49 protein-coding genes and 9 pseudogenes are annotated in these 45,973 nt (G+C 62.7%); 21 read left to right on the forward strand and 37 right to left on the reverse strand.

The genetic code is table 11. The features are described from left to right. Window positions 1–49: 49 nt before the first annotated feature. A complete protein-coding gene (locus ACSFA8_RS20165; RefSeq protein WP_435481248.1) occupies window positions 50–391 on the reverse strand; it encodes a hypothetical protein in 342 nt (113 codons plus the stop codon). Between the two features lie 484 nt (window positions 392–875). Between ACSFA8_RS20165 and ACSFA8_RS20170 the strand changes: the two genes are divergently transcribed. The 3 genes from ACSFA8_RS20170 to ACSFA8_RS20180 are packed head-to-tail and all read left to right on the forward strand — an operon-like array spanning window position 876 to window position 2,979. After that, on the forward strand, window positions 876–1,208 hold the full coding sequence (locus ACSFA8_RS20170) for a helix-turn-helix domain-containing protein (RefSeq protein WP_435481249.1): 333 nt from the start codon (window positions 876–878) through the stop codon (window positions 1,206–1,208). Beyond that, a complete protein-coding gene (locus tag ACSFA8_RS20175; RefSeq protein ID WP_435481250.1) occupies window positions 1,198–2,460 on the forward strand; it encodes a type II toxin-antitoxin system HipA family toxin in 1,263 nt (420 codons plus the stop codon). The genes ACSFA8_RS20170 and ACSFA8_RS20175 overlap by 11 nt, the downstream gene beginning before the upstream one ends. A 6-nt stretch (window positions 2,461–2,466) precedes the next feature. Then, window positions 2,467–2,979 carry a hypothetical protein gene (locus ACSFA8_RS20180; RefSeq protein WP_435481251.1) on the forward strand — a complete coding sequence of 171 codons (513 nt, stop codon included), beginning with the start codon at window positions 2,467–2,469 and terminating at the stop codon, window positions 2,977–2,979. On the opposite strand, the gene ACSFA8_RS20185 is transcribed toward ACSFA8_RS20180, so the two are convergent. From ACSFA8_RS20185 to ACSFA8_RS20215, 7 genes and pseudogenes are all read right to left on the reverse strand, one after another. Further along, complete coding sequence (locus ACSFA8_RS20185) at window positions 2,976–3,869, reverse strand: methyltransferase, TIGR04325 family (RefSeq protein WP_435481252.1); 894 nt, start codon at window positions 3,867–3,869, stop codon at window positions 2,976–2,978. The two genes, ACSFA8_RS20180 and ACSFA8_RS20185, sit on opposite strands and share 4 nt — an antisense overlap. 88 nt (window positions 3,870–3,957) lie before the next feature. Next, complete coding sequence (locus ACSFA8_RS20190; protein WP_435481253.1) at window positions 3,958–4,455, reverse strand: AcrVA2 family anti-CRISPR protein; 498 nt, start codon at window positions 4,453–4,455, stop codon at window positions 3,958–3,960. Beyond that, window positions 4,433–4,732 (reverse strand): four-helix bundle copper-binding protein, encoded by a 300-nt coding sequence (locus tag ACSFA8_RS20195; protein ID WP_435481254.1) that lies wholly within the window; start codon window positions 4,730–4,732, stop codon window positions 4,433–4,435. Before ACSFA8_RS20195 ends, ACSFA8_RS20190 begins: the two co-directional genes overlap by 23 nt. 43 nt (window positions 4,733–4,775) lie before the next feature. Next, on the reverse strand, window positions 4,776–5,126 hold the full coding sequence (locus ACSFA8_RS20200; RefSeq protein ID WP_435481255.1) for a copper-binding protein: 351 nt from the start codon (window positions 5,124–5,126) through the stop codon (window positions 4,776–4,778). 98 nt (window positions 5,127–5,224) lie between these two features. After that, window positions 5,225–5,344 (reverse strand): annotated as a pseudogene (locus ACSFA8_RS20205) (plastocyanin/azurin family copper-binding protein); the annotation flags it as partial. A 327-nt stretch (window positions 5,345–5,671) separates the two neighbouring features. Next, window positions 5,672–6,094 carry a type II toxin-antitoxin system VapC family toxin gene (locus ACSFA8_RS20210; protein ID WP_435481256.1) on the reverse strand — a complete coding sequence of 141 codons (423 nt, stop codon included), beginning with the start codon at window positions 6,092–6,094 and terminating at the stop codon, window positions 5,672–5,674. Further along, entirely contained in the window at window positions 6,094–6,354 is a 261-nt protein-coding gene (locus ACSFA8_RS20215) for a type II toxin-antitoxin system Phd/YefM family antitoxin (protein WP_435481257.1), read from the reverse strand. The genes ACSFA8_RS20210 and ACSFA8_RS20215 overlap by 1 nt, the downstream gene beginning before the upstream one ends. Before the next feature lie 355 nt (window positions 6,355–6,709). Between ACSFA8_RS20215 and ACSFA8_RS20220 the strand changes: the two genes are divergently transcribed. Then, entirely contained in the window at window positions 6,710–6,988 is a 279-nt protein-coding gene (locus ACSFA8_RS20220; RefSeq protein ID WP_435481258.1) for a glycoside hydrolase family 3 protein, read from the forward strand. Window positions 6,989–7,129: 141 nt separating this feature from the next. Here ACSFA8_RS20220 and ACSFA8_RS20225 read toward each other — a convergent pair. The 4 genes and pseudogenes from ACSFA8_RS20225 to ACSFA8_RS20240 form a co-directional block, all read right to left on the reverse strand. Continuing rightward, window positions 7,130–7,812 (reverse strand): annotated as a pseudogene (locus tag ACSFA8_RS20225) (IS6 family transposase); the annotation flags it as partial. Window positions 7,813–7,927: 115 nt separating this feature from the next. Continuing rightward, complete coding sequence (locus ACSFA8_RS20230) at window positions 7,928–8,194, reverse strand: BrnA antitoxin family protein (protein WP_435481259.1); 267 nt, start codon at window positions 8,192–8,194, stop codon at window positions 7,928–7,930. After that, window positions 8,178–8,477, reverse strand: coding sequence for a BrnT family toxin (locus tag ACSFA8_RS20235; protein WP_435481260.1), 300 nt, complete (start codon window positions 8,475–8,477; stop codon window positions 8,178–8,180). The genes ACSFA8_RS20230 and ACSFA8_RS20235 overlap by 17 nt, the downstream gene beginning before the upstream one ends. A 96-nt stretch (window positions 8,478–8,573) precedes the next feature. Then, window positions 8,574–9,303 (reverse strand): annotated as a pseudogene (locus ACSFA8_RS20240) (tyrosine-type recombinase/integrase); the annotation flags it as partial. A gap of 170 nt (window positions 9,304–9,473) precedes the next feature. Between ACSFA8_RS20240 and ACSFA8_RS20245 the strand changes: the two are divergent. Next, window positions 9,474–9,758: a CopG family ribbon-helix-helix protein gene (locus ACSFA8_RS20245; protein ID WP_435481261.1), complete on the forward strand. Its 285-nt coding sequence runs from the start codon at window positions 9,474–9,476 to the stop codon at window positions 9,756–9,758. 9 nt (window positions 9,759–9,767) lie between these two features. Then, window positions 9,768–10,067, forward strand: coding sequence for a type II toxin-antitoxin system RelE/ParE family toxin (locus tag ACSFA8_RS20250; RefSeq protein ID WP_435481262.1), 300 nt, complete (start codon window positions 9,768–9,770; stop codon window positions 10,065–10,067). Window positions 10,068–10,507: 440 nt separating this feature from the next. On the opposite strand, the gene ACSFA8_RS20255 is transcribed toward ACSFA8_RS20250, so the two are convergent. From ACSFA8_RS20255 to ACSFA8_RS20280, 6 genes are all read right to left on the reverse strand, one after another. Further along, window positions 10,508–11,467: a Bug family tripartite tricarboxylate transporter substrate binding protein gene (locus tag ACSFA8_RS20255; RefSeq protein WP_435481263.1), complete on the reverse strand. Its 960-nt coding sequence runs from the start codon at window positions 11,465–11,467 to the stop codon at window positions 10,508–10,510. 81 nt (window positions 11,468–11,548) lie between these two features. After that, entirely contained in the window at window positions 11,549–12,721 is a 1,173-nt protein-coding gene (locus ACSFA8_RS20260; protein WP_435481264.1) for an acyl-CoA dehydrogenase family protein, read from the reverse strand. 36 nt (window positions 12,722–12,757) lie between these two features. After that, window positions 12,758–13,528 (reverse strand): enoyl-CoA hydratase/isomerase family protein, encoded by a 771-nt coding sequence (locus ACSFA8_RS20265; RefSeq protein WP_435481265.1) that lies wholly within the window; start codon window positions 13,526–13,528, stop codon window positions 12,758–12,760. Further along, on the reverse strand, window positions 13,522–14,793 hold the full coding sequence (locus ACSFA8_RS20270) for an acetyl-CoA hydrolase/transferase family protein (RefSeq protein ID WP_435481266.1): 1,272 nt from the start codon (window positions 14,791–14,793) through the stop codon (window positions 13,522–13,524). Before ACSFA8_RS20270 ends, ACSFA8_RS20265 begins: the two co-directional genes overlap by 7 nt. A 1-nt stretch (window position 14,794) precedes the next feature. Then, complete coding sequence (locus ACSFA8_RS20275; protein ID WP_435481267.1) at window positions 14,795–15,655, reverse strand: HpcH/HpaI aldolase/citrate lyase family protein; 861 nt, start codon at window positions 15,653–15,655, stop codon at window positions 14,795–14,797. 47 nt (window positions 15,656–15,702) lie between these two features. Further along, the gene (locus tag ACSFA8_RS20280) at window positions 15,703–16,920 is read right to left on the reverse strand and encodes a CaiB/BaiF CoA transferase family protein (RefSeq protein WP_435481268.1); all 1,218 of its coding nucleotides are present in this window, start codon (window positions 16,918–16,920) and stop codon (window positions 15,703–15,705) included. Window positions 16,921–17,099: 179 nt separating this feature from the next. Here ACSFA8_RS20280 and ACSFA8_RS20285 point away from each other — a divergent pair, with 179 nt between their 5' ends. Beyond that, entirely contained in the window at window positions 17,100–17,831 is a 732-nt protein-coding gene (locus ACSFA8_RS20285) for an IclR family transcriptional regulator (protein ID WP_435481269.1), read from the forward strand. 49 nt (window positions 17,832–17,880) lie between these two features. On the opposite strand, the gene ACSFA8_RS20290 is transcribed toward ACSFA8_RS20285, so the two are convergent. Continuing rightward, window positions 17,881–18,255, reverse strand: a complete 375-nt coding sequence (locus ACSFA8_RS20290) for a DUF2145 domain-containing protein (protein ID WP_435481270.1) — start codon at window positions 18,253–18,255, stop codon at window positions 17,881–17,883. A 320-nt stretch (window positions 18,256–18,575) separates the two neighbouring features. Continuing rightward, a pseudogene (locus ACSFA8_RS20295) lies at window positions 18,576–18,770 on the reverse strand (DUF1801 domain-containing protein); the annotation flags it as partial. An 81-nt stretch (window positions 18,771–18,851) separates the two neighbouring features. Here ACSFA8_RS20295 and ACSFA8_RS20300 point away from each other — a divergent pair. Continuing rightward, entirely contained in the window at window positions 18,852–20,714 is a 1,863-nt protein-coding gene (locus ACSFA8_RS20300; RefSeq protein ID WP_435481271.1) for an AI-2E family transporter, read from the forward strand. A gap of 169 nt (window positions 20,715–20,883) precedes the next feature. On the opposite strand, the pseudogene ACSFA8_RS20305 reads toward ACSFA8_RS20300, so the two are convergent. From ACSFA8_RS20305 to ACSFA8_RS20365, 13 genes and pseudogenes are all read right to left on the reverse strand, one after another. Next, a pseudogene (locus tag ACSFA8_RS20305) lies at window positions 20,884–21,096 on the reverse strand (hypothetical protein); the annotation flags it as partial. Between the two features lie 60 nt (window positions 21,097–21,156). Then, window positions 21,157–21,396, reverse strand: coding sequence for a hypothetical protein (locus ACSFA8_RS20310; protein ID WP_435481272.1), 240 nt, complete (start codon window positions 21,394–21,396; stop codon window positions 21,157–21,159). Between the two features lie 138 nt (window positions 21,397–21,534). Beyond that, complete coding sequence (locus ACSFA8_RS20315; protein WP_435481273.1) at window positions 21,535–22,236, reverse strand: hypothetical protein; 702 nt, start codon at window positions 22,234–22,236, stop codon at window positions 21,535–21,537. Window positions 22,237–22,788: 552 nt separating this feature from the next. Continuing rightward, a complete protein-coding gene (locus ACSFA8_RS20320) occupies window positions 22,789–24,651 on the reverse strand; it encodes a M48 family metallopeptidase (RefSeq protein ID WP_435481274.1) in 1,863 nt (620 codons plus the stop codon). Between the two features lie 457 nt (window positions 24,652–25,108). Then, window positions 25,109–25,357 (reverse strand): hypothetical protein, encoded by a 249-nt coding sequence (locus ACSFA8_RS20325; RefSeq protein ID WP_435481275.1) that lies wholly within the window; start codon window positions 25,355–25,357, stop codon window positions 25,109–25,111. A 59-nt stretch (window positions 25,358–25,416) separates the two neighbouring features. Further along, window positions 25,417–26,337, reverse strand: a complete 921-nt coding sequence (locus tag ACSFA8_RS20330; protein ID WP_435481276.1) for a hydroxymethylglutaryl-CoA lyase — start codon at window positions 26,335–26,337, stop codon at window positions 25,417–25,419. Between the two features lie 43 nt (window positions 26,338–26,380). Next, on the reverse strand, window positions 26,381–28,375 hold the full coding sequence (locus ACSFA8_RS20335) for an acetyl/propionyl/methylcrotonyl-CoA carboxylase subunit alpha (RefSeq protein WP_435481277.1): 1,995 nt from the start codon (window positions 28,373–28,375) through the stop codon (window positions 26,381–26,383). A 27-nt stretch (window positions 28,376–28,402) separates the two neighbouring features. Continuing rightward, the gene (locus ACSFA8_RS20340) at window positions 28,403–29,194 is read right to left on the reverse strand and encodes an enoyl-CoA hydratase/isomerase family protein (protein ID WP_435481278.1); all 792 of its coding nucleotides are present in this window, start codon (window positions 29,192–29,194) and stop codon (window positions 28,403–28,405) included. Between the two features lie 98 nt (window positions 29,195–29,292). Continuing rightward, window positions 29,293–30,912 carry a carboxyl transferase domain-containing protein gene (locus tag ACSFA8_RS20345; protein ID WP_435481279.1) on the reverse strand — a complete coding sequence of 540 codons (1,620 nt, stop codon included), beginning with the start codon at window positions 30,910–30,912 and terminating at the stop codon, window positions 29,293–29,295. A 96-nt stretch (window positions 30,913–31,008) separates the two neighbouring features. Then, window positions 31,009–31,974 carry a Bug family tripartite tricarboxylate transporter substrate binding protein gene (locus ACSFA8_RS20350; protein ID WP_435481280.1) on the reverse strand — a complete coding sequence of 322 codons (966 nt, stop codon included), beginning with the start codon at window positions 31,972–31,974 and terminating at the stop codon, window positions 31,009–31,011. A 29-nt stretch (window positions 31,975–32,003) separates the two neighbouring features. Then, window positions 32,004–33,245, reverse strand: a complete 1,242-nt coding sequence (locus ACSFA8_RS20355; protein ID WP_435481281.1) for a CaiB/BaiF CoA transferase family protein — start codon at window positions 33,243–33,245, stop codon at window positions 32,004–32,006. A gap of 135 nt (window positions 33,246–33,380) precedes the next feature. Continuing rightward, entirely contained in the window at window positions 33,381–34,538 is a 1,158-nt protein-coding gene (locus ACSFA8_RS20360; protein ID WP_435481282.1) for an FAS1-like dehydratase domain-containing protein, read from the reverse strand. Window positions 34,539–34,569: 31 nt separating this feature from the next. Continuing rightward, window positions 34,570–36,126 carry an acetate--CoA ligase gene (locus tag ACSFA8_RS20365; protein WP_435481283.1) on the reverse strand — a complete coding sequence of 519 codons (1,557 nt, stop codon included), beginning with the start codon at window positions 36,124–36,126 and terminating at the stop codon, window positions 34,570–34,572. A gap of 170 nt (window positions 36,127–36,296) precedes the next feature. On the opposite strand from ACSFA8_RS20365, the gene ACSFA8_RS20370 reads away from it, so the two are divergent. From ACSFA8_RS20370 to ACSFA8_RS20400, 7 genes and pseudogenes are all read left to right on the forward strand, one after another. Further along, the gene (locus tag ACSFA8_RS20370; RefSeq protein ID WP_435481284.1) at window positions 36,297–37,094 is read left to right on the forward strand and encodes an IclR family transcriptional regulator; all 798 of its coding nucleotides are present in this window, start codon (window positions 36,297–36,299) and stop codon (window positions 37,092–37,094) included. A 114-nt stretch (window positions 37,095–37,208) separates the two neighbouring features. Further along, window positions 37,209–37,532, forward strand: a complete 324-nt coding sequence (locus ACSFA8_RS20375; RefSeq protein WP_435481307.1) for a PaaI family thioesterase — start codon at window positions 37,209–37,211, stop codon at window positions 37,530–37,532. Window positions 37,533–37,654: 122 nt separating this feature from the next. Next, window positions 37,655–38,029 (forward strand): acyl-CoA thioesterase, encoded by a 375-nt coding sequence (locus ACSFA8_RS20380; protein WP_435481285.1) that lies wholly within the window; start codon window positions 37,655–37,657, stop codon window positions 38,027–38,029. Window positions 38,030–38,326: 297 nt separating this feature from the next. Further along, window positions 38,327–38,602, forward strand: a complete 276-nt coding sequence (locus ACSFA8_RS20385) for a BrnT family toxin (protein ID WP_435481286.1) — start codon at window positions 38,327–38,329, stop codon at window positions 38,600–38,602. Then, window positions 38,559–38,852 carry a BrnA antitoxin family protein gene (locus ACSFA8_RS20390; protein ID WP_435481287.1) on the forward strand — a complete coding sequence of 98 codons (294 nt, stop codon included), beginning with the start codon at window positions 38,559–38,561 and terminating at the stop codon, window positions 38,850–38,852. The genes ACSFA8_RS20385 and ACSFA8_RS20390 overlap by 44 nt, the downstream gene beginning before the upstream one ends. A 498-nt stretch (window positions 38,853–39,350) precedes the next feature. Next, window positions 39,351–39,617, forward strand: a complete 267-nt coding sequence (locus ACSFA8_RS20395; RefSeq protein WP_435481288.1) for a transposase — start codon at window positions 39,351–39,353, stop codon at window positions 39,615–39,617. Between the two features lie 125 nt (window positions 39,618–39,742). Beyond that, window positions 39,743–39,898 (forward strand): annotated as a pseudogene (locus tag ACSFA8_RS20400) (IS3 family transposase); the annotation flags it as partial. A gap of 89 nt (window positions 39,899–39,987) precedes the next feature. On the opposite strand, the pseudogene ACSFA8_RS20405 reads toward ACSFA8_RS20400, so the two are convergent. The 4 genes and pseudogenes from ACSFA8_RS20405 to ACSFA8_RS20420 all read right to left on the reverse strand — a co-directional run. Next, a pseudogene (locus tag ACSFA8_RS20405) lies at window positions 39,988–40,184 on the reverse strand (IS21 family transposase); the annotation flags it as partial. Between the two features lie 84 nt (window positions 40,185–40,268). Continuing rightward, a pseudogene (locus tag ACSFA8_RS20410) lies at window positions 40,269–40,457 on the reverse strand (hypothetical protein); the annotation flags it as partial. Between the two features lie 38 nt (window positions 40,458–40,495). After that, window positions 40,496–40,882 (reverse strand): YkvA family protein, encoded by a 387-nt coding sequence (locus ACSFA8_RS20415; protein ID WP_435481289.1) that lies wholly within the window; start codon window positions 40,880–40,882, stop codon window positions 40,496–40,498. A 13-nt stretch (window positions 40,883–40,895) separates the two neighbouring features. Then, window positions 40,896–41,279, reverse strand: a complete 384-nt coding sequence (locus ACSFA8_RS20420) for a YkvA family protein (RefSeq protein WP_435481290.1) — start codon at window positions 41,277–41,279, stop codon at window positions 40,896–40,898. Window positions 41,280–41,369: 90 nt separating this feature from the next. Here ACSFA8_RS20420 and ACSFA8_RS20425 point away from each other — a divergent pair, with 90 nt between their 5' ends. The 6 genes and pseudogenes from ACSFA8_RS20425 to ACSFA8_RS20450 all read left to right on the forward strand — a co-directional run bounded on the left by ACSFA8_RS20425 (window position 41,370) and on the right by ACSFA8_RS20450 (window position 45,867). Next, window positions 41,370–42,026: a Chromate resistance protein ChrB gene (locus tag ACSFA8_RS20425; RefSeq protein WP_435481291.1), complete on the forward strand. Its 657-nt coding sequence runs from the start codon at window positions 41,370–41,372 to the stop codon at window positions 42,024–42,026. 18 nt (window positions 42,027–42,044) lie between these two features. After that, window positions 42,045–43,307, forward strand: coding sequence for an MFS transporter (locus ACSFA8_RS20430; protein WP_435481292.1), 1,263 nt, complete (start codon window positions 42,045–42,047; stop codon window positions 43,305–43,307). Window positions 43,308–43,418: 111 nt separating this feature from the next. Continuing rightward, window positions 43,419–43,976 (forward strand): hypothetical protein, encoded by a 558-nt coding sequence (locus ACSFA8_RS20435; RefSeq protein ID WP_435481293.1) that lies wholly within the window; start codon window positions 43,419–43,421, stop codon window positions 43,974–43,976. Between the two features lie 3 nt (window positions 43,977–43,979). Next, a pseudogene (locus ACSFA8_RS20440) lies at window positions 43,980–44,132 on the forward strand (nucleotidyl transferase AbiEii/AbiGii toxin family protein); the annotation flags it as partial. A gap of 113 nt (window positions 44,133–44,245) precedes the next feature. Beyond that, window positions 44,246–44,959, forward strand: a complete 714-nt coding sequence (locus ACSFA8_RS20445) for a DUF6088 family protein (protein WP_435481294.1) — start codon at window positions 44,246–44,248, stop codon at window positions 44,957–44,959. Beyond that, a complete protein-coding gene (locus ACSFA8_RS20450; RefSeq protein ID WP_435481295.1) occupies window positions 44,956–45,867 on the forward strand; it encodes a nucleotidyl transferase AbiEii/AbiGii toxin family protein in 912 nt (303 codons plus the stop codon). The genes ACSFA8_RS20445 and ACSFA8_RS20450 overlap by 4 nt, the downstream gene beginning before the upstream one ends. Window positions 45,868–45,973 lie beyond the last annotated feature (106 nt).

Below are 45,973 nucleotides of genomic sequence, written 5' to 3' on the forward strand. Positions count from 1 at the left end.
GCGCTCCATTGCCTTGACCCTGCACGCACCAGGAGGGCCGCCTTGCGCGTCAGGGAAGGAGCGGCGATCCGGGCAGGTACTCGACCGCGCGTTCTTCCAGGCCCACAAGCCAGAAACGCGCATCCGTGGCATCGCCGTGATATGCGGCGGGCAACCAAGCGCCAGACTTGCCGTACACGGCTTGCAGCTCATCAATCGGTGGACAAGACGTCTCACCGGCTCGCTCGTTGAGCGCGTGTGTCAGCACCGATCGCCAGGTGGCTGGCAACTGGATGGTGGGCAAATAGGTCGCCGCCATCCTTGCGGCTGTGCGCGGTAGGCGTTCAGCATCGGCACGAAGCACCCGCAGTACGGCGAACTCGTGCGGGGTTGGAGGTTTGAGCGAACTCATGGCATTGTTTGGCGGGCTTGATATGTTGTCGATGTTAGGCGCGGCCGCGGGGGGATGCGGATTCGCCAGGGCCGGCGCGGCGGCCAGCCGCGGGACGCGATGGGGTCGATCTGGCGTACGACGTTACGACCGGCCGCCCCAGGTCGACACCGCGCCATCGTCGAGAACAAGTGTCTAAGCATTGCCAGGGATGGCGACCCGCATCTGCTGCGCTTGAGCGATGACGACGTTTGGGCGATCCAGGCCTCCACCGGAGATCGAATACCGGTCGCTGAACCGTGGGGGGATTTCTTCAAGTCGGCTGCGCTCGGCACGGTGCGAATGCGCTCGTCGAAAGCGCGCAGATCCGACCATAAATGCCTAAAATACAAGGCATTATCAACTTATTTGCCTAATTTGGCGATTTTCTTCGCCATGTCCGACTTGTGCTGCATGGGGCTATATTCTAATATAGCCGGCGTTGTGATAGAGAATGCCTAATTTAATGAGCAAATTCTTGATGCCCCTGCAAGCCACCGAGCGGATTGCCCAGTTGGGTCAGCGCATTCGCGTGGCGCGGATTCGGCGCCGTTGGTCGGTTGCCGATCTGGCCAGCAAGGCGGGGATCAACCGAAACACCCTCACGGCGCTGGAACTCGGTAAACCAGGTACGGCGGTCGGCGTGTGCTTCACGGTACTGTGGGCGCTCGGCCTGGACAAGTCTCTGGACGCTGTTGCGGATCCCGACAGCGATCTCCACGGGAAGGCGCTCGAAGCCTCTCGCCGCCCCACGCGGGCGGGCAAGGCCCGGAAGGCGACCGACGACTATGACTTCTGAGCGCGAGGCCTATGTCTACATCCAGCTCCCCGGTACCCTGGAGACGGTGCCGGCGGCGTTGCTCAGAGTGCAGACGCTGCCCGACGGCACGCAGATAGGGCGGTTTCGCTACGGCGACCGTTACCTACAGCGCAAAGAGGCGGTTGCACTCGATCCGTTCCAGCTGCCTCTTGCCAAGGAAGTCTTCGAGTTCACCCAGCTCAAGGGGATTCCCGGTGCGGTTCGAGACGCTGGTCCCGACGCATGGGGACGGCGCGTGATCGAGCACAAGCTCGAGCGCAGCGCAGCCGACCTCAAGGAAATCGACTATTTGCTACATGGACCGCAAGACGGGGCAGGGTACTTGAGCTTCGGGCTCAAGGCCGAACCGCCCGCGCCCAAGCGCCAGTACAACCGCACGCACCAGTTGGCCGAGCTGATCGCGACTACGCAGGCGATCGAAGAGGGGCGCCCAGTGGCCGCCCATCTGCTCGAACAGCTCGATCCTGGCACGAGCATGGGTGGTGCGCGGCCGAAGGCCACGATCGAGGACGCGCAAAGTCTCTGGCTCGGCAAGTTTCCCGCCAAAGATGACCGCTTCAATCTGCAGCGGGTCGAATTTGCAACGCTCGACCTGGCTCGGAGATGCGGCCTGAACGTCACACAAGCCCGGCTGGAGGCGGTCGGCGAGAGCGACGTGCTGATGCTGCAGCGGTTCGATCGCGACTACACCGACAAGGGGTACCTGCGTTTCGGTCTCGTCAGTGGCCTGACCGTGCTCGCCTGCGGCGATAGCCACCTGGACCGGGAACGTTGGTCCTACCCGCTGCTGGCCGACAACTTGCGCCGATGGTCTGACAAACCGGAAGCTGACTGTGCCGAACTCTTCAGGCGGATGGTCTTCAATGCCGCCGTGACCAACAACGATGATCATCCGCGCAACCACGCTCTGCTACGCAGGCAGAAGGGATGGCGGCTGTCTCCGGCCTACGACCTCCTGCCCGCACCTTTGATCAGCCTGGAGAGGCGCGACTTGGCCTTGACCGTCGGCGACTACGGTCGCATGGCCAGCATCTACAACCTCCTGTCGCAGGCGGGGCGGTTCGGTTTGTCGGCGGAAGAGGCGCGCGGGCAAATCGATCGACTCGTCGATGTCGTCCGGCATTGGCGCGACGGCTTCTTCGCTTGCGGCGTATCGGCCAAGGACATCGACTACATCGCTCCGGCGATCCTGCCTGACTGTTTCCTTTTGGAAAGGCAACCCGATGCGTAAGTCGTTATGGTGGCGTTCACCTTGGGCAAGCCACGAACAGCTTCTTCGCCGACCGCCCGCCCGCACCAGCTGCCCCAAGGCGTGGTCCCTGTGCCAGTAGCTTTCAACATAGCGTTGCGCAGCGCGTTCCGCGAACATGTGTCCAGACCATCGACGGCGCGAGCGAGACAGAAGGCACTGACAGAAGAGTCCGCGACGGTGGCGGCGCTGCTCGCGCAATTGCCCGCGCCGGCGGTGCTCGAAGTCCGTGCCATGTTCGATGCTTCCGCGTCCAATTCGCTGACTTCGCACCTAAGTCTTGGGTATAACTGCCGCCACTGCAAAAGCAAAAAAGACATGCATCCGCTCGACCTCGTAAGCATCGAGCGTACCTTGCGGGCTATCCGCTATCCCACGCGCGATCCCCTTAAGCGCTCGAAAGACCGCATGGAGGCCGACCTCGTTGAGGAACTGGTGCAGACCCATGATGCGAAATTGATTCGCACTAGCGCGATCTCTGAGCATATTAGCGACAACTAAGAACGCCAACAGCTGCTGCCTCGACCAGCGTCGTCCAGTTCGCCGGCACGCTTGAAGTGACCGGCTGCAGACGGATCCGAGAAGTAGAGCCCGGTGAAGCTGGGAAACGAGCGCTCGGGATGGCCGGGCAAATAGAGCGAGCGCTCGTGGACAGGCCATTCATCTCTGAGGGTGTAGCCCGTCGCTTCAATATCTCGGACGAAACGCCCTCGGTTGTAGACGTGCATCGGCGCAAAGCATCCCGCGCCAATGTTCTGCGTGGTAACGAAACTTTCGCCTTCATAGAGCGGCAGTTTGTTGAGAAGTAGATGCTGCGGTCGAGTCTTGCAGTTCTTGAGAAGGCGTCCCGGCGTCGCATCTTCGATATAGTGGATGGCGCCGGCGGAAATCCAGATGTCAGCAGTTCCCTCGGTCACGGCTCGCTCAAGATCCTCGGTAAAGTCCAATGCGCTCGCGCCCGTATCGACGGCCAGTTTGCGTCCGATCGAATTCATGGTTGGCACTTCGACGATGCGCCACTTCAGCGCGGTGGGCATGTCGAGGTATCGGCGATAGGCGTAGTAGTGAACGCCCACCGAACCGCCAATGTCGAGAATGCTCATGGCACCCGCAAGGAAGGCGCGGTCAAGCCACCACATAATCGGATAGTCATAGGCGAAGATCTTCCTCGTACGGACGTTCACGTACTCCTCAGCCAGCGCGTCGCAATTAAATTCCGGGCTCTTCGGCAGCCATTCGCGCGCGGCGTTGAAACTGTCGAACAAGCCGAAGTAGAAGCCATGCCCTTCACGGGAGAGAAACTGTCGACGCCGCCATAGCAGGAGCGCGGGTCGAGTGAGTGGGCCTTCCAAGAACTCACGTACAACCTGCGAGGCACTTTGGTGAGTCATGGCCGATCTCCTTGCCGGTTCTATTCGATCGACACAGTGTTGTTGACCGGGCGGACCATGGCGATCAGTTCTGCGCCGATGTCGAGGTTCACCACCACCGGTGGCATCCATCGCAGCTCACGTTGGCGAGCTTCGGGGGCAAGTCCTTGCGAGGCCCGCTCAGAATCGTGTGCCGATGGGCTCGGCCAATTTGGGCAACGATCCGACGACCGGTTCCTGGGTCGTGGTCATTACGGTCTCGCGGCTGGGAAGCTCGCAGGGCGGCGCCTAAGCGGTATCCCAGACCCCATATCGTCGGCGCGGGCGGTGGAAAGATGCGAAGGCCCCGTCGGCGGGTATGCACGGGCACCGGCCGCACCGGGTAGGCGTCGGCGCCATTGCAAATGATCTTCGCGTTCTGCGCGCACAGGTACAGCAGGACGGAGATCACGGGAGTTACCGCCGCCTTGAACGATTCCAACTCCGACGCAGCGGTGCAGAAGGTCTGGGCGAGCGCGATCGATTCGCCGCCCAACCTGATGCAGAACGGGTACATGGCGCCATCCTCGAGAGATCGCGCGATGTCACGTTCGGTATCGAACAGCATGCCGAAAAAAGCAGGCCTGTCGGAATGACTCGCGAGCCATCGCAGCCGCCGCGAGCTGGCAGATCGCGGTGCAATCGATGTCCAGCGCGATGCACTTCGCCATCATCTGCACGTCGTCCTCACGCAGGCACGATGCCGCGCAATGATTGCAGGCCGTCGCACACGCATTGCAGACGTCGATGCACTGGGCGTACTGCTTGTGTGGCATATCTGTCTCCTTGAGACGAGTTACCGGAAATCCGGCGAGAGGTACGAACATGCCGTCGCGACGATGCATCCCGACAGCGGCCGGGCACGCTGATCAGCAGCGAGACCTTGGCCTAGCGCGCTGCTTCGATCTTGGTTACTGTGAACTTTCCGTCGATCTTTTCTGCCTGGAAGCGGACCTTGTCGCCGGCCTGGACCTTGTCGAGCATTGCGTCATCGCTCACCTGGAATACCATCGTCATGCCGGGCATGTCGAGGTTCTTCAGCGGGCCGTGTCTCAACGTCAACTTCTTGTTGTCCTTTTCGACCTTGCGGACCTCGCCGTCGGCGAGCTCGGCGGAGGCAGACGAGTCCTTCGCGCCAGCCGTCGAAGCGGCGCTGCCAACTGCAGGCTGCGCGTGCGCAAATCCGGTGAGCATGAGGGCGGCAGCCCAGGCGAGGAAGGTATTGCGAAGATAGAGCATCTCGATCCTTGATAGGGGATAGTTGAAAACCGAACTCCCCGGTGCCTTGTCAGACGCCGAGCCGAATGTATGTGCGAGTTACTTTTGCCCTGGCTTTGTTAAGCCTTGGTCACATTCACGGCGCCCTTCATGCCGGCGTCGTAATGACCCGGCTGCAGGCAGGCGAAGTCGACCTTGCCCGCCTTGGTGAATTGCCAGACCACTTCGCCGGTCTTGCCCGCCCATCACCATGTAGTCCGGTACCAGCTTGGTGATCTTCTTGACCATGTCCTTGTGGTCGACACCGATCATGGTGGGCACGTCGTGGCCCATCGCGTTCATCGGGTGGTGGCTCTTGTGGCAGTGCAAGCCGCTTGCCATGGTGCGCGCGGACCATGAGTGTCCGAGCCTGAGCGGGGATTCGAGTAGGGCGCTCTTCACCGCTTGGTAGCGGCGCGCCCAATTCGCTCGCTTCGCGATGTAGTCAAACGCGCGGGCGATACGATGCGCGCAAGTTGTTCGGCTACGGCTGCGCGGCGTTCAACCGCTCCCGAAGCACCGGACCATCACACCGGCTTGTAGTCCCAGGGGTTAATGATCGGCACATTGCTTGGAGCAAAGTGTTTGACGTTGCGAGTGACGATCGTGAGCTGGCGCGTGATGGCGCAACTTGCGATGAATGCATCGGCCGCAGAGATCTGGTGCACGACGGTCAGCCTCGCCGCCATGGCTGCGGCACTGCCGTCGAGTTCAATGATGCGCTCGGCAAATTCGGCAAGCACCTGGCCTGTGAGCCAGGCGCGGAGAATGGCGCCTTGCGCAGCGTCAGCGCGCTCCTTTTGCTGCACCCCCACCTCGAGCTCGTAGACCGTGATGGCCGAGAGAAATGTTTCGTCCTGGGCGATGGAGCCCGCCCATGCGACGACAGCCGGAGAAGCCTTCTCCGGCCGCCGAAGCTCGGAAATGACGTTCGTGTCGATCAGGTACATCAGCCGAGATCCACGCCGTGCGAGTCGATGTTGACCCGCGGTGGATCAAAGTCGATGTCGTCAGCTGGCCCGGGCTGGGCCACGGCCTGCAGCAGCGACTTCGCGCGGCGGCCCTTGAGTGCCTCATAGTCCCGAAGGGACAGAAGAACGTGCGAGCGCACGCCGCGTGAGGTAATGAACACCGGGCCGTTGTCGGCCTGATTCTTTAGGCGGCTGGAGTCGCGATTGAATTCGCGGCTGGAAACTTCGGTGACTTCCACGAAAGGCCTCCTTTCATCGTTGTACATGCAAATGCTACTACATTTGTATGTACATTGCAACACGGCCGTCAATACGGCGGGGCTGAGTGGAGCAACGATTGGGGATTCAATCCGCTGACCGGCAAGACTTGGGGCGAGCAGGACCCGTGCGTGACGCACCCGGCGCAGAACCCGCAGTGTGTGGACGACGGCTTCCTGGGCGGCCCCACGCCCAACGGCCTGGTCTTCGGCGGTGCCTTCCCGTGGGAAGCCAACAACCTGTCGTTCACGACGATAACGGTGTCCAAGTCGTGGCGCATCTCGCCGTCGCTGGCCGACATCCAGGCCGTGATGGCCGAGGTCGGCGCCGACAATCGTGCTGAGCATCAACTTCCGCCAACCCTATGTGCTCGACGATGCCAGCGGCCTGAAGAGCGCCGGCGCGCTCTTGGCCGGCTTCGGCGTCAGCAACACGGCGCTGCTCGACGTGCTAATCGGCAAGATTCTCGCCACCGGCGCCGCGGTCAAGCCGCAGGGCAAATTGCCGTACGCGCTGGCCAAGAACCTGCAGGCGGTCATCGACAACCAGCCTGACGCGCCCGGTTACCCGGCCGCCGACACGCTGTTCCCGTTCGGCTTTGGCCTGACGTACTGACCTTCAACCGCACGAGGCAATGCATTGTCCTGTCCGGAGCACGCCATGCCCACCCCGCTGATCTCCGGCCTTCAAGTCATTCCTGTCGCTGGCCGCGACAGCATGTAGGCCAGGCTGTCGCGTGCCACTCAAAATGCGAGCGAGTAGAACTAACTTTGATGCTGCGGACGAAACAGAGCCTGCAGGGCAGTCGAGCTGCCCCTTCTTGATCATGTGCGCGATCTCGATGCCGGAAAGAAGGATGCGTGCACAACGGAAGGACTTGAATCCAAGCTTTGGCCGCACGACGCGCTTGATGGCCCGATGGTTCTGCTCACGATGTTGTTGAGGTATTTGCTCTGCCGCAGTTCGATGTCGGCTCCAGAGTCTTCGTTGACGCTGAGGATGGCAGCTGTGGTGGCGCCGCTCTTGTCGATGGTGATCTTTTCGGGCACACCATGCAGACCGATGGCTCGCTCTAGAAACTCCCGGGAAGCCGCGCTGTCCCGCTTGGCACGCAGCTGAAAATCGACGGTGTCGCCGTCACGGTCGACCGCTCGGTACAAATACTTCCGCTGGTCTGCAACCTTGATATAGGTTTCGTCCATGCGCCAGCTCAAGACCACCGGTCGCTTGCGTCGTTGAAACACCGCGGCCAGGATCGGCAAGATTTTCAATGCCCGGCGATGAACCGTGGCCTGATCGACGCACACGCCGCGTTCGGCCATCATCTCCACGATGTGCCGGAGGCTCAGCGGATAGGCCGCGTACCAGCGCGCGCAAGTGAGCATCACATCCAGCGGATAGTGAATCCGCTTGATCACCTTGCGCAGCTCCTCGATCATCGCCCTCGTCCAAGTCGTCGATCCCGCTTCGGCTTAACCGCTTGGCCGCAATGCGACAGAACCCGCTGGCGCCGTGGTCAAGCCTCATTGACCCTGCCGCCCCACCAGAGGCAGTTCAGTGGGTGCGCAGTTTTTCTTGCAACCAGACTTTGATCAGCGACTGGTAAGGCACATCGCGGGCGTTGGCCGCGACTTTGATCGAGTCCAGCAGGTGCTGAGGCAAGCGCAGCGAAATTGTTTTAGTGGTGGGTTTCAAGTTGGGCAGCGTGACCTTCCTGGCTTTCGACCAATCGAGGTGATCCGTGGAGTCATGCTTTTCCCAGTACGCACGCTCTTGCGCTTCGGTCGCGAACTTCGGGATGGCTTTAGTCTGCTTGTTCATAGATGGCGCGCTCCTTTCGGTGCATGTTCCTGGCTGAAATGACGCGGATCAACAGGCCCGATTGGCGCAGGGTGAATGTGATGTGCAATGTGCGTCCGTCGTCGGTTTTGCCCAAAGCGTGGAGCCGAGGTTCCTGACGGCTGTGGGCGGCATCCTCCAAAAGCAGCAAGGGCGTGTTGAAGAAGACTTGCTCGGCTTCGGCCATGGAAACGCCATGCTTTTCGTTCTTGCGGGCGTTGCCGTCATCCCAGTTAAACCCAGTAACGCTGCTCAGGTTAATCATGGGTAGTATATTACCATCATATACGCAGCCATTGCTGCTGCACCAGAGTGTGCGCTCGGGCAGGCAAGATTTCTCGAAGCTTCAACGATGTGCCGTTCAATCCTCGTCGTGCATCCGGCTGATCTTGCTGCCCAGCGCGCTTTCGACGCGGAAGTATCCCATCACGGTTGCGACGCTGTGATGCCCGGTCATGGCCATCGTCTCCGGCAGCGAAATGTTCTGCCGGCCGGCTTCGGTCACGAACCCCGCGCGCAATGAGTGTGCAGGAAACTCTCCCTCCACCCCCGCGAGCAGGCATCGCTCCTTCACGATGTCGCGCACCGCGGCAGGCGTCAGCGGCTCGCCGAGGTGCCCGCCCTTGCGGATGCGGCGGAAGAGGGCGCCTTCCTTCCTTGATCCCGCTCGCCGCGAGCCAGTCCTGCATGGCCAGTGCCGCGCTGCCCACCAGCGGCTTCACATCCTCGGGCGCTGGCCTGGTTGGTCTTGGAGCGCGCGAGCATATAGAGATAAGACTTCGCGCTCTCTCACCAATGCGCCGGAGGTTCCTGAGCGTGGCCGCGGCGACCTCCGAACGGCGTCGCCCGCCGGTTGCCCAGGCGAACAAGAGGAGGGCGCGATCGCGTTTTCCTCGCAACGTGTCGTCGCAGGTCGCGAGCACCGCCTGCAATGGATCCTTGGTCAGCGCGAGCTGCCTGTGCGGGCGAGCGCCGCGCTTGGCGTAGGCGCGCCTCGTCCGGCCGAGCAGCTCGCGCACCAGCGGATCGGCGCAGGGATTTGGCTCCTTGGCCAACTGGTGTGCCTTGGACAGCACCGCGATGCGGTCAATTTGACATAAGAATGCTTGCGCGTCAGTGGATCTCAGCCGCGGATGTTTCGAGCGGGAAGGAGCTTCATGTTGTCCTTCAACTCGATCAAAAGAGTGAAGCGAGTCCTCGTTGGAATCGATTTGGCCATGTAGCACAACTGTGCTACAGTGAGACTCATCGAAGGGCTCATATGTCGACAACCACCATTCGCATCGACGACGACTTGAAAGAGCGGATCTCGGCTGCGGCGGATCGAGCAGGGAAAACTGCTCATGCCTTCATCGTCGATGCAATCGCACAGACCGTCGAACAGGTCGAGGCGGAGGACGAGCTCCATCGCATCGCTGACAACCGATGGTCGAAGGTGCTGGCGACCGGAAAGTCGGTGCCCTGGGACGGCGCTAAGAAGTATCTTACCGCTCGTGGAAGAGGCGAGAAACCTGAAAAGCCAGCTGCGCGAAAGCTTGGACACTGAACAGGCGGGATGACGCAGATTGAACTCGCCCCAGAAGTCCTCGATGACTTCGTTCGGTTCATTGAGCACCTGGCTCGATTCGATGGGATCGATATCCCGCACCGCCTCAGCGAGGTCATGCAAACTATAGAGATTCTGGGTCACAGCCCCTTGATCGGTCGACCCGTCAAGGCGGGCAAGCGGGAGTTGCTGATCGGCCGTGGATCGCGCGCATACGTTGCACTCTATCGATATGTTGTCAACATCGACACTGTGTTCATTCTCGCGCTGCGAAGCCAGCGCGAAGTAGGGTTCAAACGGAAGTCTTGATGTGGCGATCCAAGCTGTATTTAACATAACGAATATTGTATTGACAGGGTGTGTAGGCCCCAAATAGAAATGTCGCGCGCGGAATCCAGGTAGAGCATCACGCTTCGTGAACGGGAATCCAACGCGGATGGAATCGACTTCGAGAGCCGCGGACATGGTTTCCCCGATCCATCGATCGGTGCCCCGACGGGGCGGCTGGCGCACGGAACGCGTGACCACCATGTGACGTCAATCGATGCGATGGGCTCATCCTGGGAGCGCTATTGAGTCACCACGTCTCGATATTCGACCAGCTCGAAGTCAGGGGCTTGCGAGGAAAAGCGCTGGCAGAACACTCCAGGATTCGTATCCGAATTCTGAAACAGAATTTTTGGCCGCCTACCTCCGCGAGTGTCTTTTCAGCCCTGCCTACCCGCAAAAAGCACGCGTTCCGCTCATCCTCAATCCACCTTCGCCCCGGAGAACTTCACCACTTCGCCCCACTTCGCGATGTCGTCCTTGATGGCCGCCGTGAAGCGCTCCGGCGTACCGCCCAGCGGGGTGTAGCCCATCTGTTCGATCTTGTCCTTGAAGGCCGGTGCGCTCAGTGCGCCATTCAGGGCAGCGTTGATGCGCTGTGTCACCTCGGGCGGCGTGCCCTTGGGCACCAGCAATCCGAACCACGTCTCCGACACCAGGTTGGGGTAGCCAAGCTCCCTGGTCGTCGGCACGCCGGGCATGGCCACCGAACGCTTGTCCGACATAACGGCCAAGGCGCGCAGCTTGTCTTCCTTCACGAAGGGTGCCGCAGCCGCTACGCCGGGGAAGGCGAGTTGCAGCCGATCCCCCAGCAGATCCGTGAAAACCGCGCCAGGCGAGGTGTAGGGAACGTGCACCATGAAGACGCCGAAGGTCTTCTTGTAGAGCTCGCCGGAGAGGTGGTAGGAGCTGCCGCTGCCGGTCGAGCCGAAGTTTAGCTTGCCGGGATTCTTCTGCGCGTACTGCGTCAGCTCCTTCAGGTTGCTGGCCGGAATGGAAGGGTTGACCACGATCACGTTCGGAATCGAACCCACCATCACCACCGGGTCGAAGTCCTTCAGCGGATGGAAGGGCTTCGCGTCGTAGAGCGTCACGGCCGAGACCACGGTTCCGGTCCAGCCCATCAGCAGCGTGTAGCCGTCGGCCGGCGCCTTCGCGACGAGGGATCCGCCGAGATTGCCGTTCGCGCCGGGTCGGTTCTCGACCACGACCGATTGATTGATCGACTTGCCGAGTTCGTCTGCGATGAGCCGCGCCAGCGGGTCGGCGCTGCCGCCCGGTGCGGCCGGCACGACGATGCGCACCGGCTTCGTGGGCCACGGCTGCGCGAGCACAGGTACCGCAAGGCCCGCGAGCAAGGCAATCGCCCCGACAGCCAGCATGCATCGCGAAGCGCGGCGGCCCGGGAATTTTCTGATCGCTGAAAGCATTGTTGTCTCCTGGTGGTGATTCGGGTGGGTCGGTCAGTAGGACTTGGGCAGTCCCAGCACGCGCTCGGCGATATGGCTGAGGATCATTTCGCGGCTCACGGGGGCGATGCGCGTGATCATGACTTCGCGCAGATAGCGCTCGACGTGGAACTCCTTCGAGTACCCCATCCCTCCGTGGGTGAGGATGGCGCGCTCGCACGCACGCCAGCCCGCTTCGGCGGCGTAGTACTTCGCGGCGTTGGCCTCGGCACCGCAGTCCTTGCCGTTGTCGTAGAGCCACGCTGCCTTCATCGTCAGAAGCTGCGCGGCCTCCAGCTCCACCCAGTTCTCCGCCAGCGGATGCTGGATCGCCTGGTTCTGTCCGATGGGCCGATCGAAGACAACGCGCTCGCGCGCATAGGCGGCAGCCTTCTGCAGCGCGATGCGCCCGACGCCAACCGCTTCCGCCGCCAGCAGAACGCGTTCGGGGTTCATGCCATGAAGGATGTACTTGAAGCCCTGGCCCTCTTCGCCGATGCGATCCTCGACAGGAATCTCCAGGTCGTCGATGAACAGCTCGTTCGAGTCCACGCACTTGCGCCCCATCTTCTCGATCAGGCGCACGTCGATCTTGCTGCGGTCGAGGTCGGTGTAGAAAAGGGACAGCCCCGACGAGCTCTTGCCGGGCGGCAGATCCTCGATCGGCGTCGTGCGCGCGAGCAGCATGATCTTGTCCGCAACCTGCGCAGTGGAGATCCACACCTTCTGTCCGTGGACGACGTATTTGTCGCCCTGGCGCACCGCGCGGGTCTTGAGCCTGGTCGTGTTCAAACCTGCATTGGGCTCGGTCACGCCGAAGCAGGCTTTCACCTCGCCCCTGGCGATCGGCGGCAGCATCCGGCGCTTCTGTTCCGGCGTGCCGAACACCGCGATCGGCATGAGCCCGAAGATGTTGATGTGGATGCTGGAACAGCCGCTGAGGCAGGCGCCGGTCTCAGCGATGGTCTGCATCATGATGCAGGCCTCTTGCACGCCGAGCCCGGCGCCGCCGTACTCCTCGGGAATCGCAAGCCCCAGCCAGCCGGCTTCGGCCATCGCGTCGTAGAACGCATGCGGGAACACGCCATCGGTGTCGCGCTCGCGCCAATAGCTCTCCGGAAAGTGGGCGCAGAGATCCTTGACGGCTTCACGGATGGACTGCTGTTCGGGGGTCGGTTCAAAGTTCATGGGGAAGGTCACTGCTGCCAGCGTGGTTCGCGTGATTCATCTGCCGGTCCAACGGGGCGCCCGCTTCTCGGCGAAAGCCCTGGGGCCCTCCTGTGCGTCTTCGCTCAGGTAGACGCTCTCGAAAAGATGCTGCGCTGCGCGCAGCCCCGCCGAGCGACCCATCTCTGACGACAGGTACACCAGCTCGCGCGCAGCCTTCACCGTCAGCGGCGCATTGGCCGCGATGGTGCGGGCCATCTCGATGGCGCGCTCGCGCAGGCGATCGAGGGGAACGACATCGTTCACGAAGCCCAGCGCCAGTGCGCGCTGCGCCGACATCGGTTGCGCGGTAAGAAGAAGCTCCATCACCACGCGCTGCGGCAGCATGTGCACCAGCGGCGCGGCCCAGGGCATGCCACGCCCCACCTTCGCCTCCGTGATGCCGAATCTGGCGTGGTCCGCGGCGATGCAGAGGTCGCACATCTGTGCGAACAGCCAGCCGCCTGCGTAGGCGACGCCATTGACCGCCGCGATCATCGGCTTGCTCACATGCTCGACGTCACCGAGCACCGGCAGCATGTCGCGTGGCGGCACCCGCAGCTTCAGCGCGGCAGCTTCCTTCAGATCCATGCCGGCGCAGAAGGCCTGGTCGCCGCGGCCGGTGAGGATGCCGACACGCACCGCATCGTCCTGCTCGATCGCATGCCAGGCCTGCCGCAATCCTTCGATCACGCCGCGGTTGATCGCGTTGCGCTGTGCCGGGCGGTTGATCGTGACGATGGCGATGCAGCCTTCGACGACCTCGTAGTCGACTTCCTCGTTCAGCATGGCGCCCCCCAGACTTCGCGCGCTTCGCGCAGCAGAGACTCCCGGTGTTCCGGCGCGGCGATGGCGGCCATCGCCTTGATCCGCTCGCGCAGGCCCAGTCCGCGCAGCCGCGCGATGCCGTGTTCGGTCGCAATGACGTCGACATCGCTGCGCGCGGTGGTGACCGGGCCCGACAGGCGGCTCACGACTTTGCTGTCACCGCTTTTTCCGGTGGCGCTCAGGGCCACGATCGACACCCCGCCCTCGGACTGCACCGCCGCCCGGACGAAGTCCACCTGCCCGCCCACCGCGCCGATGTAGTCCGGGCCGATCGCCTCCGCATTCACCTGCCCGGTGAGATCCACCTCGAGCGCGGAATTGAGCGAGACCAGGCGCTTCACGCGCGACAGCGTGGCCACGTGGTGCGTGTAGCTGGTCGGGCACAGGCGCAGTTGCGGGTTGCGGTGCGCGAAGCGGTACAGGCGCTGGGTTCCGAACAGAACGCCGGTGATGCTCACACCCTCGTCCAGGCCCTTGTGGGCGTTGGTGACAACGCCACGCTCCATCAGGTCGACCAGCGAGTCGCCGACCATGCCCGAATGCACGCCGAGGTCGCGCCGGTCGACCAGCATTGAGACGATGGCCTCGGGCACGGCGCCGATGCCCATCTGCAGGGTGGCACGGTCGGGGATCAGGTCGGCCACATGCGCGGCGATCCGGCGTTCGAGCTCGCCGAATTTCGCGGGCGGCAGCTCCAGCGGCTCCCTGTCCGAGCGCACGAGCACCGTGATCTCGTCGGCCCTGAGCGGTGCGTCGCACGGCGTCCACGGCACCTGGCTGCTGACTTCGGCAATGACGACCCGGGCGCGCGAGATCGCGGTTCGCAGGTAGTCGTTGACCAGTCCGAAGCTGTGTTCGCCGCGCTCGTTGGCCGGACTCACCAGCAGCATGACGACATCGCAACGGATGTGGCCCTTGCGGATCAGATCCGCCACCGCCGAGATGTGGCACGGCACGGGATCCAGCACGCCGGCACTCGACAGCTTGCGGAGTGTGCCGATGCCGCCGATGCCCTTGAATCGCAGGTGATCGGCGTGCTCGGGCTGGAAGGTGGTCGAGAAGCCCGAACCGAAGAAGATGCCCGCGCCACTGAAGCTGGCGCGCTGCGCGACCAGTTGCTCCGTCAGGCTGCGCGGCTCGCCGGTGCCCTGGCCGAACACGATGCCGTCGCCGGGCCGGATGCAGGAAGCCAGTTCGATGCCGGCTGGCGATTCGACGCGGTTCACCTCAGACATCCTCCGGCGCGGCGAGCACGGCAAGCGAGCGCTTCAGCAACGGGCCGTCGACCATCCGGCCTTCGAAGTCGATCGTGCCGATGCCGTGTGCGGTGGCTTCTTCGTACGCCTGCACCAGGCGCCGGGCATAGACGCGCTCCTGCGCGGTCGGCGAGAAGGCGGCATTGGCCAGCTTCACTTGCGCCGGTGCGACGCAGATCTTTCCCTGATAGCCCAGATCACGGCCGCGCGCGGCGTCCCTGACGAAGAGCGCGTCGTCGCGGATGTCAAGCACCGCCTGGTCGATGGCCACCACGTTTGCGGCACGTGCCGCCATCACCACCCATGACCGTGCGGTCGCGACCTCGTCGCCGCCGGGCGTGCGGCGGCCGCCGATGTCCGCAGCGAAATCCTCGGCGCCGAAGTAGACCGCGCCCAGGTGCGGCGTGTGGTCGCAGACCTTCACCGCGTTCAGCACGCCGCGCACCGACTCGATGCCGCCGATGATCGTGCGGGGGCGCGCACGCGGCGCTTGCGCATCGCGCCGCCTGATCCAGTGGGCCACCGGAAAGGTCTGCTCGGGAGTCTCGAGTTTGGGAATCACGACGGCATCGATGTCGCAGGCGAAGGCGGCCTCGAGATCCGCCAGGTAGTGCGGCGAAATCGGCACGTTGACGCGGATGGCAAGCGTGCTGCTCAATCCCGCCGCGCGCACTTGCCGCACGGTCTCGCCGAGCATGTGCCGCGCCTTGTCTTTCTCCTGCTCGGGCGTGCCGTCCTCCAGGTCGATGACGCAGCAATCCGCGCGGAACCTCGGAAACTTGACGACGAGTTCGGGCCGGTTGGCAGGGGCAAAGAAAAGCGAGCGGATCATGGGGCGAAAAGTCTCCAGACTGGACAAAGGACTTCGGTGGCGCGGATCTACGCCGCCGCAGTAGCGTGCGGCGGTGCTTGCGCCGCGGTTCCCGCAGCCATCAGCGCGTCGATCTCGTCGGCGGCGTAGCCGGCCTGCTGCAGGATCTCGCGGGTGTGCTCGCCCTGGCGCGGAGCAGCGCGCGCAACATCCGGCGTGCTGTGCTGCCAGGTCATCGGCATGCGCATGGTGCGGATCGGACCCTCGCTCGGGTGCTCGACGGTCGAGAAGAAGCCGGTCGCCTTCAGATGGGGGTCGTGCAGGACGCTCTGCAGGTCGTGCATCGGCATGAACGGGACGTCTGCCTGCTCGAGGATCTCGATCCAGGCAGCGGTCGACTTCTCCTCGAAGATCGCGCCGAGTGCCCCGTACACGAAGTCGATGTGGCGGGAGCGGGCGGCATAAGTCGCGAAGCGCTCGTCCTGCAGGAGGGCTTCGCGACCGACAGCGCCGAGGAAGCTGTGCCAGTGCTTGTCGTTGTAGACCAGGGCGCAGATGTAGCCGTCGCTGGTGCGGTACGGGCGGCGCTCCGGGGACAGTTGGCGCGCATAGCCGCCGGCGTCGAGCGGCGGCTCGAAAGTCAGGCCGCCCAGATGGTCGCCCAGCACGAATGCGACCATGGTCTCGAACATCGGCACGTCGACGCGGTCGCCCCGGCCGGTGCGCTGGCGCGCCAGCAGGCTCGCCAGGATGCCGCCCACCGCGGTCTGGCCGACGATGCGGTCGGCCAGCGCCGTGGGCACGTAGCGCGGGATGCCGCCGGAGGCCCGGGCGATCAGGTGAGGCAGCGTCGCGCCGCCCTGGATCAAGTCGTCGTAGGCGGGCCGGGCCGCGTACGGGCCGTCCTGCCCGAAACCGAAGAGCCCGGCATAGACGATCAAGGGATTGATCGCGGCCACCTCTTCGTAACTCAGGCCCAGCCGGGCCATGGCCTGCGGCCGGACGTTGTACATGAGCACGTCTGAATCGGCGATCAGGCGCCGCAGCGCTGCCAGGCCATCGGGTCGCTTGAGATCCAGGACGATGCTGCGCTTGTTGCGGTTCGCATTCAGGAAGACCGGGCCCATCCCCTCGTTGCGCACCGGACCGATCTGCCGCACCAGGTCGCCGTGAGGGGCCTCGACCTTGATGACGTCCGCGCCCATGTCGCCCAGCGCCTGCGAGGCGAAGGGCCCCATCAGCACGGACGTCATGTCCAGCACTTTGATTCCGGCGAGAGGTCCCATGGTCTCCTGTCCTGGCCGTCACCGTGATGGCGACCGTTGTTATCATTCATGTACGTGAACAAATCATACATACATAGGAATGAATGCGCAAGGCCGCCAGTGCGCAAAGGCCCTCGGGTACAGTGGCGCGTCCTGGATCTCCAGCCCTCGCGCCCTCCCCTCGCACGGGCCCCAACGAAGTGATCGTCAAGCAAGCCGCCAACGTCCTGGATCTCATCGAGTTCTTCGCGGCACACGGGCGCCCGGCCACGCTGGCCGAGATCGCGAAACACTTCGAGTGGCCGCGCTCCAGCACCTTCAACCTGCTGGGCACCCTGGCCGCGCGCGGCTTCCTGTACGAGCCCCGCGCGCGCGGCGGCTACTACCCGGCGCCGAGATGGGAGGCGCTGATCCGCGCGATCGAAGCCGCGCAGCCCATCCCGCCCGAACTCCATGGCCTGCTGGAAAACGTGGTCGACAAGACGGGCGAGACGGCGGTGCTGGCGGCTGCGAGCGGCGCGCATGCGCTCTTCCTCGATGCGGTGGAGTCGCCGCATGCGATCCGCTACACCGCGCAACCCGGCAAGCTGGTTCCGTTGCACGTCACGGCCACCGGCCGCGCCCTGCTATCCCAGATGACGACCGAAGACCGCGCCGCCATCCTGCGCAAGGCGGAGTTCAAGCGCTATACGGCGACGACGCTGATGTCGGCATCCGCCGTCGAGCAGGCGGTGCAGGAATCGCAGAAGCTCGGGTGGTTCGAGGGCCGCGGCGAATTCACCGTCGATCTCGGCGGTGTCGCACTGCCCCTGAGCTTGCCCAACCGGCAGTTCGCCGTGCTGGTGGCCGGGCCGATCAGCAGAATCGAGCATCGGACTGCGGAGTACGTGCGCATCATCCAGGCCGCGATTGCGCGGCAACTGGCGAAGTGATCGCCGGACTCGAATCGATCACGCGGGCCGATCGCCGAGACTGACCACTTCAATCGATGGGCATGACACGGTCGTTCGCGTCCGGGCGACAACCTTCGGCGATGGCGCGCCAGCCCCGGTGCACGACGACCTGTCCGCCGTTGTGGCACAGCTCGACGCGTTCGCTGGCGGTCAGCTGGTCCCGTGCAAAGGATTCGACGGTCGAAGGCAGGCTGACACGCAGTTTCAGCGCGAAGCGATCCGCTTCCGGGTGGTCGTCGAGATGCAGGAGCGGCACGAAGTTCGACGCGAACATCAACCAGTGGGAACCGACGTCGACCGGCTCGGGCAGATAGGGCGCTGTGCGCAGCCAGATCTGGGCACGCTCGCGCAGGTCTTCCCCGTCAGCCAGGTTGGCCCACGCGACAGCCATCAACTCGATCACCCACTGGTGAGCTGCGCGCGAACCACGCCATCCGATGTCACAGCGCCTAAGCCCATCGCGTGATCCGAAGGACACCAAGCAGCACGCGTCGCACTTCCGAGACGGCTGCATCGCGCAGTGCATCGGTTCGCCATCCGACTTCGACTGCATAGCGCGGCATGGTCAACGGGCAGGCAAACATCTGTAGTCCTGTTCGCGCCGCAATTGCGGCGGCAGCATGTTTGGGCATCGTCGCGATGGCATCGCCGCCAAACAGAAGGTGGGGCAACGCGGCGAAGTGTGCGTGCGTCCGGCGCGGCGAACGGCGACCAGCAGGGGCGGGTGCAGAGGATGCCGCCGTGCGACCAGATCGGAGTGCCCATCCACTTCCACTCCTCGACGACGTCCGGGTCCGCTTCCTTGATGAGTTTGCGCATCCTGCCAATGGTTTTCCCACGTCAGTCCCCGAGTTCGGCGATTCTTTGCGAGATGAGTTCCGATGCCGGTTGGCCTTGGTGCGTGTCTGACTTTTTCATGTTCTCATCCTAGAAGTTCTGCGGCCCCACTTCAACGGGGCCTGCGCCTCCTCAATCACGACTCGAACGCATGGGCCAAGCATGGACAAGTGGGTATCGCAACAACGTTTCAATATCGGCTGGGTAGTCCCAGCAACATGCCTGCTGGCGCTGCTGCATTTTGGCCAGGACGTCCTGCGGCCCATCGCGGTCGCGGCGGTTCTGGGCCTGGTGATCGCACCCTTGTCACGCAAGCTCAAGCGCACGGGCCTGGGGCGCACGGCAGCGACACTGGTTTCGGTGCTGCTGGTCGCCGCCTGCGTGGCCTGGATGAGTGCCGTGTTGGCGCTTCAGCTTGTTGCGGTCGGCGCGGGCCTGCCGCAATACAGGGCTGCCATTGCTTCGAAGGTCGAATCGATACGCGAAGTCACGGTGCGCCCGTTCGAGCGGATCGAGGCGGAGCTGAAGGGCGCGCTGTCGCAAAACGCCCCCTCCCAACCAACGGCAGAGCGGTCTGGATCGGCGAATGGCTCGGGCAACGAGCCGCTCCCCGTCCAGATTCGCCAGGCATCTGCCTCGGCCGGCGACATGTTGTCGAGACTTCTGTCATCGGTGTGGGGGCCCGTGGGTGAAGCGGGCATCGTGTTCATTCTCCTGGTCTTCATCCTGTTGGAGCATGAATCTCTCGGCGACCGCTTCATTCGGGTCATTGGCGTGGCGGAACTGGGCCCCACCGTCCAGGCACTGAGCGATACGGCAGAGGGCATCTCCCGCTTCTTCCTCTCGCAGTTCGTCGTGAACATCGCGTTCGGCACCGTGCTGGGGGTCGGTCTTTGGGCGATCGGCATACCGCATGCCGCGCTGTGGGGCTCCATCAGCGCGTTGCTGCGTTTCGTTCCTTATGTCGGCGTGCTGGGCGCAGCCGCCTTGATCGCGGTGTTTGGCGCAGCCGTTGATCCCGGCTGGTCGCTGGTGCTGGCAAGCCTGGGGCTCTTCGCAGCGCTGGAGCTTCTTGTCGCCCACGTCGTGGAGCCACAGGTCTACGGACACAGCACCGGGCTTGCCCCGCTCGCAGTCATCGTGTCGGCGCTTTTCTGGGGCGCGATGTGGGGGCCCGTCGGCCTGCTTTTGTCTACGCCACTTACCTTGTGCATCGTTGTCGTAGGCCGGCACGTGCGCGCGTTGGAGCCCTTCGCGATTCTTTTGACGGATGCACCCGGGCTCGATGGGGGCCAACGCTTCTATCAGCGCGCCCTGTCTGGCAACACGTCGGCGATCATCCAGGACGCGCGTGCGTATCTGCGCCGGGCCAGTTTCGCGAAGTATTGCGACTACGCCCTGCTTCCGGGTCTGGCCCTGGCAGGCGCAGACTTCCGGAACAGGCGGATCGACGAAAGACAGAGCGCGCGTATCAACACAACCATCGTGGGCCTCGCCGAAAACCTGGCTGCCGTTCAGTCTGGCGAGCGAAAGGGCCGCCGCCGCCCCACGGTCTCGCTCTCGGACGCGAGCGTTGGAACCTACCTGCGCAAGATGCGCGAGGCCCGTCTGGGGCCTTGGCAAGGGCGGCTCGACGTGCCGTCGAACTCGATTGTCCTGTGCGTGGGATTCGGGTCGGAGCGAGACGACTTCCTGACGGAACTCCTTGTGCGGGTCTTGCGCAGCGACGACGTGGACGCTCGCAGCGTGTCGCTCAGCGAGCCGCAGGATCCGTCGATGGCCGACAAATCGAGCCTGGTCGGTACGGCAATTCTTGCCTATCCATCGCAAGAAGCCCTCGAGCAGTGGCAAGCGGTCGCGACAGAAATGCGAGCTTCCATGCCGCATGCAGTCATGGCGACGGTGAGGTTGCCGCTCGACCAGACTGCGGTTCCAGAAAACCTTGTTCTGGACTATGTCGATCTGATCCTTCACTCGTACTCGGAGGCCGAGGCGTTTGTCGTGCAAGGCACGAAGGCAATCTAGCCAAGACTCGTGCGCGCGCTGCAGCGCGCTTGGCGTCGTGATCCCGGCCGGTGCCTCTTGCGAGCACGGCGTCGGTCGCGAGCACCGTGCCCGGCTGGTAGTCGGGCTGCCCGGCGATGCGCTGGTACAGCGGCGCGAAGTCGATCTTCGCGAGTTCGAGCCACTGATCCAGATTGTCGATGACGAAGTAGCTTTCCTGGAAATCGTCGATCCGGTAGTTGGTTCGCATGACGCGTTCGAGATCGACGCCGATGCGATTGGGCGAGGCATCGTCGAGCGAAAAAACCGTCTCGGTAAACGACGAGGCGATGCCGGCGCCGTAGATGCGCAGGCCATCAGCCTGCTTGGCAACCTCCCGGGTCAGCAACGCCGATGCCGTCAAAGCGTCAGCGTAGTCGAGGCCCAGCAGTACATAGGTCGACAGGCTAGCGCCATAGTTTTGTTACGCCTTCGCCAGGGCCATTGGGGTATGTTTCCAGCCTTTCCCATCCGGGCTGCGCTTGCCTTTTCTTCTTGAGGAGCGATAAACATGTCCCGATATCTCTGCGAATTGAAGAATCTCCTGACGGATCTGAAGGATCGCTACGGGGAAGGCGATGATTCGGTGCAGCAGGTAAAGCGCGAGCTCGAGGCCGTTGAAGCCACGGAGTCCGAGCATCAGACCCTGTTCGCCCTTGGTCACGACCGCCTTCTCCGAAGGGGCGGCAGGCACAGCTGGGAAGGCTATTCAAGCCTCTTGCACTCATCCCAGCGCCCGCCCCCTCTAGGTTAGACGCCCTGGCGCAGGCATCGCCAATGACCCGTGGTTGCCCCGCAGGCTTCAGTTGGCCTTCTTCTTCGGACGTCCAGCCTTCAGCGGCGCCAGCGAATCCAGCGCGCCGCCCAGTTGGCTATCGGTGAGCTGTTGAAGCGCGTGCAGCCCGGCGCGCAGAAGCTCGCTCTTCTTGGCGGGGCGTTTGAAACCTAGCGCGCGATCCTTGAGGACGGCAATCAGACCGAAGTCCTGCTGGGGCATCGTGAAACTGTCGCGCACGAGCTTGGCTTTGGTTTCAGGAGGTCGTGAGACCTGAGGCGGCGCGACCACAGCCTTTACAGCCTTGGCCTTCAGTGGCCCCGTCTTCTTCGCAGCTGTCTTCTTGGCAGCTGCTTTTTTAGCTGATTTCATTTTTTTGGACGCGGCGGTCTTGACGTCGACTTTGGTCGACACCTTCTTGACCACCGTTTCCTTTTTCGCCGGGGACTTCGTGGTCAGGGGTATTGCTGGCTTGGCCATCCGAGGCGAGATCTTCTTGGCGGCCGCCTTCTTCGTCGCGGCTACTTTGGGCTTGCGCACTGGCGCCTTCTTGACCGCCGGCTTTTTGCGCGGAACGGGCGTCGCGGTTGGTGAGTTCGATGGCCGCTCCGTTGTGGCGGGAGTTGGCGACTCTGCTGGTGCCTGGATCGCGGAGTCGATCGCTGCCGGGTCGGTCGCGTCGCTGGGCTCGAAAGCCGTCCCACTATGAGTCAGGTCGATGTTGGTCATTGAGGATTTTCTAATATGGTGTAAATGATTTACACCATTATTTTGAACGAATTGAGAATCCGCATCAAGAGCCTGCGCCGTCCACCGATCCAGGATCACGTCGAAGCGGAAGCGAATCGGCTGCTGGACGGCGCTGACGGGTCGCAATCTCCCAGAAGCTCGCGATTGGTTCTACTAGAAGGGGCCTGCAGCGATTGCGCAATACCGGAACCAGCTGCCCGCAGGGCGCTGTTCGGGCCAACCTGCACGAGTTCATTTGCAGGACTTGACGGCTCGCGACCACCGCAAAGAAGGTCGCGAAACTGCACCCTGAACGGCTTCGGCGGCAGCCTCGCATGCCACGGGTACCACCCGGCTCGACAAAGCCGACAGTTGTCAGCGATCCACTTTGCTATGCGTACTCAAGCCCGTCTGCCGGGCAGAGATTCGTGCAAATTCCCATATTCCCGGGCCGAAGAAATGATGCCTTATCGTTGACAGAACTGGTTGCTGGAAGAAGGAGGCCCGGGGTAACGCAGCCCTCGAGTCCGCAGTCAGGGGTGCTCCCGCACTTCAGGCGGATACCGTTCGCGCTGCCTCCTGCTGCGCGCGCATGATCTGATGACGCCGCCAGTATTTGCCGACCGCAAGGTTGAAAGCGTCCTTTTGTTTGCCGATGCCCTTGAGGGGAATCTTCGTCTTGCGCGCGCCCAGCAATCCCTTGTCGTGGTGCGCCACGACCAGCGCGCCGAATTTTCCGTCCTGGAGTGTCAGGCCGCTCACCTCGTCCCATGAGATCGCGCCCGTTTCGCAGGACGCGGCATGTATGCCCTGATAGGTGATTTCGATCAGGCTGCCTTTGGCCACTTCGAAGACGACGGTCGGAAAGTGGCGCAGTACGATCTCCCGCTCTTCCTCGTTGGCCGGCTCATACCGATAGGCCAGACTGTGTTCGTGATCGGCGGCGAAGCGCTGCTCGTACGCGCTCCACAGCCGCTGCTCGATCGCAGCCGCAGTCGGCATGTCGTCGACCCAAGTCGCCGGCGGCACTGCCGTCACGACCGCTGCATACCGGCTTTCTTCGACGCTGTATCCCACGTTGCGCATGCGTTCGTGCAAGGGGGGATGACTGTCGTACGGGTGGGGCACACCGGCGGTCTTCATGGTCTCCAGGAAGTCCGCGGATCCGGCATAGGGGTGCAGGCCCTCGGCAACGAACCGCGCGATGCCCAGATCGCCCTCGTGCCGGCGGCTCTCGGCAAAGAGTCGGCGCTCGACGTCGTTGCGATAGCTCGCATAGGCCGAAATCTTGATCAGGGACTGCACGATCGACTCCGGCGCGGTCAGCACGGCCGCGGTGCGGTCGGCCATGTATTCGCGCTCGCGGCTGTCCCGTGCCAGGGCGAACGCGAAAATCATGCGGTACAGACGCAGCACGTAGTGAACAACGATGGTGAGGCCGCCGTTGCGCATCTCCCAGGTGTACTGGTCGAACTGACGCAGCTTGGGTCCGAGCAATGCGCTGCTGCGCGCGTCGCCTCCACCCAGGTGGGCCAGCTCGTGCGCCAGCACGGCATCTGCCTCCGCGGTGCTCAGCACGCGGACCAGCGGCACGCTCACGAACAGTGTGCGGCCCTTCAATGGGTGATTGCCCACCGTGCAGGGTGACTCAGTGACGAAGAAATTGGTGTCGATGCCCGCGATGATCTGGTCGGGCGGTGCGGCCTGGGCTTTGGCGGCCAGCTCGCGAACGCGCTGCCACAGCCGGGGGGCATCGGCGTCGGCCAGCAACTCGCCCTCAATCTCGTTTCTGACGGGAAGCTTTTTGAACAGCGTCCAGAACGCATAGAAGACGGCCATGGCCGCAAGAACCCCGGCGATACCCACCAGCTTGACGGAGTAGAGCTCCCCGAAATAGGCGGTGAGCCAGAAGGAGAGCCAGACCAACATGGCTCCCTGCACCAAGACTTCTGCCGCGCTCGACACGGTCATCAGCCGCCAGCCCGTCACGAAACTTGCATACCGCAGCCCGCGATTGACGAACGCGAGCGCCGCCAGCGCCAGTGCCGCCACCAGCAGCACAGCGCCGCCGATCAGCGTCCAGAAGGCGAGGCGGTCGGCCCAGTGGAATTGCCAATAGAACGAGTAAGGCTCGCAGACCTTGTCATGAAAATCCCGATCCTCTTCTGCAGGCGCGTCGCAGGCGCCCGACAGCGGATGGCTGCGGTAGAAGCCCAGTGCATCATCCTTTTCCTGGCCCGAGAGCTTGGGGTTGGCCGCAATCCGTTGCTCGATGGACTGCAGGAAAGCGGCGTCTTGGGTGCGTGCCACGTACTGCGTGAAGAGCAGGGTCGCAGCTGGTATGGCGAAAAGGGAAAAAAGCGTCAGGACAAGCGTGCGTACGAGTTCTGACCGAACAGTGCGAGCGGAGGCCATCTGGGTATCTGTAGTTAAGAATTTGGCGATAGCTTATCGCGGGTGATCGTACTTTCTGTGTCGTTTTGACCTTGCCCCGTACTTCAGACCACGGTCTACTCGCGATGTAGCGCCTGTGACGTTTCCCCCGAATTCTGGACTTTTCAGAACTAGAGGTATGGTTGCTTTTGACGTTTCCCCCGAAACCGGTCAGTTCTAGACTGGAGTCGGGCGGCCTTCTGGCTGTTGATCTGACCTGTGGTTGACGAACTCGTTCGGGGTCAGGTGGCCGAGCGAGTAGAAGGATGGACATGCGCATTACGCGTCGTTGCCGCTTACCCATCTTTCTCGGGATACGACTTGACTCGCCGAAAGAATCACCGGCCATTTGTGCCGCGCCATCTTCCGTGTCATCGCGGGCGGGATAACGCAGACCTGACCAAGGCTGCGCGAGCTGTCCGGCCATCTGATGGGCCAACTAGCACTGGCTGGGAAAGATCGCCTTGTAGCGTTGCCGCAACTCCGAGACCCGGGCGCTGAGCCGCGGATTTTTGGCGAACCGCTCAGGCAATCCATTCCATTCGACGACGTCCCAATTGCACTCGCTTGGACTAGCAGATGCGTAAAGGGCAACTTTTGGGGTGATCTTGGCAAGTGCCCCTTCGTTGCCAAATTCGGCAACGAGCAGTGCCTCGATCTGCTTGATAGATTTCAGTTGACGGATCATCTGTCACTCTTTTGTAAGTTTATTAACGCAGCTTGTCATTTGATATGAGCCGTGGAGGGTCAGGCAGCCCGCTTGGTTCGAATCGCCTTCGACGCGCGCGAATTCGGCTCGCGTCCCAGCGCCTGGCTGATGTAGACGCCGGCGTCGATGAGGCGGTCAAGGTCGATGCCCGTCTCGATGCCCATGCCCTGCAGCATGTAGACCACGTCTTCGGTCGCGACGTTGCCGGTCGCGCCCTTGGCATACGGGCAGCCGCCGAGGCCAGCCGACGAGGTGTCGAACTGCCACACCCCCATCTCGAGGCTGGCAAGCGTGTTGCCCAGCGCCTGGCCGTAGGTGTCGTGGAAGTGGCCGGAGATGTCGTCGATGCCGTAGTGCGCCAGCGTGGCTTCGATGGCGCGCTGCACCTTGACCGGCGTGCCGGCGCCGATGGTGTCGGCCACGCCGACATGCTGCACGCCGATGCCCTTCATCAGGCCCGCGAGCCGGCCGACCGCTTCGGGGGCGACTTCACCCTCGTACGGGCAACCGACCGTGCACGACATCGCGCCGCGCACGTAGATGCCCTTCTCGCGCGCCGCCGCCACCACTGGCGCAAAGCGTTCGATGCTCTCGGCGATCGAGCAGTTGATGTTCTTCTGGCTGAAAGCCTCGGTGGCGGCGCCGAACACCACGATCTCATCAGGCCATTCGTTGCGCGGTGCGGCAATGGCAGCCTCGAAGCCCTTCATATTCGGCGTGAGCACCGAATAGCGCACGCCCGGCTTGCGCGTGATGCCGTGCATCACGGCAGCGTTGTCGGCCATCTGCGGCACCCACTTGGGGCTGACGAAACTGGTGACCTCGATCTCGCGCAGGCCGGCGTCCTGCAGGCGGTGCACGAGGCCGATCTTGATGTCGGCGGCCACCGGCTGCTTCTCGTTCTGCAAGCCGTCGCGCGGGCCGACGTCTACAAGCTTGGTGCGGGTGGGATATGCCATTCCAACGCCTATTTTTCTTTTGCCCTGACGGACTTCCTGGCAATCAGGAGGCAATCCTCAGCAATTCAGCGCCCTCTGTGACCTGGTCGCCCGGCGCATACAGCAGCTCTTCGACCGTGCCGTCGGCCGGCGCGGCAATGGTGTGCTCCATCTTCATGGCCTCCATCACGGCCAGCGGCTGGCCCTTGGCAACCTTGTCGCCGGACTTGACCGCGAAGGACACCACCTTGCCCGGCATCGGCGCGGTGAGGCGGCCGCCCTCGGCATGCGTGTCGCCGGCATGCGCCAGGCGGTCGATCGCCAGGATCTTGGTGGCCCCGTGCGCCGCGAAGACGTGCGCGACCGCATCGTTGGCATACACGTCCAGGGTGTGGCGCGCGCCGTTGAACGACACCTCGAACTGCCCGTCCGGCAGCCGCCCGATGTCGAGCGGCCCCGACACATCGCCCACGGCGAGCATCAGCGCGCCGTCGTGCAGGTAGCGCAGCGTGGCGCTCTGCGGCGCGCCGCGGAATTCGAACGAAAAGATGCGCTGCGCGACGCCCAGCGAGCGCCAGCCATCGCGGCGGCTGAACGGGTCGCCGGTGTTGGTCGCGCGTTCGTCCAGCAGCGTGCGCGCGATCGATGCGGCCGCCGCCAGCGGCAGGCCGAGCGGTTCGCGGTCGAACAGCACCGCGCGCTCGCGCTCGATCAGCGCGGTGTCGAGATTCGCGTTGGCGAACGAATCGGTGGCGAGGATGCCGCGCAGGAACTGCACGTTGGTCGACACGCCCACGATGTGCACCTGCGCCAGTGCCGCGTCGAGCCGCGCCAGCGCCTCGGTGCGCGTGCTGCCGTGCACGATGAGCTTGGCAATCATCGAGTCGTAGAACGGCGAGATCTCGCCGCCCTCGCGCACACCGTCGTCGATGCGCACGCGGCTGCGCTGGAACGCGGTGTGCTGCGGCTTGCGATAAACGTGCAACGAGCCGGTTGCGGGCAGGAAGTTGTTGTCGGGGTTCTCGGCGCAGATGCGCGCCTCGATCGCGTGGCCGTGGATCCGCAGTTCGCCCTGCTGCAGCGGCAGTGGCTCGCCGAACGCGACGCGCACTTGCCACTCGACCAGGTCGAGCCCGGTGATGGCTTCGGTGACGGGGTGCTCGACCTGCAGCCGCGTGTTCATCTCCATGAAAAAGAAATTCATGGCGCCGCCGTCACGCTGCTCCACGATGAACTCCACCGTGCCCGCGCCCACGTAGTTGACCGCCTTGGCAGCTGCCACCGCCGCCGCGCCCATCTCCTGGCGCATGGCCTCGGTCATGCCGGGCGCCGGTGCCTCCTCGAGCACCTTCTGGTGGCGCCGCTGCACCGAGCAGTCGCGCTCGAACAGGTAGACGCAATTGCCGTGCGTGTCGCCGAACACCTGGATCTCGATGTGGCGCGGACGCTGCACGTACTTCTCGATCAGCACCGCGTCGTCGCCGAAGCTGTTGATCGCCTCGCGCTGGCACGAGGCCAGCGCCGCCGCGAAGTCCGCGCTCTTGTCGACTGCGCGCATGCCCTTGCCGCCGCCGCCGGCGCTGGCCTTGATGAGCACCGGGTAGCCGATGCGGTCGGCCTCGCGCTGCAGCAGCGCCGGATCCTGGTCGGCACCGTGGTAGCCGGGCACCAGCGGCACGCCGGCCTTTTCCATCAGCTGTTTCGATTCGGCCTTGAGGCCCATGTCCTTGATGGCCGAGGGCGGCGGCCCGATGAAGACAAGACCCGCATCCGCGCAGGCCTGTGCGAACTCTTCGTTCTCGCTGAGGAAACCGTAGCCCGGGTGGATCGCCTCGGCGCCGGTGGCCTTGGCCGCTTCGAGGATCTTTTCCCAACGCAGGTAGCTGTCCTTGGGCGCGCTGCCGCCCAGATACACCGACTCGTCGCAGGCACGGACATGGTTGGCGTGGGCGTCGGCATCGGAGTACACGGCCACGGTGCGGATCGCCATGCGGCGCGCGGTGGCAGCGACGCGGCAGGCAATTTCCCCGCGATTCGCGATCAGGATCTTCTTAAACATTCGGGGTGTCTCCAATGATCCAGCGTTTCACTGCGGCAGCAGCCAAGTCGGATTTCGCTTTTCGAGGAAGGCTTTGACCCCTTCTCGTCCCTCCTCGCTTGCCCGAATGTTGGCGATTCCCTGGACCGTACGAGCAACCAGCGTATCGTCGATCTCGCGACCTGCCACGTCGGCGATGAGCTGCTTGCAGATGCTTACAGCGGTCGGGCTTGCGCCGGCAAAGGCACTGGCGAGATCAGCCACCTTGACATCCAGCGCATCTGCCGCGACGACCTCATGCACGAATCCGATCCGATGCGCCTCGGTGGCACTAAAACGCTCTGCCGTAAGGAAATAGCGCTGAGCGGCCCGCGTCCCCATGGCCCGCAGCACGTAGGGACTGATGGTGGCGGGAACAAGGCCGATCTTCACTTCGCTCAGGCAATACCAAGCAGTGTCAACGCTTACGGCTATATCGCACGCGGCCACCAACCCCATGCCTCCGGCGTAAACGTCGCCTTGCACGCGAGCGATGGTCGGCTTCGGGCACTCTGCGATGGTGCGAAGCATTGCGGCGAGCTTACCCGCGTCAACGATATTCTCGTAGTGGGTGTAGTCGGCCATGCGTCGCATCCACTGAAGGTTGGCACCAGCACAGAAAGCCGAACCGTTGGCGCCCAACACGACAGCTCGGACTTGCGGTACGGCACCCGCTTCGGTGAAAGCTTGGGTGAGTTCGGCGATGAACGCATCGTCGAAAGCGTTGCGCGTGTCGGGCTGGTTGAGCCAGATCTTGGCGATGGAACCCTCGACGTCGAGGGATAAGCGGGTGAAGGTCATGGCATCGTACGGTTAGGTCGCATCTATGGTCTCGGGGCGAAGATTGCTCGGCAGGCATGCGGCCACCGAGGCGAGCAGGGTGGTGACTAAACACATCCCTACATCCGGAAGATGCCGAACCTGGGTTCGGGGATCGGCGCATTGCGCGCAGCGGCCAGGCCGAGTGCCAGCACGCGGCGCGTGTCGGCCGGGTCGATGATGCCGTCGTCCCACAGGCGCGCGGTCGCATAGTAGGGGTGGCCCTGGTCTTCGTACTGCTGGCGGATCGGCGCCTTGAAGGCCTCCTCTTCGTCCTTGCTCCAGCTGCCGCCCTTGAGTTCGATGCCGTCGCGCTTCACCGTGGCCAGCACGCTCGCGGCCTGCTCGCCACCCATGACGCTGATGCGCGCGTTGGGCCACATCCAGAGAAAGCGCGGGCTGTAGGCGCGGCCGCACATGCCGTAGTTGCCGGCGCCGAAGCTGCCGCCGATGATGATGGTGAACTTGGGCACGTTGGCGGTGGCCACGGCCGTCACCATCTTGGCGCCGTGGCGCGCGATGCCTTCGTTCTCGTACTTGCGCCCGACCATGAAGCCGGTGATGTTCTGCAAAAACACCAGCGGTGTCTTGCGCTGGCAGCAGAGCTCGATGAAGTGCGCGCCCTTCTGCGCCGACTCGCTGAACAGGATGCCGTTGTTGGCGATGATGCCCACCGGCATACCCTCGATCTCGGCAAAGCCGCAGACCAGCGTGGCGCCGAAGCGCTGCTTGAACTCGTGGAACTCGCTGCCGTCGACGATGCGGGCGATGATCTCGCGCACGTCGAAGGGCTTGCGCGTGTCGGTCGGGATCACGCCGTAGAGTTCCTCGGGCGGGAACGCAGGCGCCTGCATCGCCGCAGCGGTGGCCGGCGGCGCCGCCGCGTTCAGGTTCGCCACCGCCGAGCGCGCCAGCGCCAGCGCGTGCAGGTCGTTCTGCGCCAGATGGTCGACCACGCCCGACAGCCGCGTGTGCACATCGCCACCGCCCAGATCTTCGGCCGTGACGACCTCGCCGGTCGCCGCCTTCACCAGCGGCGGGCCGCCCAGAAAGATCGTGCCCTGGTCCTTGACGATGATCGATTCGTCGCTCATCGCCGGCACATAGGCGCCGCCGGCCGTGCAGGAGCCCATCACCACCGCGATCTGCGCGATGCCCTGCGCACTCATCTGCGCCTGGTTGTAGAAGATGCGGCCGAAGTGGTCGCGATCCGGGAACACCTCGTCCTGGTTCGGCAGATTCGCGCCGCCCGAATCGACCAGGTAGATGCAGGGCAGGCGGTTCTGCTCGGCGATCTCCTGCGCGCGCAGGTGCTTCTTGACGGTGAGCGGGTAGTAGGTGCCGCCCTTCACGGTCGCGTCGTTGCAGACGATCATGCAGTCGACGCCGCTCACGCGGCCGATGCCGGTGATCAGCCCGGCGCCGGGCGCGGACTCTGCGCCCTTGCCGTCGAGGTACATCGCATGCGCGGCCAGCGGCGCGATCTCGAGAAAGGGCGTTCCGGGGTCGAGCAGTTCGGCCACGCGGTCGCGCGGCAGCAGCTTGCCGCGCGCCACATGCTTGGCACGCGCCGCCTCGCCGCCGCCCTGCTCCACTTTCGCGAACTGCCGGTGCAGGTCATCGACCAGCGCGCGCATCGCGGTGGCATTGGCCTGGAAGTCCGCAGAGCGGGGGTTGAGTTTGGATTCGAGCTTGCTCATGAACTATGTCGTACTAGCATCCGCTCCAGTTCCTTGCAGTGCAATCGAACCGGAGAAGAGTGCCCTTTCTATATATCGAGGAACCGAAGTTTTGCGTCAGTCCGCTTTGAGGCCGGCGTTCTTGATGACCAGGCCCCACTTCGCCCTTTCGATGCGCGCGAAATCGGCCAGGTCTTTCGGAGAAGTGGAGGCGGCGGGTTCATGTCCCAACTCGAGGAGGCGTTGTCGCACATCTGGCTGCGCCAACGCCTTTGCCAGCTCCGCGCTCAGCTTCTGAGCCACGGCAGGTGGTGTTCCATGTGGCGCGTACAAGCCGTTCCAGGCCACCACCTGAAATCCCTCGAGTCCCTGTGCGGAAATCGGCTTTGCTTGTGGGAGCAAAGCAGAGGGTTGCAGAGAGGTCACGCCCAACGCCTTGAGCTTGCCGCTCGCAACAAAAGCCCGGACTGCGCTCGCTGTATCGATACCAACTAGCACTTGCCCTCCAATGATGTCCGTCATCGCTGTGCCGGATCCCTTGTACGGGACCCCGCTGACTTTGATGCCGCTCTTCTCCCGAAGCAGCTCTAGAACCAGGCGCGCAGTTGTGCTGGGAAGCGCCACGTTCACGACGTCGGGCCGTGCTTTCGCATCTGCCAGAAGATCCGTGACAGTGTTGTATGGCGCGGAAGGGTTGGCGACAACGACCATGGGGAAGGTGCTTACCAAACCGAGCGGCTCGAAATCCTTCTCGGGCTCGAAACTCATTGACGGATAGAGAAACTGGTTGAGCACGTGCGTACCGTTGGTGCCCATCAGCAACGTATAGCCATCCGCCGGCGCGCGGGCGGCCTCGGATGCGCCGATATTTCCCCCCGCCCCTGCCCGGTTGTCCACAACGATCGGCTGCCCCAACGCCTTGCTCAATTGCTCCGCAATGAATCGGGTGGCGACATCCGTTCCCTGTCCTGCCTGATACGGAACGATGATACGGATAGGCTTTGCGGGATAGCCTTGTCCGTACGCCGCATGAAGCAGCGCGAACGATGCCACGCAGGCACCAATGAACTTCAGAAATCTCATGTCTTAGTCTCCTAGTTATGAATTCAAACTCAGCCTTGCCTGCGGCTCTTCGGAATCACTCCGCGCGATTGCAGGTTGTCTATTCGCTCTATCGGGAAGCCTGCATCCAGCAGGATCTGATTGGTATGAGCGCCAAACGATGGAGGCGATTCCCCGGGGATGCCAGGGGTTCGGAAAAGGCGTGCCGGAATGCCGATACCGTGATAGTCGTCACGATCCACGCGCATTGCCCGATGCAGTGCATGTGCCTGTTGAAAGGCTTGGGGGATCGAGTTCACCGCTCCCGCCGGAACGCCGATAAGCATTAGTTCCGAACACAGCGTCGCTCGTGAGTGGGTGCCTAAAACCCCCTCGATCAGCTCGCGCAGCGTGTCGCGATTCCTCAAGCGCATTGCATTGGTCGCAAAACGCTCGTCTGCCCACAGATCAGTCAGCCCAACGTGCTCGCAAAAGCGCTTAAATTGCCGATCGTTGAGGATCCCAAGAAAAATAAGACCATCGCTGCAAGCAAACTTGTCATAGGGCGAAATGTTGGGATGTGCGCTCCCTAGCAGACGAGGCTCCTCACCCGAGTACATCCAGTTGGCGGCGTGAGGAACCAGCAGGCTCATGGCCGTGTCGAAAAGCGTCGCCTCGACACGCTGGCCTTGACCCGAGCGCGCCCTTTCCACAAGCGCAAGCAGGATGCCCGTAAGTGCGGTGTAGCCGGTCAAGTGATCCACGATGGGTATGCCCATGCGCGTCGGTCCCCCTTCAGGCGTGCCATTGATGCTCATCAGACCGCACATGGCCTGCAAGACGGCGTCATAGCCCGGCAAGCCACCCAAAGGCCCGTCACTTCCAAACCCGGAAATCGAGCAGTACACAAGCCGAGGAAACTTGCGCGACAACACAGCTTCGTAGTCGAGGCCCCAGCGGTTCATCGTTCCGGGAACAAAGTTCTCCACCAGGACGTCCACTCCATCGAGCAATTCAAGCAGGGTGTCCTGGCCTTCAGGAGTCGATAGATCCAACCCGATTGCGTGCTTGCCCCGGTTCACAGCCGTAAAGTACGCAGCTTCGCCGTTTGCGTCGAAGGGCGGACCCAGCGTCCTGGTTTCATCGCCGGCCGGTGGCTCGATCTTGATGACCTCCGCGCCATGATCGGCGAGCATCTGCGTACACAGTGGCCCGGCGAGCACGCGAGACAGGTCTAGTACGCGCACCCCGGCGAGCGCGCCGTGGCGCGCCGAGTGAGCGGTGGATGCGCTTTGCGATCCCCAGGACATCATCGACCTCCGTGTGGTCACCGTTGCGCCTCGAGGTCGCGTTGTGCGACACCGCGGCGAAAGCGATGAATGAATCTCGACGGAAGAGTCCGTCGCGGCGCCCGGGCCCCTGCGGGCAACAGGCGCGCTAGGACACGCTTAGCCGCGTGTCGGCAGTTCGACGATGCCCGATCCCAGCACGGACAGTTCGTCATCCTGATTGCGGGCTTCCTGCTCGATTTCAACCAGATGGCGACCGCTCTCGACGAATTTCCGCTTGACGCTTCCCTTGATGAAAAGCATGTCGCCTTCGGGGTTGTGCCGGCGGATCTTGCAGCTCGCCTTGCGCAGGAAACCGCTGTCTCCCATCCAGTTGGTCAGATGATGGGTCAGCCACGACGTGCGTTCGGGGCCGTAGTCATAGGCGCCCGGGGCGCCCACTTCCAACGCGAAATCCTCTTCCCAGTGGACGCGCTCCGGCACGTCGGGAATTCCAAAGCGATTGGTGATGCCGACGCCGGGGTGGGCGTCAATCAGCTTCCAGGCCAGCTTATTCGCACGAATGTACAGCCCACCCCATCCCTGCGCGTAGGCGATAAATCCCGTAACGGTCATCGGCCCCTTGAACATGACGGGCAATGCCTCGCCTTCCTTGACGTCTTCCCAATAGCGAGGCGTGGCGCCACGCACTTCTTCCTTCGCATAGAGCTTGAAGGCCTCACCAATCTCTTCCGGCGTGTAGCGGCGCGGCTCGCGGGCGCGCACTTCCTTGTACTTTGTCCCGGCCTCACGAGCGTGATCGCGTTCGGTTCGGAAACACCAGCTGTCCGCCTCGGCCACCTTGTCGCCCTCCTGGTTGAAAAAGTCGACGTGGTAGATCTGCTGGATTGCCCGGCCGGCAAAGCGAGTCTGATGCTCGATCAACTCTTTCAGGTAGGCCTCGGTGTGAATTTCATCGTTGCGACGCACATTTTTGTGCCAGGTCCAATCCGCGCCCGACCACATGGCATGAACACCGGGCAGGCCGCCGACGTAACCGGAAACGATCCGGCTCGTGGAAAACAGGAAGCTCGGCAAAGCAAGGATTCCCCCGTGGCTGGTCTTTGCCGCATAGTCAGGATCACACCAAAGTGGGTTGTCATCGCCGATGCCGTGTGCATAGTGGCGGATGTTGTCCCGGGTTGCCTCGTGGCACCAAGGCTCGGCCGTAACGCCAATCTTTTGGCCAATGCGCTGGCGCAAATCATCGAGGCCACTCTCGGTGATCTTTGGGAACGTGCGCTCGGTGGTGGTGCGCTCGGCGGTGGTTACGGACATGTTGTCTCCTGCTGGGTGGTGGTAAATGGGTTTATGCGGCCAGTGCGTTTGCGGCTTCTTGCTCGCGCAGCTTTCTGCGGTGAATTTTTCCGGCGGGGGTTTTCGGCAGTTCGTCGACGAACTCGACCTTGCGCGGATACTCGTGCTGGCTTAAGCCGGTACGCACGAGTTCCTGGATCTCCTCGACAAAGGCATCGCTTCCAGCACGCGGGGACACGACGAAGGCCTTGACGACCAGGCCGCGTATGGGGTCCGGCACGCCGATCGCGGCAGCCTCCCTGACGTCCGGGTGCTTGAGGATGGCATCCTCCACTTCGACCGCGCCGATCGTCCAGCCAGCCGAGATGATGACGTCGTCAGCGCGCCCGCCGTGCCAGAAGTAGCCGTCTTCGTCGACCCGGCCCAGATCCTTCGTTGCAATCCATTCGCCGCCGCGCCACAGCTTCAGTTCACCCGTCACATTGGGTGCGCAGGGAGCGCCTGCCGGATCCTGAACTTCGACCTTCAGTCCAGGGACTGGCTTGCCCAGCGAACCGGATTTGACTTTGAAATCCTGGGAGCCCGGGTAGTTGACAAGGCAAACGCCAATTTCCGTGGTGCCGTACATGCTGCAGGCCGGGAGACCGAAAGTCTCTTCCACGAACCGCGCGGTTTCGCTGTCGATCGGCTCGCCTGTAAACGATACTTTCTCGAGGAAGTACTTGTGCTTCGATGCTTCACCGGAATTTCGCATCATCCGGTAGTGCGTGGCCGCTGCCGAGATGTTGGTGAACCGGTGGTCCTCGAGAGCCTTGAGCAGGCGTTCTCCGTGGAACTTGCCCGAGTACGCACCGATAGTGACCCCAAGCGCCAGTGGGGCCAAGGTTCCGTGCCAGAGGCCATGCCCCCAAGCCGGGGACGAGGGGCAAATGAATCGATCCTTTGGCCTGATGCCGGTGCCGTACAAGGCTGCCAACATGAGTGTGACGAGGGCACGGTGCGTGTGTTTGACAGCTCCTGGAAGTTCACGCGTCGTCCCGGACGTGTACTGAAAGATCGCGAGGTCGTCCGCCCGAGTCTTGCATTCGAAGCTATCAGGGTAGCTGGTAAGACTCCCAAGGAAGCCATTGTTGGCTACCACTACCCTCAAACGCGCTGACGGACTGACGAGTGGCGCCTTCTCCTCGTTGGTCACGAGCATCGCCGGCTCGCAATCCTGAACGCGCAATCGAATTCCATCAGGACCAAACAGTGTGAAGAGGGGTACGGCGATTGCGCCCATCTTCATGGCGCCGAACATGGCAACGTAGAACTCGCGCGAAGGTTCCAGCATCACCGCAACGCGGTCACCGGCTGCTACGCCGCTTTCGAGGAGAAAGTGTGCAAATCGTGACGAGTCCTTCGAGAGTTCGTCAAACGTCAGTACTTCATCCTCACCCGCGGCCCGCACTAGAACGATGGCTGCGCGCCCGTCACCTGCATGACGGTCGATGCACTCGTGCGCAATGTTCATCTGCTCGCGATTGCCGTCGAAGAGCTCCCATAGCTTCGCGGACGAGCAGTTCGCCTGTGCATCTGAGTAGGACGTGTATTCAGTCAATTTGGTCATGTCTTTGTCTCTCGCGTTCTGCAAACCGTGGAGTGAACTTTGCGCGCGTGCTTTGTAATTGTCAATAGCGTTCTAGAATTGTATTAGTACAATGACAGAAATGAGTTCCGAAGAGTGAATGCCAGAAGAGCCCTCTCTCGTATGCTCGGCAAACTGAAGCGGAGAGCTATATGACGACCACCACCTTTGTAGATCCCCCAACTGCCGGCCCGCGCATACGCGATGTACCCGCGGTTTCAAGGGCGATAGCTATTCTTCGGCTGCTCGGACGCAGTCCGGCTCCTCTGCCGCTCAAGGCCATTGCGCAGGAACTGTCGATGGTCAACAGCACTTGTCTCCATATCCTGCGGGTTCTGGTGGATGAAGGGCTGGTGAAGGTCGATACCGGTACCAAGCAATACAGCCTCGGCGTGGGCATGCTGGCGCTTGCCAAGAGCGTCATCGAGCGCAATCCATTCCCGACGCTAGTACAGCCCGTTCTCAACAAGTTGAGCAACTCCTGGGGACTGACAGCCATTGGTGTCGAGATCACTGGCCTGGACCACATGGTCGTTCTGGCAATCGCTCGTTCACAAGCTCCCTTCAGTCTTCACGTGGACGTTGGGAGTCGCTTCCCTGCCCTGATCAGCGCTACAGGCAGGCTGGTTGCCGCCTTCACGGAGGTGAGTGACAAGGACATTGAACGACGGTTCAAAGCGTTGCGGTGGGACCAGCCGCCAGATCTTCCAGCATGGCGCGCCGAGGTTCAGGCGGTGAGACGCCGGGGTTTCAGCATTGACCGCAACACCTACATCAGCGGCATCATGGTGATTGCGGTTCCCGTTTTCGACGGCGGCGGCCGCATGACGCACTCATTGGTTGCGGCCGGGGTTGCGGACAGGTTCACGACAACACAGAGCAGTGCTTTAGCAAAGGAGATGCAGGCTGAAGCCAGCAATCTCTCGGAGCATCTCTCGACTCAACGATAGCCAAGAATGAACGCCACAACCTCAACAGAATCGTCTCTCGTAGCGCAGGGTTGGAAGCCTCGCGTGCTTTCGGGATACGCAGGCCTAATAGGCCCGCTCTGGACCAAAAAGGAAATGGGCGCTTGGGCCTATGGAATTCTCCCGTGCGCGCAACATCTCAATCCGGCTGGCGTCGTGCATGGTGGATTGCTCATGAGCTTGATAGACCATGTTCTTAGCGCAATTGCGTGGGAGGCTGTGGGCCGTCGGATCTGCGTCACCATTCAGATGGAAACAAAATTGTTGAGCGCCGCGCGCGAGAATCACTTTCTGAAAGCGACCGGACATGTCACGCACGCTACCGGTAGCTTGGTGTTCGTGGACGGAGAAATTCATTCGGGGGAGAATGCTGTCTTGCGCGCTTCAGCGCTGCTGAAAATCATGAGCAGCGCAGCTTGAAGCCAACAACGAGCGCCGAGTGCAGCAGCGAACTCTGTTGAAGATCAACAAGACGTGCGGCACTGGGCAGCAAACCGCGCAAACACTTCAAGATGACCGCAACTAATCAAGACGTTTCCCCTATGAGCCTCCGTGCCGAACCAGAAGTCGTCTTGCGCGTGATTCCAATGCCAGCAGATACCGTTTTGGACGACAAAATCTCCGGTGGATGGGTCATGAGCAAGCTTGATCAAGCCGGCAGTGTGCTACCCGCGCGCTTTTCTAGTCGACGGTTTGCCTTGGTTGGAGTGGAGAGGCTTGTATTCGCAAAACCCGTGCTGTTGGGTGACATCGTGACGTTCTATGCCGTTACCCAGAAGGTCGGAACTACGTCCATCAGCGTAGAAGTTTCAGCAACGACCGAGCGTAGAAACGGAAGTGCCAAAGAAGTGGTGACCAGTTGCGTGATGACATACGTGGCGTTGGATGAAGGTGGCCGTCCTGCGCCCATTGGGTGAATAGGAGCAGAAGCGGATGCGCTCTTCAAGCGTAGCTCGCTACGGCGAGCCCGCTAACTCCCATTGCTGGAAAGGGGGCAAAAATCCCGCCAAGCCTCGCAGATCGACGAGTCGGTCATAAGTGGCCTCGTCCACAAGGCCCAAGTGCAATGCGTCAGCGCGCGGCGCAATGTTCTCGCCCGGCCAACCCCTGCTGACATGGCTCACCTGGTCGACCAAGGAATTTAGTTCGCCGCGGCCTTGGATTGATCCATCAAGTCATTTGCATCAAGAGGTTTGTGTAGCTACAACAACCTCATGCGTGTGACCTTTGATCCTGTCAAGCGAGCTAAGACGCTCGCCGAGCGGGGTCTAGATTTCGCTGATGCTCTACTCGTATTCGAAGGTGACACCCTGGAAGTCGAAGACGACCGCAGGGACTACGGCGAGGCTCGCATCATCTGCTTTGGCTTGCTCGCCGGTCGCATGGTCGTGGTCGGCTACACCCCGCGTGGCGCGGATCGCCACATCTTCAGCATGGGGAAAGCCAATGAACGCGAACAAGAGCGGATCGGCCCGCAGCTTGGGCTCTGATCTGGCAAAGGTGGATGCCCACAAGGTGGGCGCATCGGAATATGACGAGCTGCCGGAACTGACGGACGACATGCTGGTGCGGGCCACGGGTAACCGTGGTGGCCGCCCGCGTTCGGCATCGAGCAAGGTGCTGCTCTCGGTCAGGTACAGCCGGGAGGTCGTGGACTTCTTCCGCGCCACTGGGGAGGGCTGGCAGTCTCGAATGGACGGAGCGCTGAAGGAGTACGTCGCGCAACACTCACGTCGATAGAGATCGCGATTGCAGCTTGGGGGAGGCGGCGACTTCAAAGTCGCAGTGACCGAGCCTCCGGCCGATCTGGTAGCCATGCCGGGGGTGCTAGGCGGCGGATCCGTTCGCACAAGAGAAGTTGTTTCTACTGAGTGAGTGGTGTCGCCCTATGAGCGAGCACAACATCGCCAGTCCGTTCGGGCCTTTTCTTGCAAGAGAAGTTGTACATCGGCGATCGTTTCAAGCGAAGTTGTACTCATAGCGTCATCGATCTGAAACGAATCGGTTCTATGTTTCCGATGCCGATGCCGATGCCGATGCCGATGCCGATGCCGATGCCGATGCCGATGCCGACGCTCGGCGGACAACTTGGGGGCCGCAATGGCCTGCAGTGGACTGCGATGCGCTCGCACCTGAGCGACGCGACATCTTCCTTCAACGCAAGCGCGGGTGACCTCCCCCCACCCAGCCGTACCAGCGTAAACGAAGTGAAGTCCGTCAACTTGGAGAATGACGGCTATGAGAAAAAGCAGATTCACCGACGAGCAGATCGTCGGCTTTGTCAGGCAGGCCGAGGCGAGCCTTCCGATCAAGGAGCTGTGCCGCAAGGGCGGCTTCGGCGACGCCACCTTCTACAAATGGCGCGCCAAGTACGGCGGCATGAACGTGTCCGACGCCCAGCACTTGCGTGAACTCGAAGCCGAGAACGGCAAGCTCAAGAAGTTGCTGGCTGAAGCCCATCTGGACATCCACGCGCTGAACACCGCCTTCGGGGTAAAGCGATAGCCCCACAGGCCAAGCGTGCAGCCATCGCCACCATGATCGAGCAATGCGATCTGAGCGAGCGGTGCGCATGCAGGCTTGTGGGGCTTTCCCGCGACAGCTATCGCAATCCACCCGAGGTCGATGCCATGTCCCAAGAGCTCAGCAGCAAGATCGTCGAGATCGCCCATGCGCGCCGGCGCTTTGGCTATCGGCGCATCTACGACATGCTGCGCCCGCGCTTCCCGGGCGTGAACCACAAGAAGGTCTACAGGCTCTACAGCGCTGCCAACCTGGCGGTGCGCCAGCGCAAGAAGGTCAAGCGGCCCGCCAACGAACTCGTGCCGCTGCAACTAGCCAAGAGCGTCAATGACGTGTGGAGCATGGACTTCGTCAGCGATAGCTTGATTGCCTCAATGAACGGCGACAGCTCGTCGTCGCCGCGCAGCGCCGGTACTTCGGTGGCGCCGCCACCGGCGTGCGCAGGTACTTCCTCACCGTGCTGCGCGACAGGCTCGTCGCCCTCACGATCTCCCGCACCGATTTCTTCTCGCGGTGGTGCATCCGCAGGACCTTGCCAATCATGGCCATGGTGATCACTCCTCATACCCCTGCCGCTTAAAAAAGCAGCAGGGTAGGCTGAACACCTGGGTCAAATTTGAAGCAGCATAACCCTCACGGGTGGGTCAATTTTCGGCCGGCGCCAACAACGCTGACCGACGACAGTGCCATCGCGGCTGCAGCGATGACCCGCGACAAGAGGGTGCTGAAGAACGGGTAGAGCACTCCGGCGGCCAGCGAAATCCCGGCCACGTTGTAGACAAAGGCAAAGAACAGGTTGGTTCCGATGTTCTTCATCATCGCCTGCCATCTCCAATGGTGGCGATTTCATCGGGCTTGGCCTATCGCGCCGACCACACGCCGAACCACAGCCAGAGCCACCCGGCGACCACTGACCACATGAACATGACCATAAGCGCCGTCGACTTGCGGTCGAGCCAGCCCGCACAGACGCCGATCCAGTCGTCGCTCTTCGTGCGGCACTCCCGCCATACACCTCGAGGCAGCATGCGCAACGCCAGCCACGACAGGATCGCCAGCAACACCAGGTCGTCCAGGTAACTTGGCATCGGCACCACTTCCGGGGTCCAGTCCACCGGGCTCGCCACGTAGACAACAACGAACAGTCCGATGGCCTTCGCCGCACGCGGAGTCTCGCGGTGCAAGCTGCTCAGGCACAGCGCCAGCAAGGTTCCCGCGCAACGGCGCAACCATGCAATGAGGTTCATGGATGTTCGCTCCTTATCGAAGCCACAGCCATAAACCTACTGCAACACCGAGCCAGGCCGCAGCAACGAATGCGATGCCCCATGGGCTGCGCGGCTTGTCCTCACCGCGCCGCATCCAGTCGTCGGCCTGGATGCGGCATTCGGCAAGCACGTCCTTGGGCAGCAGCCGGATCGCCAGCCAGATCAGCCCGGGCAGCAGGAGCGCGTCGTCCACGTATCCCAGTACCGGGATGAAATCCGGGATCAGGTCGATCGGGCTGAGCGCGTAGGCAACAACAAATGCCGCCAGCGCCTTGGGCAGCCACAACGTGCCCGGATGGCGGCACGCGAACCACAGGGTCACCGCGTAGCGCTTGACGCGACGGGCCCACTGGCGGATCTCTTGCAGGATCGACAACTGGCACTTCCTTGTGGCTACGGACGGGATCGGCTTGCGACGTTAGATCTTTATCAGTACATGTATGATGTAACGACCGATACATTATCTATGAATCAAGAAAAAAAGCCCAGCTGGCTCCTGTTGACCTACAAAGTGCCCGCCGAGCCCTCCAAATTCCGCGTGGCGATCTGGCGTCGCATCCGCAGCCTAGGTGCCGTCTACCTGCAAAACAGCATCTGCGTGCTGCCCACCACGACCGAGCACCAGCGTCAGTTCCGCATGGTCCAGGCCGACATCGACCGCGCCGGCGGCGAGGCCGTGATCTTCGAAACCCTGGCCCTCGACGCAAAGCAGGAAGAGCGCGTCGTGGCCTACTTCAAGCACGACCGCGACCAGGACTACGAGGAGTTCCTGGACAAGTGTGTCGATTACAAGAAGGAAATCGAGAAGGAGGTCAAGGCCGATCACTACACCTTTGCCGAGGTGAAGGAGAACGACGAAGACCTGAAGAAGCTCAAGAACTGGCTGGAACGCATCAAGGCACTGGACTTCTATGGTGCGCCGGCTCGCGCGACAGCGGAGCAGCGCCTCGCCGAATGCGAGGAGTTACTCGAGGCCTACGCCAACGAGGTATTCGAGCGCGAGCAGAACGCCAAGGGTGAGCCTCTGGAGAAGCCCGCAGCGGCGAAACGCGCTTCCTCCAAGACCCCTGCGGTCAAGAAGCCGGCAGCGAAGAAAAACGCCAAGCGCAGAGACGGGGAATAAAGCTCGAGATTCAAAACGATGAGCACCACTCCCTTGTCTCACCCACGTCTGGGCCTTTCGCGCCTGCTGCCCGTCGGCGTCGACCCGGGAGCTTTGCCACTGCTCGCTGCACGGGGGCTGCGTGCCTTCGGCGATGGGTACATGGCGGTGCTGCTGCCGGCCTACCTGCTGGCGATCGGGCTGGGCACGCTGGAGGTGGGCATCGTGAGCACAGCGACGATGCTGGGCTCGGCACTGGCCACGCTCGCGGTCGGCGCATGGGGATACCGCTTTGCTGGCGGTCGGCTGCTGCGTGGCGCTGCATTGCTGATGGCCGCCACGGGCCTGGGCTTTGCGGGCTTGTCATCGTTCTGGCCGTTGCTGATCGTAGCGCTGGTCGGCACGCTCAACCCGAGTTCGGGTGATGTCAGCGTGTTTCTCCCCCTGGAGCACGCCCGCTTGGCCGCAGCGGCGCAAGGCCATGCACGGACCGCGCTGTTCGCGCGCTACAGCCTCGTGGGCGCGCTGTGCGCCGCGCTGGGGGCGTTGGCCGCCGCCGTGCCGGACTGGTTGGTGCGACACAGCGAGTTCGCGCTCCTCGACGTGTTGCGGGGGATGTTCGTTGTGTATGCCGCGATCGGGATGACCGTCTTCTGGCTCTATCGGGGCCTTCCGGCGCGCACCTCAGCCAGCAATCCAGACAGCCCGCCTGTCGCACCGGCACCGCTCGGCTCGTCACGCCGCGTGGTGGTGCGACTGGCGGCGCTCTTCAGCGTCGATGCCTTTGCTGGCGGCCTGACGGTCAACGCCCTGATGTCGCTGTGGCTGCTCGAGCGGTTCGACTTCTCGCTCACCCAGGCCGGCGTGTTTTTCTTCTGGACCGGCCTGATGAGCGCGGCGTCGCAACTCGCTGCGCCTGTGGTGGCTCAACGCATCGGGTTGCTCAACACCATGGTCTTCACGCATCTCCCGGCCAATGTCTGCCTGGTGTTGGCCGCACTGTCGCCCAGCCTGCCGATCGCGCTGTGCTTGTTGACGATCCGCAGCGCATTGTCGTCCATGGATGTCCCCACGCGGACAGCTTACGTGATGGCGGTCGTGACTCCGGCCGAGCGTGCCGCCGCGGCGAGTTTCACGGCGGTTCCACGGAGCCTGGCGGCGGCCATCAGTCCGACGATCAGCGGCGCCCTCTTTGCCGCCGGCTGGATTTCGCTGCCGCTCATTGCGTGTGGGCTGCTCAAGATCACCTACGACCTCGCGCTCTGGCGTGCCATGCGACGGGATCGACTGGATGGGGAGTAGCCAGACAAGGCTTCCTGATCCGGAGCGCTTCAGGGTCCCCTCGCCGCACGGTGGCGCCGAGCCGCGCACCATCCATCGCCTGTGGGTGGTCGTGCTGATCGATGTCGCGCCGTGCTGGGCTATCACCTGAGCCTGCACCGGGAATGCACTGCGGAAGACGTCCTGAAGGCCGTCAGGAACGCACTCAGTCAATGGAGGCGCCGCGAGCTGCGGTTCAGCGGCAGTGCCTACGCGGCGGAAGCCGGATTCCCCTCGTCACGCCACGAGCGCTACGTGGGTGCCTGCTGGGACCAGTTCAGTGTGGACGGGGCCATGGCGAACACCTGCGAGCGGGTGGCGCGTCAGCTGGAGAACGTGGTCGGCGCGGCGATCATCAAGCCGCAGGACAGCAGCACCTATGCCAGCCGCCGAAGCAAAGACGATCGTCCCTTCATCGAATCGTTCATCCGGCAACTCAGCACCAGCGGGTTCCATCGTCTGTCCACGACAACCGGGAGCTCGCCGCGGCACAAGCGCGGTAAAGATCCCGACGCAGCCGCCCGCGACACCCAGTTCCAGCTCGAGTACGCTGAAGCTGCTCGACACACTCATTGCCAACTACAACGCAACGCCGCATTCGAGCCTCGATCGCCCAGTCGGCGCCAACCCGCTCCAGACGAATGGCTTTGAACTCGAACCAGGAACGGTTATGGCGGTGTGCGGATCGACCTGCAGGCGAAGCTTGACGGTGCGCGCATCGCATTGCAGGTGGACATCGGTTTTGGCGACGCGGTCACACCTGCGGTCGCTCTAGAGCTGCCATTTGTCGCAAGGGATCCCAAATAGTGCGCGTGGAGATCCTGAGATTGTCCGAAGTTTATATATAAACTTCGGACATCTCGGCAGTTTTGGTTGAATTTGTCCGAAATGTATATATAAACTTCGGACAAGGGGCCCGCATGACCGACACCGTAAACCGCATTACCGCCATGATCGACGCCGCCGGGCCCGGCTATGTCTGGGTTCCTGCTGATTTCGCCTCGCTGGGGACGCGCGCCGCCATCGACAAGACGTTGCAACGTATGGTTGCGCGTGGCGAGTTGCGCCGCATTGACCGCGGTCTATACGATCGCCCCACTCTCAACAGCCTCACGAAGCGCCCGGCTTCACCCGACTACCGTGCTGTCATCGATGCGCTTGCACGGCGCGACCAAGCCCGCATCCTCGTCGATGGGATGACCGCGGCCAACGACCTCGGCCTGACCGATGCGGTTCCGGCGCGCGTCACGATCTACACAGACACGCAGCCTCGCTCCATCCACCTCGACAAGCTCACCATCGAGTTCAAGCCGACAGCGCCAAGTCGCCTCTATTGGGCGGGCAGACCGGCGATGCGGGTTGTCCAGTCCCTGCACTGGCTCAAGGACATGCTGCCGACAGACGGCGACCGCGTCAGAAAGACGCTGGCACGCCTTCTCAGCGATCCGAAACACGGCGACAGCATCCGGGGTGATTTGACGCAAGGCTTCAGCGTATTGCCCGCATGGATGCAAAGCTTCCTGCGAACCATTCCGGACTTCGACCCGATGCCACCCGCTGATCTACGTGATCCGGCGAAGGCCGCCTCACGGCGCAAGCCCTCGCCCGCCCGCACCCCGGCGGCGTCGCGATGAATACGGTCTATGACGACGTGATCGCATCGAGCGATGCCGACAGAGGTGCGCTCTTCGTGGAAACCGCAGCACGCCTCGGCACCGCCGTGCAGAACGTCGAGAAGGACTTCTGGGTGTGCTGGACGCTCGACGCATTGTTCAACGGTCTTGAGGCCGGAAGTCCCCGCCTGCTCTTCAAGGGAGGGACATCGCTCTCAAAAGCCTTCAACCTTATCCCGCGCTTCTCCGAGGACATCGACATCACGGTGTTCCGCGAAGACATCGGACAGGCCGTCGACCCCGCTGAGCTAGATGCGCTGAGCGGCAAGCAGCAACGCAAAAAGCTCGATGCAATCCGCGAGGCCTGTCAGGCTTTCATCAACGGTTCGTTGACAACCCAGCTTGCGCAGCGCGTTGATGCCGTTGGCAAAGGCCGCATGAAACTGGAGCGCGATCCGGATGATGCGGATGGACAGACCTTGCTGCTCTGGTATCCGGCAGCGACAACACGAACCGATGACTACATCCGATCCGCCGTCAAGATCGAAGCGGGGGCGAAGTCGGCCCTCGATCCGCACACGTCCGCTTCAGTGACGCCGTATATCGCGGCCGATCTTCCTGATCTAAATCTTCGCGTTGACAACGTCATCACCGTAGAGGCTGAGCGCACGTTTTGGGACAAGATCATCATCCTCCACGGCCTGCGGCAGTGGCATGACCGGCGTATTGTCCTGCGCCATGGCGGCCAGCGTGTTTCGCGGCACTACTACGACGCGCACGAGCTCATGCGCGATGAACGGGCAGCGCAGTGGCTCGGGAATCGTGCTCTCGCCGCAAACTGCGCGACACATGCGCGGCTCTTCTTCGGCAGTGCCGACCTCGGCCTGACGACGGCTGCGCATGGCCATTTCACGCTAAGGAAGGTCTGAACAGGTCGCCAATTGGCGCGCGATGAAGCCCAATGGCGTGCATGGTGATGAATCGCGCCGCCAGATTCCCCGAATCGATGATGTCTGCCCCTCATCCAACGCCCTC

This window comes from Variovorax nitratireducens (genome assembly GCF_051216545.1).
GTDB lineage: Bacteria > Pseudomonadota > Gammaproteobacteria > Burkholderiales > Burkholderiaceae_C > Variovorax.

Excerpts from the sequence above, each read along its gene's own strand:
- ACSFA8_RS20340 (WP_435481278.1), bottom strand. The coding sequence starts at position 29,194 with ATGACCTTCACCCGCTTATCCCTCGACGTCGAGGGTTCCATCGCCAAG.
- ACSFA8_RS20190 (WP_435481253.1), bottom strand. The coding sequence starts at position 4,455 with ATGCTGTTCGATACCGAACGTGACATCGCGCGATCTCTCGAGGATGGC.
- ACSFA8_RS20315 (WP_435481273.1), bottom strand. The coding sequence starts at position 22,236 with ATGACCAACATCGACCTGACTCATAGTGGGACGGCTTTCGAGCCCAGC.
- ACSFA8_RS20450 (WP_435481295.1), top strand. The coding sequence starts at position 44,956 with ATGAATACGGTCTATGACGACGTGATCGCATCGAGCGATGCCGACAGA.
- ACSFA8_RS20390 (WP_435481287.1), top strand. The coding sequence starts at position 38,559 with ATGAACGCGAACAAGAGCGGATCGGCCCGCAGCTTGGGCTCTGATCTG.
- ACSFA8_RS20250 (WP_435481262.1), top strand. The coding sequence starts at position 9,768 with ATGACGCAGATTGAACTCGCCCCAGAAGTCCTCGATGACTTCGTTCGG.
- ACSFA8_RS20260 (WP_435481264.1), bottom strand. The coding sequence starts at position 12,721 with ATGAACTTTGAACCGACCCCCGAACAGCAGTCCATCCGTGAAGCCGTC.
- ACSFA8_RS20335 (WP_435481277.1), bottom strand. The coding sequence starts at position 28,375 with ATGTTTAAGAAGATCCTGATCGCGAATCGCGGGGAAATTGCCTGCCGC.
- ACSFA8_RS20200 (WP_435481255.1), bottom strand. The coding sequence starts at position 5,126 with ATGCTCTATCTTCGCAATACCTTCCTCGCCTGGGCTGCCGCCCTCATG.
- ACSFA8_RS20185 (WP_435481252.1), bottom strand. The coding sequence starts at position 3,869 with ATGACTCACCAAAGTGCCTCGCAGGTTGTACGTGAGTTCTTGGAAGGC.
- ACSFA8_RS20445 (WP_435481294.1), top strand. The coding sequence starts at position 44,246 with ATGACCGACACCGTAAACCGCATTACCGCCATGATCGACGCCGCCGGG.
- ACSFA8_RS20330 (WP_435481276.1), bottom strand. The coding sequence starts at position 26,337 with ATGGCATATCCCACCCGCACCAAGCTTGTAGACGTCGGCCCGCGCGAC.
- ACSFA8_RS20165 (WP_435481248.1), bottom strand. The coding sequence starts at position 391 with ATGAGTTCGCTCAAACCTCCAACCCCGCACGAGTTCGCCGTACTGCGG.
- ACSFA8_RS20235 (WP_435481260.1), bottom strand. The coding sequence starts at position 8,477 with ATGATTAACCTGAGCAGCGTTACTGGGTTTAACTGGGATGACGGCAAC.
- ACSFA8_RS20170 (WP_435481249.1), top strand. The coding sequence starts at position 876 with ATGAGCAAATTCTTGATGCCCCTGCAAGCCACCGAGCGGATTGCCCAG.
- ACSFA8_RS20430 (WP_435481292.1), top strand. The coding sequence starts at position 42,045 with ATGAGCACCACTCCCTTGTCTCACCCACGTCTGGGCCTTTCGCGCCTG.
- ACSFA8_RS20355 (WP_435481281.1), bottom strand. The coding sequence starts at position 33,245 with ATGATGTCCTGGGGATCGCAAAGCGCATCCACCGCTCACTCGGCGCGC.
- ACSFA8_RS20300 (WP_435481271.1), top strand. The coding sequence starts at position 18,852 with ATGGACAAGTGGGTATCGCAACAACGTTTCAATATCGGCTGGGTAGTC.
- ACSFA8_RS20230 (WP_435481259.1), bottom strand. The coding sequence starts at position 8,194 with ATGAACAAGCAGACTAAAGCCATCCCGAAGTTCGCGACCGAAGCGCAA.
- ACSFA8_RS20365 (WP_435481283.1), bottom strand. The coding sequence starts at position 36,126 with ATGACCAAATTGACTGAATACACGTCCTACTCAGATGCACAGGCGAAC.
- ACSFA8_RS20425 (WP_435481291.1), top strand. The coding sequence starts at position 41,370 with ATGAATCAAGAAAAAAAGCCCAGCTGGCTCCTGTTGACCTACAAAGTG.
- ACSFA8_RS20345 (WP_435481279.1), bottom strand. The coding sequence starts at position 30,912 with ATGAGCAAGCTCGAATCCAAACTCAACCCCCGCTCTGCGGACTTCCAG.
- ACSFA8_RS20395 (WP_435481288.1), top strand. The coding sequence starts at position 39,351 with ATGAGAAAAAGCAGATTCACCGACGAGCAGATCGTCGGCTTTGTCAGG.
- ACSFA8_RS20275 (WP_435481267.1), bottom strand. The coding sequence starts at position 15,655 with ATGATCCGCTCGCTTTTCTTTGCCCCTGCCAACCGGCCCGAACTCGTC.
- ACSFA8_RS20195 (WP_435481254.1), bottom strand. The coding sequence starts at position 4,732 with ATGCATCGTCGCGACGGCATGTTCGTACCTCTCGCCGGATTTCCGGTA.
- ACSFA8_RS20280 (WP_435481268.1), bottom strand. The coding sequence starts at position 16,920 with ATGGGACCTCTCGCCGGAATCAAAGTGCTGGACATGACGTCCGTGCTG.
- ACSFA8_RS20180 (WP_435481251.1), top strand. The coding sequence starts at position 2,467 with ATGGTGGCGTTCACCTTGGGCAAGCCACGAACAGCTTCTTCGCCGACC.
- ACSFA8_RS20415 (WP_435481289.1), bottom strand. The coding sequence starts at position 40,882 with ATGAACCTCATTGCATGGTTGCGCCGTTGCGCGGGAACCTTGCTGGCG.
- ACSFA8_RS20320 (WP_435481274.1), bottom strand. The coding sequence starts at position 24,651 with ATGGCCTCCGCTCGCACTGTTCGGTCAGAACTCGTACGCACGCTTGTC.
- ACSFA8_RS20325 (WP_435481275.1), bottom strand. The coding sequence starts at position 25,357 with ATGATCCGTCAACTGAAATCTATCAAGCAGATCGAGGCACTGCTCGTT.
- ACSFA8_RS20175 (WP_435481250.1), top strand. The coding sequence starts at position 1,198 with ATGACTTCTGAGCGCGAGGCCTATGTCTACATCCAGCTCCCCGGTACC.
- ACSFA8_RS20385 (WP_435481286.1), top strand. The coding sequence starts at position 38,327 with ATGCGTGTGACCTTTGATCCTGTCAAGCGAGCTAAGACGCTCGCCGAG.
- ACSFA8_RS20245 (WP_435481261.1), top strand. The coding sequence starts at position 9,474 with ATGTCGACAACCACCATTCGCATCGACGACGACTTGAAAGAGCGGATC.
- ACSFA8_RS20360 (WP_435481282.1), bottom strand. The coding sequence starts at position 34,538 with ATGTCCGTAACCACCGCCGAGCGCACCACCACCGAGCGCACGTTCCCA.
- ACSFA8_RS20370 (WP_435481284.1), top strand. The coding sequence starts at position 36,297 with ATGACGACCACCACCTTTGTAGATCCCCCAACTGCCGGCCCGCGCATA.
- ACSFA8_RS20380 (WP_435481285.1), top strand. The coding sequence starts at position 37,655 with ATGAGCCTCCGTGCCGAACCAGAAGTCGTCTTGCGCGTGATTCCAATG.
- ACSFA8_RS20350 (WP_435481280.1), bottom strand. The coding sequence starts at position 31,974 with ATGAGATTTCTGAAGTTCATTGGTGCCTGCGTGGCATCGTTCGCGCTG.
- ACSFA8_RS20210 (WP_435481256.1), bottom strand. The coding sequence starts at position 6,094 with ATGTACCTGATCGACACGAACGTCATTTCCGAGCTTCGGCGGCCGGAG.
- ACSFA8_RS20265 (WP_435481265.1), bottom strand. The coding sequence starts at position 13,528 with ATGCTGAACGAGGAAGTCGACTACGAGGTCGTCGAAGGCTGCATCGCC.
- ACSFA8_RS20255 (WP_435481263.1), bottom strand. The coding sequence starts at position 11,467 with ATGCTGGCTGTCGGGGCGATTGCCTTGCTCGCGGGCCTTGCGGTACCT.
- ACSFA8_RS20375 (WP_435481307.1), top strand. The coding sequence starts at position 37,209 with ATGGGCGCTTGGGCCTATGGAATTCTCCCGTGCGCGCAACATCTCAAT.